This window comes from Bacillus sp. CBEL-1, assembly GCF_004348885.1.
Lineage (GTDB): Bacteria > Bacillota > Bacilli > Bacillales > Bacillaceae_H > Priestia > Priestia aryabhattai_A.
The window spans coordinates 576,716-634,386 of record NZ_SBIM01000003.1 but is presented as its reverse complement, the minus strand read 5'-3'; the positions used below and the strand labels follow the sequence as shown (position 1 = coordinate 634,386).

Annotated in this window: 61 protein-coding genes (2 of these 61 running past the window's edge); 46 read left to right on the top strand and 15 right to left on the bottom strand. The window is 38.2% G+C overall.

Annotated features, from left to right (window positions below; all coding sequences use genetic code 11):
- Together rnjA and EPL02_RS03335 are read right to left on the bottom strand one after the other, a co-directional pair.
- Positions 1-516: the start of a ribonuclease J1 gene (rnjA, locus tag EPL02_RS03340; RefSeq protein ID WP_094911549.1), read on the bottom strand. 1,152 nt of this gene lie to the left of the window's left edge; the window shows 516 of its 1,668 coding nt (coding positions 1-516); it begins with the start codon at positions 514-516; its stop codon lies off the left edge, out of view.
- Positions 517-521: 5 nt separating this feature from the next.
- Complete coding sequence (locus tag EPL02_RS03335; RefSeq protein WP_094911548.1) at positions 522-731, bottom strand: DNA-dependent RNA polymerase subunit epsilon; 210 nt, start codon at positions 729-731, stop codon at positions 522-524.
- 580 nt (positions 732-1,311) lie between these two features.
- Here EPL02_RS03335 and EPL02_RS03330 point away from each other — a divergent pair.
- Positions 1,312-2,094 carry a Cof-type HAD-IIB family hydrolase gene (locus EPL02_RS03330; protein WP_094911547.1) on the top strand — a complete coding sequence of 261 codons (783 nt, stop codon included), beginning with the start codon at positions 1,312-1,314 and terminating at the stop codon, positions 2,092-2,094.
- Positions 2,095-2,129: 35 nt separating this feature from the next.
- On the opposite strand, the gene def is transcribed toward EPL02_RS03330, so the two are convergent.
- Positions 2,130-2,684, bottom strand: a complete 555-nt coding sequence (def, locus tag EPL02_RS03325) for a peptide deformylase (protein ID WP_094911546.1) — start codon at positions 2,682-2,684, stop codon at positions 2,130-2,132.
- A gap of 152 nt (positions 2,685-2,836) precedes the next feature.
- Positions 2,837-2,974: a YjcZ family sporulation protein gene (locus EPL02_RS03320; protein WP_094911545.1), complete on the bottom strand. Its 138-nt coding sequence runs from the start codon at positions 2,972-2,974 to the stop codon at positions 2,837-2,839.
- 170 nt (positions 2,975-3,144) lie between these two features.
- Between EPL02_RS03320 and EPL02_RS03315 the strand changes: the two genes are divergently transcribed.
- From EPL02_RS03315 to EPL02_RS03290, 6 genes are all read left to right on the top strand, one after another.
- The gene (locus tag EPL02_RS03315; RefSeq protein WP_131886966.1) at positions 3,145-3,795 is read left to right on the top strand and encodes a YkyA family protein; all 651 of its coding nucleotides are present in this window, start codon (positions 3,145-3,147) and stop codon (positions 3,793-3,795) included.
- A gap of 568 nt (positions 3,796-4,363) precedes the next feature.
- On the top strand, positions 4,364-5,479 hold the full coding sequence (gene pdhA / locus EPL02_RS03310) for a pyruvate dehydrogenase (acetyl-transferring) E1 component subunit alpha (RefSeq protein ID WP_131886965.1): 1,116 nt from the start codon (positions 4,364-4,366) through the stop codon (positions 5,477-5,479).
- A 3-nt stretch (positions 5,480-5,482) separates the two neighbouring features.
- Entirely contained in the window at positions 5,483-6,460 is a 978-nt protein-coding gene (locus EPL02_RS03305; protein ID WP_094911542.1) for an alpha-ketoacid dehydrogenase subunit beta, read from the top strand.
- A 103-nt stretch (positions 6,461-6,563) separates the two neighbouring features.
- A complete protein-coding gene (locus EPL02_RS03300) occupies positions 6,564-7,895 on the top strand; it encodes a dihydrolipoamide acetyltransferase family protein (RefSeq protein WP_131886964.1) in 1,332 nt (443 codons plus the stop codon).
- Positions 7,896-7,898: 3 nt separating this feature from the next.
- Positions 7,899-9,311 carry a dihydrolipoyl dehydrogenase gene (gene lpdA / locus EPL02_RS03295; protein WP_025909125.1) on the top strand — a complete coding sequence of 471 codons (1,413 nt, stop codon included), beginning with the start codon at positions 7,899-7,901 and terminating at the stop codon, positions 9,309-9,311.
- A gap of 106 nt (positions 9,312-9,417) precedes the next feature.
- Positions 9,418-9,660: a hypothetical protein gene (locus EPL02_RS03290; protein WP_094911540.1), complete on the top strand. Its 243-nt coding sequence runs from the start codon at positions 9,418-9,420 to the stop codon at positions 9,658-9,660.
- A 79-nt stretch (positions 9,661-9,739) separates the two neighbouring features.
- On the opposite strand, the gene EPL02_RS03285 is transcribed toward EPL02_RS03290, so the two are convergent.
- Positions 9,740-11,263: a glycine betaine uptake BCCT transporter gene (locus EPL02_RS03285; protein ID WP_094911539.1), complete on the bottom strand. Its 1,524-nt coding sequence runs from the start codon at positions 11,261-11,263 to the stop codon at positions 9,740-9,742.
- A gap of 171 nt (positions 11,264-11,434) precedes the next feature.
- Between EPL02_RS03285 and EPL02_RS03280 the strand changes: the two genes are divergently transcribed.
- Positions 11,435-12,451 carry a M23 family metallopeptidase gene (locus EPL02_RS03280; protein WP_094911538.1) on the top strand — a complete coding sequence of 339 codons (1,017 nt, stop codon included), beginning with the start codon at positions 11,435-11,437 and terminating at the stop codon, positions 12,449-12,451.
- 183 nt (positions 12,452-12,634) lie between these two features.
- Positions 12,635-12,760 carry a GapA-binding peptide SR1P gene (locus tag EPL02_RS03275; protein WP_094911537.1) on the top strand — a complete coding sequence of 42 codons (126 nt, stop codon included), beginning with the start codon at positions 12,635-12,637 and terminating at the stop codon, positions 12,758-12,760.
- Positions 12,761-12,796: 36 nt separating this feature from the next.
- Here EPL02_RS03275 and EPL02_RS03270 read toward each other — a convergent pair whose 3' ends face one another.
- Positions 12,797-14,272 (bottom strand): aminotransferase class I/II-fold pyridoxal phosphate-dependent enzyme, encoded by a 1,476-nt coding sequence (locus EPL02_RS03270; protein ID WP_094911536.1) that lies wholly within the window; start codon positions 14,270-14,272, stop codon positions 12,797-12,799.
- A 388-nt stretch (positions 14,273-14,660) separates the two neighbouring features.
- Between EPL02_RS03270 and EPL02_RS03265 the strand changes: the two genes are divergently transcribed.
- Positions 14,661-14,936 carry a UPF0223 family protein gene (locus tag EPL02_RS03265; protein ID WP_094911535.1) on the top strand — a complete coding sequence of 92 codons (276 nt, stop codon included), beginning with the start codon at positions 14,661-14,663 and terminating at the stop codon, positions 14,934-14,936.
- A gap of 33 nt (positions 14,937-14,969) precedes the next feature.
- On the opposite strand, the gene EPL02_RS03260 is transcribed toward EPL02_RS03265, so the two are convergent.
- A complete protein-coding gene (locus tag EPL02_RS03260) occupies positions 14,970-15,602 on the bottom strand; it encodes a YktB family protein (protein ID WP_094911534.1) in 633 nt (210 codons plus the stop codon).
- A gap of 262 nt (positions 15,603-15,864) precedes the next feature.
- Here EPL02_RS03260 and EPL02_RS03255 point away from each other — a divergent pair, with 262 nt between their 5' ends.
- The gene (locus EPL02_RS03255) at positions 15,865-16,050 is read left to right on the top strand and encodes a hypothetical protein (protein WP_094911533.1); all 186 of its coding nucleotides are present in this window, start codon (positions 15,865-15,867) and stop codon (positions 16,048-16,050) included.
- A 162-nt stretch (positions 16,051-16,212) separates the two neighbouring features.
- Positions 16,213-17,016, top strand: a complete 804-nt coding sequence (locus EPL02_RS03250; RefSeq protein ID WP_094911532.1) for an inositol monophosphatase family protein — start codon at positions 16,213-16,215, stop codon at positions 17,014-17,016.
- 67 nt (positions 17,017-17,083) lie between these two features.
- Here EPL02_RS03250 and EPL02_RS03245 read toward each other — a convergent pair whose 3' ends face one another.
- Entirely contained in the window at positions 17,084-17,269 is a 186-nt protein-coding gene (locus EPL02_RS03245; protein ID WP_131886963.1) for a YlaF family protein, read from the bottom strand.
- A gap of 113 nt (positions 17,270-17,382) precedes the next feature.
- Between EPL02_RS03245 and typA the strand changes: the two genes are divergently transcribed.
- Entirely contained in the window at positions 17,383-19,221 is a 1,839-nt protein-coding gene (typA, locus tag EPL02_RS03240; protein ID WP_094911530.1) for a translational GTPase TypA, read from the top strand.
- A 160-nt stretch (positions 19,222-19,381) separates the two neighbouring features.
- Positions 19,382-19,699, top strand: coding sequence for a YlaH-like family protein (locus EPL02_RS03235; RefSeq protein ID WP_025909114.1), 318 nt, complete (start codon positions 19,382-19,384; stop codon positions 19,697-19,699).
- Between the two features lie 19 nt (positions 19,700-19,718).
- Here the strand turns inward: EPL02_RS03235 and EPL02_RS03230 are convergent, their stop codons facing one another.
- Positions 19,719-20,150 (bottom strand): hypothetical protein, encoded by a 432-nt coding sequence (locus EPL02_RS03230; protein ID WP_131886962.1) that lies wholly within the window; start codon positions 20,148-20,150, stop codon positions 19,719-19,721.
- A gap of 2 nt (positions 20,151-20,152) precedes the next feature.
- Positions 20,153-20,353 (bottom strand): YlaI family protein, encoded by a 201-nt coding sequence (locus EPL02_RS03225; protein ID WP_094911527.1) that lies wholly within the window; start codon positions 20,351-20,353, stop codon positions 20,153-20,155.
- Positions 20,354-20,604: 251 nt separating this feature from the next.
- Between EPL02_RS03225 and EPL02_RS03220 the strand changes: the two genes are divergently transcribed.
- Positions 20,605-21,060, top strand: coding sequence for a PNPOx family protein (locus EPL02_RS03220; protein WP_131886961.1), 456 nt, complete (start codon positions 20,605-20,607; stop codon positions 21,058-21,060).
- A gap of 23 nt (positions 21,061-21,083) precedes the next feature.
- Here EPL02_RS03220 and EPL02_RS03215 read toward each other — a convergent pair whose 3' ends face one another.
- Positions 21,084-21,683 carry a YhcN/YlaJ family sporulation lipoprotein gene (locus tag EPL02_RS03215; RefSeq protein WP_131886960.1) on the bottom strand — a complete coding sequence of 200 codons (600 nt, stop codon included), beginning with the start codon at positions 21,681-21,683 and terminating at the stop codon, positions 21,084-21,086.
- 216 nt (positions 21,684-21,899) lie between these two features.
- Between EPL02_RS03215 and EPL02_RS03210 the strand changes: the two genes are divergently transcribed.
- Positions 21,900-23,228 carry a PhoH family protein gene (locus EPL02_RS03210; protein ID WP_025909109.1) on the top strand — a complete coding sequence of 443 codons (1,329 nt, stop codon included), beginning with the start codon at positions 21,900-21,902 and terminating at the stop codon, positions 23,226-23,228.
- A 47-nt stretch (positions 23,229-23,275) separates the two neighbouring features.
- Here the strand turns inward: EPL02_RS03210 and EPL02_RS03205 are convergent, their stop codons facing one another.
- Entirely contained in the window at positions 23,276-23,773 is a 498-nt protein-coding gene (locus EPL02_RS03205) for a peptidyl-prolyl cis-trans isomerase (RefSeq protein WP_131886959.1), read from the bottom strand.
- Positions 23,774-24,047: 274 nt separating this feature from the next.
- Here EPL02_RS03205 and EPL02_RS03200 point away from each other — a divergent pair, with 274 nt between their 5' ends.
- From EPL02_RS03200 to pyc, 3 genes are all read left to right on the top strand, one after another.
- Positions 24,048-24,314, top strand: a complete 267-nt coding sequence (locus tag EPL02_RS03200; RefSeq protein ID WP_373688708.1) for an Fpa/YlaN family protein — start codon at positions 24,048-24,050, stop codon at positions 24,312-24,314.
- Positions 24,315-24,462: 148 nt separating this feature from the next.
- Positions 24,463-25,653, top strand: a complete 1,191-nt coding sequence (locus tag EPL02_RS03195) for an FtsW/RodA/SpoVE family cell cycle protein (RefSeq protein ID WP_094911523.1) — start codon at positions 24,463-24,465, stop codon at positions 25,651-25,653.
- A gap of 143 nt (positions 25,654-25,796) precedes the next feature.
- Entirely contained in the window at positions 25,797-29,240 is a 3,444-nt protein-coding gene (gene pyc / locus EPL02_RS03190) for a pyruvate carboxylase (RefSeq protein WP_131887138.1), read from the top strand.
- A 33-nt stretch (positions 29,241-29,273) separates the two neighbouring features.
- Here pyc and EPL02_RS03185 read toward each other — a convergent pair whose 3' ends face one another.
- The gene (locus tag EPL02_RS03185; RefSeq protein ID WP_094911522.1) at positions 29,274-30,179 is read right to left on the bottom strand and encodes a COX15/CtaA family protein; all 906 of its coding nucleotides are present in this window, start codon (positions 30,177-30,179) and stop codon (positions 29,274-29,276) included.
- Between the two features lie 703 nt (positions 30,180-30,882).
- On the opposite strand from EPL02_RS03185, the gene coxB reads away from it, so the two are divergent.
- From coxB to ctaG, 5 genes are all read left to right on the top strand, one after another.
- Positions 30,883-31,938 carry a cytochrome c oxidase subunit II gene (coxB, locus tag EPL02_RS03180; protein ID WP_076513286.1) on the top strand — a complete coding sequence of 352 codons (1,056 nt, stop codon included), beginning with the start codon at positions 30,883-30,885 and terminating at the stop codon, positions 31,936-31,938.
- Positions 31,939-31,972: 34 nt separating this feature from the next.
- On the top strand, positions 31,973-33,835 hold the full coding sequence (ctaD, locus tag EPL02_RS03175) for a cytochrome c oxidase subunit I (protein ID WP_094911521.1): 1,863 nt from the start codon (positions 31,973-31,975) through the stop codon (positions 33,833-33,835).
- A gap of 2 nt (positions 33,836-33,837) precedes the next feature.
- Positions 33,838-34,458, top strand: a complete 621-nt coding sequence (locus tag EPL02_RS03170) for a cytochrome (ubi)quinol oxidase subunit III (protein WP_094911520.1) — start codon at positions 33,838-33,840, stop codon at positions 34,456-34,458.
- A 4-nt stretch (positions 34,459-34,462) separates the two neighbouring features.
- Complete coding sequence (gene ctaF / locus EPL02_RS03165) at positions 34,463-34,798, top strand: cytochrome c oxidase subunit IVB (RefSeq protein WP_094911519.1); 336 nt, start codon at positions 34,463-34,465, stop codon at positions 34,796-34,798.
- Between the two features lie 75 nt (positions 34,799-34,873).
- Positions 34,874-35,800 (top strand): cytochrome c oxidase assembly factor CtaG, encoded by a 927-nt coding sequence (ctaG, locus tag EPL02_RS03160; protein ID WP_131886958.1) that lies wholly within the window; start codon positions 34,874-34,876, stop codon positions 35,798-35,800.
- A 35-nt stretch (positions 35,801-35,835) separates the two neighbouring features.
- Here the strand turns inward: ctaG and EPL02_RS03155 are convergent, their stop codons facing one another.
- A complete protein-coding gene (locus tag EPL02_RS03155; protein WP_094911517.1) occupies positions 35,836-36,198 on the bottom strand; it encodes a YugN family protein in 363 nt (120 codons plus the stop codon).
- 172 nt (positions 36,199-36,370) lie between these two features.
- Between EPL02_RS03155 and EPL02_RS03150 the strand changes: the two genes are divergently transcribed.
- The 4 genes from EPL02_RS03150 (at position 36,371) to EPL02_RS03135 (ending at position 39,534) form a co-directional block, all read left to right on the top strand.
- Positions 36,371-36,790 carry a CBS domain-containing protein gene (locus EPL02_RS03150; RefSeq protein WP_094911516.1) on the top strand — a complete coding sequence of 140 codons (420 nt, stop codon included), beginning with the start codon at positions 36,371-36,373 and terminating at the stop codon, positions 36,788-36,790.
- A 199-nt stretch (positions 36,791-36,989) separates the two neighbouring features.
- Positions 36,990-37,958 carry a CAP domain-containing protein gene (locus EPL02_RS03145; RefSeq protein WP_286175182.1) on the top strand — a complete coding sequence of 323 codons (969 nt, stop codon included), beginning with the start codon at positions 36,990-36,992 and terminating at the stop codon, positions 37,956-37,958.
- 68 nt (positions 37,959-38,026) lie between these two features.
- Complete coding sequence (locus EPL02_RS03140; RefSeq protein ID WP_094911514.1) at positions 38,027-38,794, top strand: sporulation protein YpjB; 768 nt, start codon at positions 38,027-38,029, stop codon at positions 38,792-38,794.
- Between the two features lie 62 nt (positions 38,795-38,856).
- Positions 38,857-39,534, top strand: a complete 678-nt coding sequence (locus tag EPL02_RS03135) for a zinc metallopeptidase (RefSeq protein ID WP_025907342.1) — start codon at positions 38,857-38,859, stop codon at positions 39,532-39,534.
- Between the two features lie 302 nt (positions 39,535-39,836).
- Here the strand turns inward: EPL02_RS03135 and EPL02_RS03130 are convergent, their stop codons facing one another.
- Positions 39,837-40,706 (bottom strand): YitT family protein, encoded by an 870-nt coding sequence (locus tag EPL02_RS03130; protein WP_131886956.1) that lies wholly within the window; start codon positions 40,704-40,706, stop codon positions 39,837-39,839.
- 303 nt (positions 40,707-41,009) lie between these two features.
- Between EPL02_RS03130 and EPL02_RS03125 the strand changes: the two genes are divergently transcribed.
- The 18 genes from EPL02_RS03125 to nth form a co-directional block, all read left to right on the top strand.
- On the top strand, positions 41,010-41,351 hold the full coding sequence (locus tag EPL02_RS03125) for a nucleotide pyrophosphohydrolase (RefSeq protein ID WP_094911512.1): 342 nt from the start codon (positions 41,010-41,012) through the stop codon (positions 41,349-41,351).
- 1 nt (position 41,352) lies between these two features.
- Positions 41,353-42,153 (top strand): 4-hydroxy-tetrahydrodipicolinate reductase, encoded by an 801-nt coding sequence (gene dapB / locus EPL02_RS03120; RefSeq protein WP_094911511.1) that lies wholly within the window; start codon positions 41,353-41,355, stop codon positions 42,151-42,153.
- A 12-nt stretch (positions 42,154-42,165) separates the two neighbouring features.
- Positions 42,166-42,564, top strand: a complete 399-nt coding sequence (gene mgsA / locus EPL02_RS03115) for a methylglyoxal synthase (protein ID WP_094911510.1) — start codon at positions 42,166-42,168, stop codon at positions 42,562-42,564.
- Between the two features lie 14 nt (positions 42,565-42,578).
- A complete protein-coding gene (bshB1, locus tag EPL02_RS03110) occupies positions 42,579-43,289 on the top strand; it encodes a bacillithiol biosynthesis deacetylase BshB1 (protein WP_256993356.1) in 711 nt (236 codons plus the stop codon).
- Complete coding sequence (gene bshA / locus EPL02_RS03105; protein ID WP_094911508.1) at positions 43,286-44,413, top strand: N-acetyl-alpha-D-glucosaminyl L-malate synthase BshA; 1,128 nt, start codon at positions 43,286-43,288, stop codon at positions 44,411-44,413. The genes bshB1 and bshA overlap by 4 nt, the downstream gene beginning before the upstream one ends.
- 15 nt (positions 44,414-44,428) lie before the next feature.
- Positions 44,429-45,634, top strand: a complete 1,206-nt coding sequence (locus EPL02_RS03100) for a CCA tRNA nucleotidyltransferase (protein WP_094911507.1) — start codon at positions 44,429-44,431, stop codon at positions 45,632-45,634.
- A complete protein-coding gene (locus tag EPL02_RS03095) occupies positions 45,604-46,590 on the top strand; it encodes a biotin--[acetyl-CoA-carboxylase] ligase (RefSeq protein ID WP_131886955.1) in 987 nt (328 codons plus the stop codon). The genes EPL02_RS03100 and EPL02_RS03095 overlap by 31 nt, the downstream gene beginning before the upstream one ends.
- Positions 46,591-46,863: 273 nt before the next feature.
- A complete protein-coding gene (gene panB, locus EPL02_RS03090; RefSeq protein WP_094911505.1) occupies positions 46,864-47,697 on the top strand; it encodes a 3-methyl-2-oxobutanoate hydroxymethyltransferase in 834 nt (277 codons plus the stop codon).
- Position 47,698: 1 nt separating this feature from the next.
- Complete coding sequence (gene panC, locus EPL02_RS03085; protein ID WP_094911504.1) at positions 47,699-48,544, top strand: pantoate--beta-alanine ligase; 846 nt, start codon at positions 47,699-47,701, stop codon at positions 48,542-48,544.
- A 21-nt stretch (positions 48,545-48,565) separates the two neighbouring features.
- Positions 48,566-48,949 carry an aspartate 1-decarboxylase gene (panD, locus tag EPL02_RS03080; protein ID WP_131886954.1) on the top strand — a complete coding sequence of 128 codons (384 nt, stop codon included), beginning with the start codon at positions 48,566-48,568 and terminating at the stop codon, positions 48,947-48,949.
- Between the two features lie 114 nt (positions 48,950-49,063).
- Positions 49,064-51,868, top strand: coding sequence for an ATP-dependent DNA helicase DinG (gene dinG / locus EPL02_RS03075; protein WP_256993344.1), 2,805 nt, complete (start codon positions 49,064-49,066; stop codon positions 51,866-51,868).
- A gap of 89 nt (positions 51,869-51,957) precedes the next feature.
- Positions 51,958-52,767, top strand: coding sequence for a ComEC/Rec2 family competence protein (locus EPL02_RS03070; RefSeq protein WP_131886953.1), 810 nt, complete (start codon positions 51,958-51,960; stop codon positions 52,765-52,767).
- A 186-nt stretch (positions 52,768-52,953) separates the two neighbouring features.
- Positions 52,954-53,124, top strand: coding sequence for a YpmA family protein (locus EPL02_RS03065; RefSeq protein ID WP_064484047.1), 171 nt, complete (start codon positions 52,954-52,956; stop codon positions 53,122-53,124).
- A gap of 11 nt (positions 53,125-53,135) precedes the next feature.
- Complete coding sequence (locus EPL02_RS03060; protein ID WP_094911501.1) at positions 53,136-53,627, top strand: cell wall elongation regulator TseB-like domain-containing protein; 492 nt, start codon at positions 53,136-53,138, stop codon at positions 53,625-53,627.
- A gap of 128 nt (positions 53,628-53,755) precedes the next feature.
- Positions 53,756-54,940 (top strand): pyridoxal phosphate-dependent aminotransferase, encoded by a 1,185-nt coding sequence (locus EPL02_RS03055; RefSeq protein WP_094911500.1) that lies wholly within the window; start codon positions 53,756-53,758, stop codon positions 54,938-54,940.
- Positions 54,941-55,091: 151 nt separating this feature from the next.
- Entirely contained in the window at positions 55,092-56,384 is a 1,293-nt protein-coding gene (gene asnS / locus EPL02_RS03050) for an asparagine--tRNA ligase (RefSeq protein ID WP_094911499.1), read from the top strand.
- A gap of 213 nt (positions 56,385-56,597) precedes the next feature.
- Positions 56,598-57,302, top strand: coding sequence for a DnaD domain-containing protein (locus EPL02_RS03045; RefSeq protein WP_094911498.1), 705 nt, complete (start codon positions 56,598-56,600; stop codon positions 57,300-57,302).
- A 153-nt stretch (positions 57,303-57,455) separates the two neighbouring features.
- Positions 57,456-57,671 carry the beginning of an endonuclease III gene (gene nth, locus EPL02_RS03040; protein WP_094911497.1) on the top strand. The gene runs 453 nt beyond the window's last position, so 216 of the gene's 669 nt are visible here — the first part of the coding sequence; it begins with the start codon at positions 57,456-57,458; its stop codon lies off the right edge, out of view.

Genomic DNA, 57,671 nt, shown 5'->3' with positions numbered 1-57,671 from the left:
TACTGGTGTAAAGTCAAACTTAAAGTCACCTGTATGTACAATTTGTCCGTTTGGTGTTTTAACAACAATACCGTATGAATCAGGAATGCTGTGCGTTGTACGGAAAAACGTTACCGATGTTTTGCGAAACTTAATTACGTCATCTTCTGTAATTTCATGAAGCTGTGCGCTTCTAAGTAATCCGTGCTCATCAAGCTTGTTACGCAGTAATCCTAATGCTAATTTTCCAGCATAAATTGGAATATTTACTTGGCGTAAAAGATAAGGAATTCCACCAATGTGATCCTCATGGCCATGTGTTACGAAAAGTCCACGAATTTTATCTGCGTTTTTTACTAGATAGCTGTAATCCGGAATGACATAGTCGATACCCAGTAGTTCATCTTCTGGAAACTTAATTCCAGCATCGATAAGGATAATTTCATCTTGAAACTGTACGGCATAGGTATTCTTACCGATTTCACCTAGTCCACCTAGAGCGAATACCGCCGTCTGATTATTTTTTACAAATTTCATTTTTATCATATCTCCAATACTTTAAAATCTTCGCTGTGTTGCTCATATTCTAAATAGTCTCCGTCCACTAGTTGAACAAATTCAATGTTAATTGAACGCGATTTTAACTTTTTACGAACGTCGCGTTCAGAATCTCCTTCTACATAAACAGTCTGTGTGTTTTCACGAACTGGTACTTCTGTTAATTTTTCTTGAAAATATACTTTAAAAATCATAACTTCATTCTCTCCTTAAATCCGAAATTCAAATAACTTATTTTATTATAATATAAAATGTGTATGTATTTCATGTATTTTCTAAAGAAACTTGCTTTCACTACATTTTAGACATCAAAATAACACAAGTCAATTCGTTAGGAGCAAAATAATGGCTATTTCTACAGATAAAACCTAAAAAATATTAAGAAACCATATGATTAGCTGATACAAAAATATTATTTTGTGAAAAAATTTGGATGATAGAGCTGCTTGTTTAAATAGAAAATAAGGGCTATTCTATTTTACGATGCAGACACACCCCCTGCAAATGTATTGATAGAAAGCCCTTAAATAATTAATTAAGCAATTGATTTCTTTCGCAATAATTCATTCCAACGTCTTAAAAGACGCTTTCGAAAATCTTTTAACATGAATTTCATCTCCTTTATATCTGGTGAATGCCTGTCTATATTTATAGTTGTAGTATATGAAAAAATACTTCAGACTTTCGTGGGTATATATGGAAAGATGGAGAAAGTGAATACGGTTTGTTATAATGACGTGAGAAACGAAAAAAATAGAAAAGTTAGGTGAAACAATGGACAAAAAAATAGTGTTTTTTGATATTGACGGTACATTGTTAGATCATGATAAAAAATTACCTCATTCAACAAAACAAGCGGTCAATCAGCTCAAGGAAAAAGGCTATGAAGTAGCGATTGCAACAGGTCGGGCACCGTTTATGTTTAAAGAGCTTCGAGATGAGCTCGGTATTGATACATATATTAGCTTTAATGGTCAGTACATCGTATTAAATGGTGAAGTTCTATATAAAAACCCATTGGATGTACAAGAGCTTCAGGCTCTTACCGCGTTTGCTGCTCAAAAAAATCACCCGGTTGTTTATCTAGATCATGATGATATGAGATCCAATATTGAATTTCATCCACATATTGAAGCAAGCATTAGCACGTTAAAGCTTGGTATTACACATCCAAATCACGACCCTATGTACTACGAAAATCGCGAAATTTATCAATCACTTCTTTTCTGTACAGATGGTGAAGAGAAACCTTATGAAGAAAAATTCAAGAAATTTGATTATATTCGTTGGCATGAATTCTCCACGGATGTGCTTCCTGCTGGTGGGTCAAAAGCAAAGGGAATTGAGGTTATGATTGATAAGCTAGGTTATAAGAAAGAGAATGTGTATGCATTTGGAGATGGCTTAAATGATATTGAAATGCTCTCATACGTAGGGAACGGCATAGCGATGGGGAATGCACATGATGAAGTAAAAGAAGTGGCAAAGTATATAACAAAAGATGTGGCTGATAATGGGATTGCACACGGTCTTCAGCTTGTAGGATTACTGTCTTAACAGAAAAGTAGGAACCTGGACGGGTTCCTACTTTTTTAGCGCATATAAGGGTTTGCATTTTCAGGTTCTTTAAAGGGCTCTGTTTTATTAATGTGATCATAAAACATAACGCCATCAAGGTGGTCAATTTCATGCTGAAAGACCACGGCTAAGAGGCCTTTTAAACGAATTTTAACCTCTTCTCCTTCTAACGTGGTGCCTTTTACAGTAATACGCGCATACCTTGGGACAAATCCAGGTATTTCTTCATCTACGGACAAACAGCCCTCACCGCTTGTTAAATACGTTTTTTCAACAGAGTGGCTTACAATCTTTGGATTGAAAAGCGCATAGCTTTGTACGTTTCCACGCTCATCAGGTGCTTGAATAGCAATCATTCGCTTTGATACGTTGATTTGAGGAGCAGCTAATCCAATGCCAGGACGTAAATTATACTTGGCTGCAATTTCAGGGTCTTGGCTGTTTTGAACATACTCAAGTAGTTGTCTAAGCGTTTCTTTATCTTCAGCTGTTGCTGGAAGCTTTACTTCTTGTGCTACTTTGCGTAGAGTAGGGTGGCCATCCCTAATGATTTTATCCATTGTAATCACTGTTCACATCTCCCTAACGATATATGGTACTAATAGTTATGACATATACGTGTCAATTTAGTACTATAAAGTGTATCAAAAGACATATGAAAAGTCATCCGGGTTGCTATATGTAGAAGAGAAAGCCGTTTGACTTTCTCTTTTTTAACTAATTAACAGCCGCCCCAATTGCCTCCCCAGCTGCAGCCGATAATAACAAGTAGAATGAATAGTACAATTAAAAGAACGAAGCCTTTATTTGAACCGCCACAACCAGTTCCACATCCGTATCCATATCCTCCGTAATACATACCTAACACACTCCTGAACAGACAGAATCCCAAAAAACACAAACGATTGAACCGTTTTTTCTTGATGGGTTAGTATAATATATTAAAAGATAATAAAATGGTGTAGATGAATTGCTTAATTCGGCCAATAAAGATAAAATAGTGCTGGTATAAGGGAGGATTTACCAGGTATGAAGACTAAAAAAATAGTAAGTGCAATGGGTATAAGCATGATGCTTTTAGCAGGATGTTCAGCAGAAAGCGGAGAAGAGCTAGAGGTTTATAAAGCGCTTGAGAAAGTTGCTAATCAAGAGAAGCAGTTTATAAAAGAGCAACAACCGATGGTCGAACTCGAAGACAAAGAGAATGTTCTATATGAAGAAATCTTATCCATTGGAATGAAAGAAAAAGAAAAAGTGGATGAAAAAGCAGCGGAAGCGCTCCAGCTATTAGATGAACGAGAAGGGCATTTAGTGAAAGAACAGGAGAGTATGCAGCGTTCAAAAGAGGAATTTGAAAAAGCCAAAGGGAAAATTGAACTGGTAAAAGATGAAGATATAGAGAAGCAAGCCAACAAGCTCGCTGCTTTAATGGAAAGTCGCTACAAAGCATACGACTCGTTGTATGCTTCATATGAAGAATCGCTGGAGCTAGACAGAGAGCTATATACAATGTTTCGAAAAAACAACGTCAAGCTAAACGATTTAGAAAACCAAATTTCTTCTATTAATGAGATATACGAAAAGGTGCAGGAAAATAGTGAAAAGTTTAATCAAGCAACGGATGCTTATAATGAAGAGAAAAAGAGCTTTTATAAAAAGGTGAAATCAAATCAAGAATAAGAGCAGAAAACAGCCAAAGAAACAAGTCTTGGCTGTTTTTTTATTTGATATACAACAGTATTCGACACGAGTTAAAAAATTATAAAACGCTTTCATTCAAAGGGTTTGTAAGAAATTAAGGGGTAACATTAAGTAAGTTTTTTAACAGTTATTATAAGACAAGTAGTACAGAAGATGTTTGTGTAATAGCACAGGTGAATTTATCGTTTTTTTAAAGTAGAATAACGGAAAAAGCTTAAATTTATAAGCGTAAATAGATTGACGAACCGTTTTGATGTGGTGTACACTATTTAGCGTAGTAAGTGTTGTATTAATCATTTTGTTGAAATAATTAATACAGTTTAACGGAATGAAAGTTTCGCTTAAACTTTCCTTTTACTTAAATGTTTGAATCGAGTGCGCCCGGGAATACATAAAACATGTTGAAACAGGTAGCGGACTCAAATGAAATTCTAGTCGACAAAAAATGACTTTTAGGTGCTCGTTTTGGGTATCCTAGCAATGTGTATTTTTTGTTTGATTAGCACATTGAAAAGTAAGGCTTAAATGAAAGGAAGAGGTGACTTAGATGGCTGCTAAAACTAAAAAAGCTATTATTGATGTATCAAAGCAACTTGATAAAATTGCTGAGCAGTACCAAACGTTCCAAATTCTTAATGAAGAGGGCGAAGTAGTAAATAAATCAGCAATGCCGGATTTATCTGATGAACAATTAAAAGAACTAATGACTCGTATGGTGTACACACGTATTCTTGACCAACGTTCAATTTCATTGAACCGTCAAGGTCGTTTAGGTTTCTATGCACCAACAGCTGGTCAAGAAGCTTCTCAAATTGCATCTCACTTTGCATTAGAGAAAGAAGACTTCATTTTACCTGGATACCGTGATGTACCACAATTAATCTGGCACGGTCTTCCATTATACCAAGCGTTCTTATTCTCTCGTGGTCACTTACACGGTAACCAAATGCCAGAGGATCTAGGCGCACTTTCACCACAAATCATTATCGGTGCACAAATCGTTCAAACAGCGGGTGTTGCATTAGGTCTTAAAAAACGTGGTAAAAAAGCAGTAGCAATCACTTACACTGGTGACGGCGGAGCTTCACAAGGTGACTTCTACGAAGGTATGAACTTTGCGGGTGCGTTCAAAGCTCCAGCAATCTTCGTTGTTCAAAACAACCGTTTTGCAATCTCAACACCAGTTGAAAAGCAATCTGCAGCTAAAACAATCGCTCAAAAAGCAGCTGCTGTAGGTATCCCAGGGGTACAAGTAGATGGAATGGATCCATTAGCAGTTTATGTTGCTGTAAGCGAAGCACGTGAGCGCGCAGTAAACGGCGAAGGTCCAACATTAGTTGAAACATTAACTTACCGTTATGGTCCACATACAATGGCTGGAGATGACCCAACACGTTATCGTACAGCAGAGCTTGATACTGAGTGGGAAAAGAAAGATCCACTAGTACGCTTCCGTAAATTCTTAGAAGCTAAAGGCATCTGGAATGAAGAAGAAGAAAACAAAGTAATCGAGCAAGCTAAAGAGGATATTAAAAATGCAATCAAAAAAGCAGATGACTATCCAAAACAAAAAGTAACAGACTTAATGGATATCATGTATGAAGAAATGCCTTTCAACTTGAAAGAGCAGTATGAAATCTACAAAGAGAAGGAGTCGAAGTAAGCCATGGCGCAAATGACATTGATTCAAGCAATCACTGATGCGTTACGCACAGAAATGAAAAACGACGAAAACGTATTAGTTTTTGGTGAAGACGTTGGCGTAAACGGTGGGGTATTCCGTGCAACAGAAGGTCTTCAACAAGAATTCGGTGAAGATCGCGTTTTCGATACACCACTTGCTGAATCTGGTATCGGTGGTCTTGCTGTTGGTCTATCGACTCAAGGTTTCCGTCCAGTACCTGAAATTCAATTCTTTGGTTTCGTATATGAAGTTCTTGATTCAGTTTCTGGTCAAGCAGCTCGTATGCGCTACCGTTCTGGCGGTCGTTGGAACGCACCAATCACGTTCCGTTCACCATTCGGTGGTGGCGTGCATACACCAGAACTTCACGCTGACAGCTTAGAAGGTTTAGTAGCATCTCAACCTGGTTTAAAAGTTGTAATTCCTTCAACTCCATATGATGCAAAAGGTCTTTTAATTTCAGCAATCCGTGACAACGATCCTGTTGTTTACTTAGAACACATGAAATTATACCGTTCATTCCGTCAAGAAGTACCTGAAGAAGCTTACACAATTGAAATTGGTAAAGCTGACGTGAAACGTGAAGGTACTGACGTTTCAATCTTCGCTTATGGTGCAATGGTTCATTCATCACTAAAAGCAGCTGAAGAATTAGAAAAAGAAGGCGTATCTGTAGAAGTTGTTGACTTACGTACAGTTCAGCCTTTAGATATCGAAACAATCATCGCATCAGTTGAAAAAACTGGTCGTGCAATTGTTGTTCAAGAAGCTCAAAAGCAAGCTGGTATCGCTTCAAACGTTGTAGCTGAAATCAACGACCGCGCAATCTTAAGCTTAGAAGCTCCAGTATTACGCGTAGCTGCTCCAGATACAGTATTCCCATTCTCTCAAGCAGAGGGCGTTTGGTTACCAGACCACAAGGATATTGTAGCAACTGCTAAAAAAGTTCTTGAATTTTAATTGATTGTTACTCTATAGAAATCAGCATTTTGCTGATTTCTATTGTAAATAAGGTATAAAAACCAACTAAACATATTGCAACTAACTAGGAGGTTGAAGACACGTGGCATTTGAATTTAAACTGCCGGATATCGGTGAAGGTATCCACGAAGGTGAAATCGTAAAATGGTTCGTAAAAGCTGGAGATGAAATCGATGAGGATGATGTACTTGCCGAAGTACAAAACGACAAAGCTGTTGTTGAAATCCCATCTCCTGTAAAAGGTAAAGTATTAGAAGTTAAGGTTGACGAAGGTACAGTAGCAACTGTAGGTCAAGTTATCGTAACTTTTGATGCTCCTGGTTATGAAGACTTAAAATTCAAAGGCGACGACCATGACGATGCGCCAAAACAAGAAGAAGCTCCAAAAGAAGAAGAGCAAGTTCAAGCAACAGCTGAAGCTGGACAAGACGTAGAAAAAGCAGCAGCTAACGCACAACCACAAGCTGAAGTAGATCCAAACCGCAAAGTTATTGCTATGCCTTCAGTTCGTAAATATGCTCGTGAAAAAGGTGTAGACATTAAAGCTGTTCCAGGATCAGCGAAAAACGGCCGTATCGTAAAAGAAGACATCGATAGCTTCTTATCTGGTGGCTCAACTGCAGCAGCTTCAACAGCAACTGAAGAAGCTCCAGCGGCAACTGAAGCAGCACCAAAAGCAGCAGCTACAGCTACAGCAATTCCAGAAGGTGACTTACCAGAAACTCGTGAGAAAATGAGCGGTATTCGTCGTGCAATTGCAAAAGCAATGGTTAACTCTAAGCACACAGCGCCTCACGTAACATTAATGGACGAAATTGATGTAACAGCACTTGTTGCACACCGTAAGAAGTTCAAATCAGTAGCAGCTGACCAAGGTATTAAATTAACATTCTTACCTTATGTTGTTAAAGCATTAACTTCTGCACTTAAGAAGTTCCCAGCTCTTAACACATCTATTGATGATTCTACTGATGAAGTAATCCAAAAACACTACTACAACATCGGTATCGCGGCTGATACTGAAAAAGGTCTTTTAGTACCTGTAGTGAAAAATGCTGACCGCAAGTCTGTATTTGAGATTTCTGATCAAATTAATGACCTTGCTGGAAAAGCACGTGAAGGTAAGTTAGCTCCTGCTGAAATGAAAGGCGCTTCTTGCACAATCACAAACATCGGTTCTGCTGGTGGACAATGGTTCACGCCAGTAATTAACCACCCAGAAGTTGCAATCTTAGGTATCGGACGCATTGCTGAAAAACCAGTTGTACGCGACGGTGAAATTGTAATTGCTCCAGTATTAGCATTATCTCTAAGCTTTGACCACCGTATCATTGATGGTGCAACAGCTCAAAACGCTCTTAACCAAATTAAGCGTTTATTAAATGATCCAGAATTATTATTAATGGAGGCGTAATAAATGGTAGTAGGAGATTTCCCAATCGAAACTGATACTCTTGTCATTGGTGCTGGCCCTGGTGGTTACGTTGCAGCAATTCGTGCAGCTCAACTAGGACAAAAAGTAACAATCGTTGAAAAAGGTAACCTTGGTGGTGTATGCTTAAACGTTGGTTGTATTCCTTCAAAAGCATTAATCGCAGCTGGTCACCGCTTTGAAGAAGCAAAACACTCAGAAGATATGGGTATTTTTGCTGAAAATGTAACTGTTGACTTTACAAAAGTTCAAGAGTTCAAAAACGGCGTAGTAAACAAACTTACTGGCGGTGTTGAAGGCTTACTTAAAGGGAATAAAGTAGACATCGTAAAAGGTGAAGCTTACTTCGTAGATAGCGAAACTGTACGTGTAATGGATGAAAATTCTGCACAAACGTATAAGTTTAAAAATGCAATTCTTGCAACTGGTTCTCGTCCAATCGAGATTCCAGGATTCAAATTCTCTGAGCGTGTAATCAACTCTACAGGTGCTTTAGCGCTTAAAGAAGTTCCTAAAAAATTAGTTGTAATCGGTGGAGGTTACATTGGTACTGAGCTTGGTACTGCTTATGCTAACTTCGGAACTGAAGTAACATTTGTTGAAGCAGCTGATGAAATCTTAGCTGGTTTCGAAAAACAAATGAGCTCTCTTGTAAAACGTAACCTTAAGAAAAAAGGAAACGTTGAAATCTTCACTAAAGCTATGGCTAAAGGTGTAGAAGAAACTGCTGATGGCGTTAAGGTAACGTTTGAAGTTGGTGGAGAAGCAAAAACAGTTGAAGCTGATTACGTATTAGTAACGGTTGGTCGTCGTCCAAACACTGACGAGCTTGGTCTTGAGCAAGTTGGCGTAAAAATGACTGACCGCGGTGTAATCGAAACTGACAAGCAATGCCGTACGTCTGTAAGCAACATCTATGCAATTGGTGATATCGTTTCTGGACCACCACTTGCACACAAAGCTTCTTACGAAGGTAAAATTGCTGCTGAAGCAATCGCTGGTGAGCCAGCTGAAATTGACTACTTAGGCATTCCAGCTGTTGTATTCTCTGAGCCTGAGCTTGCAAGCGTAGGTTACACAGAAGCACAAGCGAAAGAAGAAGGTTTAGCAATTCAAGCTTCTAAATTCCCATTCGCAGCTAACGGACGTGCACTTGCACTTAACGCTGCAGAAGGATTCTTAAAGCTAATCACTCGTAAAGAAGATGGCGTTGTAATCGGTGCTCAAATTGCTGGTCCAAGCGCATCTGACATGATCGCTGAACTTGGTCTTGCAATCGAGAGCGGTATGACTGCTGAAGATATTGCATTAACAATCCATGCTCACCCAACATTAGGTGAGATTACAATGGAAGCAGCTGAAGTAGCAATCGGAAGCCCAATTCACATTGTAAAATAATATATGAAAAAGCTCGTGCCTTTAGGCACGAGCTTTTTTGTTGTAAAACGTGGGCAAGCTGCATATAAGTGATGTAAGTGCATGATTTAAAAGTGAGGAATGAGCTATGATAAAACCCTTTTTATATGGCTTACAGCTGATAGTTTGGACCGGCTATGCGACGGTGGAGCTGTTATCAAAACGTGATGAGCTAACAGCGAAAGTTATTCTTTTCTTCGTATTTGCTTATTTAGCATATGGAATTGCAGAGATGAATGTACACTCTAAAAGAAAAGCGTTCTTTTTGACTTGTAGCTCTCTTTTTGTGTTTTTTCTGGGGTATACTATCATTTTTTTATTTATTAATTGATAATAAAAGGATTATTTCGTTTAATGTGAAATTATAACATAGTGAAAGAAGCATTCCAAAAAAGGGAATGCTTCTTTTCTTAGATTTTTTTAGGATGTATATTTGCCTTTTTCAATTCTTCTCTAAACGATTTGATGAGTGAGAAGACCGTAAGTACCAATACGATTGAAAATGGTAGTGCGGCAATAATGGCGGCTGTCTGAAGCGCATCTAATCCACCAGTCCAGAGTAAAATAACGGCAGTTAAAGTTTGAACCAGTCCCCAAATGAACTTCACGGAATTTGATGGATTTAAGTCACCGTTCGTCGTTTGCATGCCAAGAACAAATGTTGCAGAGTCGGCTGACGTAATGAAGAAGGTAGCAATTAAACAAATAGCAATAATGGACATGACCGTTCCGAATGGAAATTGTTCTAATACATAAAAAAGAGCTACTTCTGAACCTCGTTCGTTAATGACATCCATAACCGGTATGTTTTTAAAGTAATCTAAATGAATAGCCGATCCACCGAATACAGAAAACCATAGTCCACCAAATATTGTTGGGACTGCTAACACGCCAATTAAAAACTCTCGAATCGTACGTCCGCGGGAAATACGCGCTATAAAGGTTCCAACAAATGGAGCCCAAGCAATCCACCAAGCCCAATAAAAAATCGTCCAATCCTGAACCCACGTATTGTTATCAAATGGACTTAAGCGGAAACTCATGGATGGTAAATATTGAATATAAGACCCGATTGTTGTGACGAATAGGTCCATTATAAAGTTTGTAGGGCCAGCAAACAGTAAAAATAGCATTAACAGAATAGCTAATAAGATATTAATGTTACTTAAGTATTTAATTCCTTTATTAAGACCAGTTTGAGCCGATAACATAAATAATACCGTAACAATAATAATAACGATGAGCTGTGTAGTAAAGTTGTTATCAATAGCTGGAGATAAATAAGAAAGTCCACCTGTAATCTGAATGGCTCCCAAACCAAGAGATGTGGCGACACCAAATACTGTTGCAAACACGGCAATAACGTTGATAAGCGTACCTAACCCTCCGTCTAAGCGTTTACCTAGGAGAGGACGTAAAATGTTACTGATTACAAAAGGATAGCCCTTACGAAATTGGAAGTACGCAAGTGCCAAAGCAAGCACGGAATAAATAGCCCAAGGATGTAATCCCCAGTGAAAAAAAGAATACCGCATGGCCGCTCTAGCAGCTTCTGCTGTATTTCCATCTCCGGAAGGGGGCGTATGAAAATGGTTAATAGGTTCAGAAGCTCCCCAGAATACTAACCCAATTCCCATCCCTGCACTAAACAGCATGGCAAACCAAGATATATAGCTGTATTGAGGTTCGTCTTCTGTCTTACCTAACTTAATATTCCCATAGCGTGAGAAAATTAAAAATAGCGTAAACCCTAAAAATAGGGTAGCAGCTAATAAGTAATACCAGCCAAATTTTTCAATAATAAATTGATGAATAGAACTGGTAACAGGTGTTAAAGCAGCACTTCCAAGGGTGCTTTCTGGAATGACTCCCCAAATAATAAACAAAACGGCAATAATAACAGAAAACAAAAACACTGGCGTCAGCTTTTTCAATTAGCTCGCACTCCTTTCGTGAAACAAATCTCTTATGTACAGTTTCTCTTTTAACCTTTTTTACTATACATGAAACCATCTTTATGATGTCTCTATGCAATACGATTCATCTTTCGTTTAAGACAATGTCAAAGAGGACAAAATGACGTAATAATAGAAAGGGGAGTCCGTATGAAAAAAAGAGTATGGCTAACTGTAGCAGTTTTAATGGCGTGTACCGTCTTTTTATTTATGAAGTTAAGTACCGAAGAAAAAGTAGGGTATGTATATAAGAAAGGAAAACCCTATTTAGATATGACGACTGAATCACCTGCTTATAATTCTGTATACAGCCCAATTGATCGTCAGCTTCAGCTTGTTGTTGCAGATAACGTTTACACATTTATTGAAAATGTACCCGTAGTCCAGATCAATAATGAACTTGTTCCACTTGCAAAAAAAGACTTTTTTATTCAAAACAACCGAGCTTTTTTGTCAGCATCATTTTTGGAAAAACATGAACCTAGCTACGTTAAAATGAAGGCATCTTATGCTATTTTAAAATCATCTGAAGCAAATGAATCAGCAGCTCAAGCTGTTAGTACTAGGCAGTTTACAAGAGAAGAAGTAATGCAATATATGAGTGGGTTAACATCGCCGTTAGAAAATGCCAAAGCAGATACGTTTCCTTCTCATTTACCAGGAGCTAATCGTACATATCGTCATGGCTTTCATGAAGGGTTAGATTGGTATACATACTCAGCAGGGGTAGTTGTCAATAAAGAAACTGAAGTATACGGAATGGGGAAAGGAAAAGTGGTACGGGTAGATCATGATTATAAGCCTTATAAATCGGTCGAGCAGCGAAATAAAGATTTAGCATATTGTAAAGAGGTTCAAAAGACTCCTGCTTATATTCTCGATAAGCTGCGTGGAAGACAAGTATGGATTCAGTATGACAATGGCATGCAGGCGCGATTTGCTCACCTGAATCAAGTCGATTCAGAGTTAAGCGTGGGTGACGCGGTTACAGAAGAGACGCTAATTGGCTATGTTGGCAATTCAGGTACAAGCGGAGAGGTGCAAAAGGATAATACAGAATTACATTTGCATGTGGACTTGCTAATTAACGGTACGCTGTTTTGGAAAGGGTTATCACAAGAAGACGTTAAGCATGTATTAATTAGCCAACTGAACAATAATGAATAGCTTATCCTATAAAGGCATACATATGTGTATGCCTTGTTTATGTTTGAATGTCGAAAAAAGACGGTTAAAAAAATAAATGTGACATACTAATTTGGTATTGACAGAATAAATGTTACATACTATTATAATATCAAGAAGAATAAAACGCTTTCAAAAATCTTTGAAACCAAAGGGGAGTTATACATGGGAACTATTGTATGTCAAACTTGCAACTGCACAATTGAACATTTTGAAGATGAGAAAGTGACGCGATTATATTCAAAATGTAAAGATGGAGAATGTCAAGCAAACCATGAAGATTTAGACTAATAAATAGAAAAAGGTGCGCATTATAGCGCACCTTTTTTATTGAATCGCTTTATGTTCTTTAATTACACGGAGTGTTTTTAGTTCGAAATCTTCCGGACCTTGAACGGGTAGACCAGCTTCTAAGTTTGTTTGAATATAACTCAAATTCTCTTCTGTAATAATTTCTCCAGGAATAAAAATTGGAATTCCTGGTGGATACACCATCACAAACTCAGCAATAATTCGACCAGCTGATTCGTGGAAGGGCACGACCTCCGTTTCAGCATAAAAAGCATCGCGAGGAGTAACTGCTAAGACTGGAATGTCAGGGAGTAAGATAGCTGGTTTTATTGCTTTTTCAGCTAAATGATGAACGTCCCTCGACAGCTGCTGTAAAGCATTAAGTAAGCGATCGATGTCTTCTTTGCTGTCTCCTGGTGTTACAATACATAAAACATTATATAAATCGGACATTTCAACTTCAATATTGTGTGTCTCGCGCAGCCACTTCTCCACGTCATATCCTGTAATCCCAAGGTCTGATACGGAAATAATAAGCTTTGTAGGATCTAAATCGTACGTTGCTTTTGTTCCTAAAATCTCACGACCAATACAGTGAATATGTGCGATTTTGTTAAGCTCCGTGCGCGCATATGCAGCTAATGCAATGGCTTGATTAGCTAACTTTTCACCTTCTGTAGCTAATCGTTTACGAGCTACGTCCAAAGAAGCCAGTAAGACATAAGATGTAGAAGTCGTTGTTAACATACTTAGGATTGCTTGAACGCGCTGCGGCGATACAAGCCCCTCACGAACGTTTAAAATAGAACTTTGGGTCATTGATCCTCCAAGTTTGTGAACACTTGTAGCAGCCATATCTGCCCCTGCTTGCATAGCTGATAGCGGTAGCTCATCGTGGAAATGAATATGAACACCGTGAGCCTCATCAACCAAAACAGGCACCTTATAAGAATGAGCTACTTCAACAATTTTACGTAAATCACCTGAAATTCCGAAGTAAGTTGGGTTAATAACGAGTACTGCTTTTGCATCGGGATGCTGAGCTAGTGCTTTTTCAACCGCGTCAGTTGTAATTCCATGAGATATACCAAGATTTTCATCAATTTCTGGATGAATAAAAACAGGGGTAGCTCCAGAAAAGACAACGGCGCTCATAACGGATTTATGAACGTTTCTAGGAACAATGATTTTATCTCCGGGTCCACAAGTTGTCATGACCATTGCCATGATAGCTCCGCTTGTGCCTTGAACAGAAAAGAAGGTATGATCTGCTCCGAACGCTTCAGCGGCTAAGTCCTGTGCTTCTTTAATAATGCCTTTTGGCTGATGTAAATCATCAAGTGGACCAATATTAATTAAATCAATTGAAAGTGCGTTGTCGCCAATAAAATCTTTAAATTCAGGGTCCATACCGTTTCCTTTTTTATGACCAGGAATATGAAACTGAGTAGGATTTTTTTTTGCATGTTCCACTAACCCTGTGAATAATGGAGTTGAGAATTGAGAAGTCAACTTTGCTAAACACCTCTTTAATAAAATAATGAGTGGAGCCAGCTTTTGTATGAAGGTCTCCCGTGCGCTATATTGCTATAACTAAGAATCAGTGGAGATTCATTCTCCACTGATTAAATGTGCATGACATGTAAACTGTTTTATAAAAATAAAAACAATAAGAAGAAATGTAATTTCATACGTTTTCTTCGTTATGTATTCAATAAAACAAATGAATTATAGCACTTATTAATATGTTTGCAAAGGGATTTTTTAAACATATTCGCATTATAAGAAATGAATGTAAACTTGTGCATAGTGATAAAGTTTTGTGAAGCTGAATTCATATGATAAAGTATTATTTGAAAGTCCTAGGACAAATACATAAAAAAGTGAGCGGAGGAGTTAGATGGAATATCAATATCCTATCTCCCTTGATTGGAGTACAGAAGAAATTATTGATGTGGTTAAATTTTTTGAAAGCATTGAAAAAGCGTATGAAAAAGGAATTGAACGTGAACAGCTAATGAGTATTTACCGTCGATTTAAAGAAATTGTTCCAAGTAAAGCAGAAGAAAAAACAATTTGCAATGACTTTGAAGATCAAAGTGGATATTCATCTTATCGAACAATTCAACAAGCAAAAGCCGGAGAATCTGGTGACATTATTCGTATGAAGAAATGAAGAAAAGCCGCAAGATTGTTCTTGCGGCTTTTTTTACGCGTGAGCTTTTTTACTTAGTTCATATAAAGGAGTCAACGTCTTAAATGTATCATCAATTAAATCAATCCATTGTTGGCCAGTCATGTTAACTGCTTCTTCTTTTGATACGTTAATTCCACATAAAATCTCTGCTTTTTTAACATGTTCTAATCGCTCAAATAATCCCTTAAGTTCTGTCTCAGATAAGGCGCTCATTTTTTCAACAGCGGGTTTTGTGTGATCTTTTGACCAAACGAATGATTGAGGAATTTTCTCTTTAATGTGGTCTATTTGGTCAGCGAGTATTCTGCCGTATACAGACTTAATTGGTGCTTCGTATATAACTGCAAACCAAACGAAAACGTGAGTACCCCAAAGGCCAATTTGGAAGTGAGGCAACATTTTATAGCCGCGCTTATTAGGAGCGAACGCTACCCATGTATCTTTTGGTGGATTCACCGTTCTACGCGCATGCTTTGCTACATGGATAAACATTTCATCGCCCGTTAATGAGGAAAGTGTAGGAGCAAAATGTGTACTTAATTCTTCGAATTTAGGACGGATTTGTGTTTTTATTGCTTCCATACGTTCATCTAAACCATCTATTGTAAATACGTTAAAATCAGCTTCTGAAAATCCTGCAAACAAATTCAATACCTCCAATATCTAATAATAGATAATTCATCTCATATTTCGTAGTGATTTTACCATAGAAAGGGCATAATCACCAATTTATTCGCATATGCTTGTCAAAAACACGTCTATCATTTTTTTATAGGTAATCACACAATTTAGTTACATGAAATTGTGCTTCAACATAGACTATACTAATCTAATAAAATTCTGAAAATTTAGTTTTATTGAAGCCGTTTGGAGACTATTCATTATTATTGAGAGGGGTGTTTCATCAATGAAACAAGTGGTGAATATGTATAAGAAGAATGATGGGCAAAAGAGACTAGGAGTTATTCGATTAGAACTTGATTACGAATTAGCTACGCTTTATGAGGCAATGGTTGAAAATAATGAAGAGAAAAAGAATCAGTGCAAACAAAAGCTAGAAAAGCTTCGTCAAGAAATGATTGCTCTGCAATAAAGATAGCTTACTCTGGAATGAGAGTAGAAAAAACTGGTGAATATAATAGTAAAGGGAATGGAGAGAAGGGAGAGTACTTCTCTCCTTTGTTCTGTGAATTGACATCTTGCAATCGTTTTTTTAAGCTTAATATAAGACATCTAAAAAGAGGGGGAATAATAAATGAGCGATTTTTGGAATCAAGTTGATACATATGCAAAGCAATGGATTAAAGAAGCAGGTAATCGAATTAAAGCTTCTTTTAGTAGAGAGCTCATGATTGAAACAAAATCAAACCCTAACGATTTAGTTACCAATATGGATAAAGATATTGAACAGTTCTTTATTTCGAAGATTAAAGAAGTATTTCCAGACCATCGTATCTTAGGTGAGGAAGGGTATGGCGAAAAAATTGAAACATCTGAGGGGGTTATTTGGGTCATTGATCCGATTGATGGAACGATGAACTTTGTTCATCAACAGCGAAATTTTGCTATTTCCGTAGGTATTTTTGAAAATGGAGTTGGACAAGCTGGATTCATATATGATGTTGTACATGATGAGCTGTACCATGCTAGAAAAGGGAAGGGAGCATATATAAATGATCAACAGCTACCGCCTTTGAAGCAAGTTAGCATTGAAGAGTCTATTGTTAGCTTAAACGCAACGTGGGTAACGGAAAACAGAAGAATCGATCCATCTGTGCTTTCACCTCTGGTAACGCGTGTGAGAGGAACAAGGTCGTATGGGTCCGCAGCGATTGAGCTTGCATATGTTGCATCAGGAAGGTTAGACGCTTATATTACGATGCGCTTAGCGCCGTGGGACTTCGCAGCAGGGAAAATTTTAATTGAGGAGCTGGGGGGCGTCGTAACCGATTTAAAAGGGAAGCCTTTAGATATTTTAGACAGAAGCAGTGTATTTGTCGCAAAGCCGGGTTTACACGAAGAAATTTTGTCTACGTATCTTTCTAAGTATAAAGGCTAAAAAAAACACCCTTAGAATAAAACTGTTCCAAGGGTGTTTCGTTTTTTCTCTCTCATTTAGAAAAAAATTATAGCTGATTTTTTTCACGCATTTTCTTTTTCGTTGTAAATCCGAAGCCCATAATTGTAACGAGGGCAACGAGAGATCCAATTACACCGATAGCGCTTCCTTCCCCGATAAATATACCAATTGCCATAATTGAGAACGTTGCTAGCATTGCATATAAAACAAATACCCACTTAATGTTTTTCATGTTGATTCCTCCCAAATTTATTCAATAAGTATAGTGTACAACAAAATCATTCAGCAATTCTAGATTTAGTGTGATATAATAGCTTAGTTATTACAAGCATAGGAGTGAAATGCGTGAACATTCGTAAAGATTTACGTAATATTGCCATTATTGCCCATGTAGACCATGGGAAAACAACGTTAGTAGATAAATTATTACATCAGTCCGGAACTTTCCGTACAAACGAGCACGTGGAAGAGCGTGCGATGGACTCAAATGACCTAGAGCGTGAGCGTGGAATTACAATTTTAGCTAAAAATACAGCTATTAATTATAAAGATACGCGTATCAATATCATGGATACGCCAGGACATGCCGACTTCGGTGGAGAAGTTGAACGTATTATGAAAATGGTAGACGGTGTTCTACTTGTTGTTGATGCGTACGAAGGTTGTATGCCTCAAACACGTTTTGTATTAAAGAAAGCATTAGAACAAAAATTAACACCAATCGTTGTTGTAAACAAAATTGACCGTGACTTTGCTCGTCCAACTGAAGTTGTTGATGAAGTGATTGACTTATTTATTGAGTTAGGTGCAAGCGAAGAGCAAATTGAATTCCCAGTTGTATACGCATCAGCAATTAACGGAACTGCAAGCGTAGACCCTGAGAAGCAAGATGACAACATGGAAGCATTATTTGATGCAATTGTTGAACACATTCCAGCACCAGTTGACAACAGCGAAGAGCCGCTTCAATTCCAAGTAGCGATGCTTGATTATAACGATTACGTTGGTCGTATTGGAGTAGGACGCGTATTCCGCGGAACAATGAAAGTAGGACAGCAAGTTGCTTTAATGAAGCTTGATGGTTCAGTTAAGCAATTCCGCGTAACGAAGATGTTCGGTTTCCTAGGATTAAAGCGTGTAGAAATCGAAGAAGCAAAAGCTGGAGATCTAATTGCCGTATCAGGAATGGAAGACATTAACGTGGGTGAAACGGTTTGTCCGTCAGAACATCAAGAAGCACTTCCAGTATTACGTATCGATGAGCCGACATTACAAATGACGTTCCTAGTAAACAATTCACCGTTTGCAGGACGTGAAGGTAAATTTGTTACATCTCGTAAAATTGAAGAGCGCTTAATGTCTGAACTTGAGACAGACGTAAGTCTTCGTGTTGAAAACACGGACTCTCCAGACGTATGGGTTGTATCAGGACGCGGTGAGCTTCATTTATCTATTTTAATTGAAAATATGCGTCGTGAAGGCTATGAAATTCAGGTGTCAAAACCAGAAGTAATTGTACGTGAAATTGATGGCGTACGCTGTGAGCCTGTAGAGCGCGTTCAAATCGACGTACCAGAAGAGCATACTGGTTCTATTATGGAATCTATGGGTGCTCGTAAAGGTGAAATGGTTGATATGATCAACAACGGAAATGGGCAAGTTCGCCTTATTTTCATGGTACCAGCTCGTGGATTAATTGGATATACAACAGAGTTTTTATCATTAACTCGTGGTTTTGGTATCATCAACCACTCATTTGATAGCTATCAGCCAATGCAAGCTGGTCAAGTAGGCGGACGTCGTCAAGGTGTACTTGTATCAATGGAAACAGGGAAATCATCAACTTACGGAATCCAAGGTGTAGAAGACCGCGGTACAATCTTCTTAGAGCCAGGTACGGAAGTTTATGAAGGAATGATCGTTGGTGAGCATACGCGCGAAAATGATCTTGTTGTTAACATTTGTAAAATGAAACAAATGACAAATATGCGTTCAGCTAATAAAGATCAAACAACAGGTATGAAAAAGCCTCGTATCATGTCTTTAGAACAATCTCTTGAATACTTAAACGATGATGAGTATTGTGAAATTACGCCAGAATCTATTCGTTTACGTAAAAAGATTCTAGATAAAAACGAGCGTGAAAAAATCGCGAAAAAGAAAAAATATGCTGATATGAAATAAGCAGTAAAAAAGTTGCTAAAGCGCTATGCTCTAGCAACTTTTTTGCTTTTTATAGAGGTGAAAAACCCTTTATTGTCGAATATTGTATATGTTGATAAGAAAAGAAGTCTACCTCAAAAACGAGACGTTGGTAGAATGACATAGAAGGAGGGAAACTAGGGTGAACGTAGAAGATCGTCTGTCTTTTTTTGCAGCTTTATATCGTGTTGATAAGAACTCGGATGTGGGAATGTGGATGCTTTATCTTACGATTTTATTGCTGTCAATTGTTGTATATAAATTGGGGTTTGCGAAAAAATTGCCTCTTTTAAAATCCATTATCATTTACTTGTTTTTAGGATTCGGCTGTACTGTTCTTACGTTTTTAGGTATCTTTTTGCCTGTAGCAGAAGGGTTAGTTGTGGCAGCGCTTATTTTAATTATTTATAAGATTCGGCTGTATCAATCTAAAAAAGAAGACTCAACGATAAATATGTAAAAGCCGCTAAGCACAAATCTTAGCGGCTTTTATAAATGAAGCTACATATCCATAAAGACAGGGCAAAAAGAATATGGCCCACCGTCCAATAGAAGAACGCCAACATGTCATCAATACGTGGAGTATCTTTAATCGCTAAAGCGGTAAGAGGAAAATATAAAGGAATGGTAGGTAAAGTTAAAAAAATGGCTACAATAAGCATGCGGCCTGAAGATAAGTAATGAAATCGATTTTGGATCCACATAAAAACAATTCCAATAACTACTGCAATGACTAGATGAAAACAAAATTCAATCCATTCAGACCATTTAATGTCTCCTATAAAGGGGATAAAATCGACGTTTAATAAGAGTGTATAAACCTTTTTAGACGTCAGCTGCTCTATCCATTTTAAGATCAAACCTAGCACAGTGCCGCTTATTACTCCTACAACCATTCCTTTATAAAACATGCTTACCAGTCCTCCTCCGTTTGTTTGGATTGATATAGCTTAAAGTTTCCGGTAGCAATTCGTTCTTTTGTACGCTCTTCAATACGTTCTGAGCATTCATTGCACATATATGTATGTATAGGACGATTACGAAGTCTTTTTGCTACAACCGTTTCATCCTCAATTGATTCAATTTTATCGCATAGAACACACTTTACTCTCATCTGTCTCACCTCTTTTTCTCTATACAACATTCTAGCCCAAAGTACGTTGTTTATAAAGCTGTAAAATGCATTTAGTCATTATTTTAACGCGAAGCCTTTGTCTTTAAGCGTATAAACGGCGTAATCTAAAGATAAGTGCCCGGAATAGTTCACCAATGTAAAAGTTTTGAAAACAAGGAAAAGTAAGCAGGTAAACGGATTCTCTGTCTAGAAAACAAGTAAGTATACATAAACGGGGGGGAGGGATATAAATGGCAAATGAAGTTGAATCCAGTTTAGTCGAAGCACTGTACGAAGAGCTACAAGCAGAACGTTTTGTAACAGTTTCAACCGTCGATTACGAAACAAAAGGACCAAATGTGAGTGCCATTTCATGGATTTATGCTCCAACCAATGAAATCATCCGTTTTGCTGTCGCAAGCAAGTCCCGAATGGTTAAAGATATTTCGCAGTGTAAGGATGTTGTTATTAATTTAATTGCAAATGAATCTTGCTACGCTATCAAAGGATACGCAGTTGTTGCGCAAAAACGAATGGAAGATGTTCCGATTAAGCTGGCGCTGATTGAAGTAAGCATAAAAGAAGTAAGGGACGTTATGTTTTATGGGTCTAAAATCTCTGTCAATCCGACTTATGAAAAAACGTATGATCCAGTAGCTGCTTCTAAATTAGATAAACAGGTAATGAGTGCATTAAAACAAGCTTAGCATAAACTAAGCTTGTCCATTCCTTATTCATTCTTTTGAAGATGATGATTTGATTGTTTTTCTTGCTTATCTCGTAATTGTTGCTGCTGCTCATTGTTTAACTTTTCATCATTTGTTTTAGTAGGTTCTGGATTACGGCGAATTTCTTCCGCTACTTCTGGCATCACGCGATTTACGATGGCAGCAAGTTCATCGAGAAAGCCTGTAACTGGTCGACCACGTCTAATTTCTCTGGCAATTTCTTTTAATCGCGTTACGGTATCAGGATCCGCAACAACAACGGAATTTGCTCCGTATGGGTCTGCTTTTAAGCTTTCTGCTACCGTATATTTAATCGAACTTACTTCGGAGCGATCAATTTCATTATTTACATCAATACCAACGATTGCATATTTTCCTAACACAATAACAGTGGCATCATTTACGTTTGGAACGCTTGTTGCTAAGCCTACAAGATGCTGAGAAATTTGCCCAGCAGAGCGTTTTGTTGTAGTTTCAGGCGTTGAGTTTTTCACCTGAACGATGCGGTCTGTTTTTTGTCCTTCTTCAATCTGTGATTGATTGTTGTTACAACCTGCTATTGCAAAAAAAGCTAAGCTAGCAATAAGTAATCCTTTTTTCATTGGGAGATACCTCCTTTGGTAATGGCTCATTTTTTGTAGCAATTTGTGTTTAGTTTTCAATAGTTCTTCTATCTTTATGCATATGTTCATATATTTAAAGCAAATGGTCCGTCCATTCACTCGAACTTCACGCGTGCGGTTTACATAAGATAAAAGTGAATGGATTCCTTGTTACACTCCTTAACTGGAAACCAAATGGAGTAGGAGGCTGAGTTGTTGGGAAAAATCTACGTTTTAGATACAAATGTGTTATTGCAAGATCCGCATTCAATCTTTTCATTTGATGATAATGAAGTTGTAATACCAGCTGTAGTATTAGAAGAAGTAGATTCAAAAAAGAGAAATATGGATGAGGTTGGAAGGAATGCGAGACAAGTATCAAAGCTCATTGATAACTTGCGTCAACATGGGAAATTACATGAGAAAATTCCTTTGGAAAATGGAGGACACTTACGAATTGAGCTCAACCACCGTTCATTTCATCAACTACAAGAAATCTTTGTAGAGAAAACAAATGATAATCGTATTTTAGCGGTGGCAAAAAATTTGTCGCTCGAAGAGGAAACCAAGGAAGACGGTCGTGAAGTTATTCTTGTTAGTAAAGATGTATTGGTACGCGTGAAGGCCGATGCGATCGGTTTGAAAGCAGAGGACTTCTTAAGCGATCGAGTGGTCGAGTTTAACAGTATATATACAGGATTTGTGGAAGTGTATATTCCTAGAGAAGTGTTAAATCATTTCTATGAGAATGGTGAGATTCTCACGTCTCAAATTGCAAATCATCCATTTTTTCCAAACCAATTTCTCGTTATGAAAGATGCATTTGGAGGTTCAGGTTCGGCTATTGGTATCGTAGATCAAACCGCTACAAAAGTAAAAAAACTTCTCTTTGAATATGACCATATTTGGGGAATTAAGCCGCGAAATGTTCAACAAATCATGGCCCTTGAATTACTTTTACGAGATGATGTTCAGCTTGTTACCCTTATTGGAAAAGCTGGAACCGGTAAAACGTTATTAGCTTTAGCATCAGGCTTAATGCAAACAGAAGATTTAGGTTGCTTTAAGAAGTTGTTGGTTGCACGTCCAATTGTACCGGTAGGAAAAGACTTAGGTTTTTTACCAGGTGAAAAGCAAGAAAAGCTTCGACCATGGATGCAGCCGATTTATGATAATTTAGAGTATTTATTTAACACAAAAAAACCTGGGGAACTGGATGCTATCCTAGCGGGCCTTAGTTCAATTGAGGTAGAAGCCCTTACGTATATTAGAGGAAGAAGTATTCCAGAACAATTCATTATCATTGACGAAGCACAAAACTTAACAAAGCATGAGGTTAAAACAATTTTAACCCGCGTTGGTGAAAAGAGTAAAATTGTGCTGATGGGTGACCCTGCTCAAATAGATCATCCATATCTTGATGAATACAATAATGGATTAACATATGTAGTTGAAAAATTTAAAGAACAGAAAATATCAGGTCATGTAAGGCTAGTTAAAGGGGAACGTTCAGGTCTCGCACAGCTAGCTGCTGATATTTTATAAGTAGAGAAAAATGAGCGCGCAGCTTTTCCAGTCTGCGCGCTCGTTCATTATGTAATAATAATTTCTTTTAAGTACGTAAGCGGCTTGTTGCGGTTAGAGCCGTCACGCTCATAAACATGTACTGGGCCATCTTCTGTTAATGGCTTTCCATTTTTGCTAAAACCAAAAATAAGCGTTTTAGCCTCTTCTAGTGGGTAGCTAACGGACTGATTAGCTGTTACAAACGTAACGGCTGTTGCACCTTCTAGAGGCTCAGCATTTTTCAAAAAAGGAGCAAAAGAGATACCGAACGTACCGTTCAATAATTTTTGTTTTTCGTATTTTTTTTCTGTTTTTAAAGTCGGTGGGAATACGGCTCCTTCTTGAATTTCTCGATCCCAATGTTTTGAAACAGCCTTTGTGTATTGTTCATTTTCATCTACGTTTTCGACTTCAATATCAAAAAAAGTAGTTAAGTCTACTTTTCGATCATCAAAAATCCAAACTCCAGGATCTAACGTAAGGGGATAACGTACTTTCCCATGTAGCGAAATAATTGAATTCATAAAAACGCCTCCTTACTAAAAGTATAAGCGCTTTCTTGTAATTTGTCATCCATACTCGGGATTTTGGTAGAAGTACTAAAATAGAATGTGCTATAATAAATCTATATTAATAAAGCGAGAGTTGCGATGAATAATACGCGTAATTTGTAAGAGAATTCGTAGGTCTGATGACATGCATGTTAGTTCTTGCTTTTTTACGAGTAAAGCCTTACTATTAAGAGATAGATTAGGTAATCGCTCGGAAACGGAGGGATTGAGTTTGACGCCTGAGACAATGATAGATCATCGTGAAAAAGCTTATGCATTGTTAAAAGCTGATGCAGATAAGATTTTGCAATTAATTCAAGTTCAAATGGATAACTTAACAATGCCACAATGTCCTCTTTACGAAGAGGTTTTAGATACACAAATGTTTGGTTTATCAAGAGAAATTGATTTTGCAGTTCGTTTAAATTTAATTGATGAGCATGTCGGAAAAACATTGCTAGATCGACTTGAGCGTGAACTTTCTGCATTGCATGAAGCGTTTACAAAAAAATAAAACACACGGTGAAACTCAAACTATTAGAAGGATAGTTTGAGTTTTTTGTTACAGCTCGTTTACATTCTCACGTGAGAAAAGCGAAAGCAGATAATATATAGTAAAATGAGTAAAGGCATCACTTATTAACGTTTAAAGGAAGAGGTTTATGCTAAAAAAAATCTTTAAGCACTATGATTATTCTATCATTATTACCATTGCGCTCCTTTGCACCATTGGCCTCGTGATGGTATACAGCTCTAGCATGATTACGAGTATTACGCGATATGGACAGGACAGTGATTTTTTCTATGTTAAACAAAAAGGCTGGCTTATCATTGCGGGAATCGTATTTTTAGCAACCATTTTATTCCCGTACAAGCTGTACCAAAAGCTTCTACCTTTAGCTGTTCTTGCTACGTTTGGGCTCTTGGGGCTTGTGTTTTTAATGGGACATACGGCAGGAGGCGCTCAGAGCTGGTTGAAGTTAGCTGGAGCGAGTTTACAGCCCGCTGAGTTTGCCAAATTAACGGTTATTTTATACTTAGCGCTTGTATTAGGAAAACGCCAAGAATACATAAATGATATTAAGCGTGCTTTTATTGGCCCGATTGGCTTAACAATGGGTATATTCATATTCGTAGCAATTCAACCTGATTTAGGAACAGGTATGATTATTTTAATTATTGCTGTTGCAATCATGCTTTGTTCGGGCATATCTCGAAAAACATTTTTTAAGCTTATTTTATTAGGGCTTGTCATGTTAACTATAATGGGAACAATTGGTGTGTTAACAGGGCAAGTGACTGAAAATCGTGTCGGACGTTTTACAGGAGCATCAGATCCATTTAAACACGCACAAGGTGTGGGGTATCAGCTTGTAAATTCTTATTTAGCTATCGGTTCTGGTGGCTTAAAAGGGCTTGGTCTGGGTGAAAGCGTGCAGAAGTATGGCTATCTCCCAGAGTCACATACCGATTTTATCATGGCGGTTATTGCAGAAGAGCTTGGTTTCTTTGGCGTATTTCTTGTTTTAGGTTTACTAGGCTTTTTAATCTATCGCATTCTGACCCTTGCCAAACGATCAACCGACCCTTTTGCTAGCCTTATTTGTATCGGTGTAGCAACCATGCTTGGAATTCAAGCGTTTATCAATCTAGGTGGTTTAACCGGCCTTATTCCGATTACGGGCGTAACGCTTCCGTTTATCAGCTATGGTGGATCTTCGCTGTTGAGTTTAATGATTGCAATGGGGATTGTCGTTAATATTTCGTTCTTTGTTAACTATCAAGAAAAAAATAGCAAAAAGGCGAACAATGTTGTTTCTTATCCGAATAATGCTAATCCTGACTTATCTTAACATTCGGATATATATATATCATCTCAAAAAAGCAAAAATGAACGGGTAATTTATAACTTTCCGTTCATTTTTGCTTTTCTTTTATCCAATTTTGCTATATATTGAAGTTTATATAAAGATTGAAGGGAGAATTCGATGTGAGTCTGGTAACTAAAAAAATAAAAAAAGTACTAGTTGCAAATCGTGGAGAAATCGCAATTCGAGTATTTCGAGCTTGTACGGAGCTAAATATTCGAACGGTGGCAATTTATTCAAAAGAAGATGCGGGTTCCTATCATCGATACAAAGCAGATGAAGCATATTTGGTTGGTATGGGTAAAAAACCAATCGATGCATATTTAGACATCGAAGATATTATTAAAACGGCAAAGCTACATGATGTTGATGCGATACACCCTGGCTACGGTTTTTTGTCAGAAAATATCCAATTTGCAAAACGTTGTGAAGAAGAGGGCATTATATTTATTGGACCAAAGTCTAAGCATTTAGATATGTTTGGAGATAAAGTAAAAGCTCGTCATCAAGCAATTCAAGCCAATATCCCTGTCATTCCAGGAACGGATGGACCAATTGATTCATTAGATGAAGCAAAAGAATTTGCTGCACAGCACGGGTATCCTCTCATGATTAAAGCAGCTTTAGGTGGAGGCGGTCGCGGCATGCGCGTCGTTCGCGATGAAGCAAGCTTAGCAGAATCGTATGAACGTGCTAAGTCAGAAGCGAAAGCTGCATTTGGAAGCGACGAGGTATATGTGGAAAAGCTTGTTGAAAACCCAAAACATATTGAAGTGCAGATTTTAGGGGATCACAGCGGAAATGTTGTTCATTTATATGAGCGTGATTGTTCCGTACAGCGTCGCCACCAAAAGGTAGTAGAAGTTGCACCAAGCTTGTCGCTAAGTGAAGACCTTCGCGATCAAATCTGTGATGCTGCGGTACAGCTTATGGATAACGTGAGCTACATAAATGCGGGTACTGTAGAGTTCTTAGTTTCAGGTAAAGAGTTTTACTTTATTGAAGTAAACCCTCGGGTACAGGTGGAACACACTATTACAGAAATGATTACAGGTGTTGATATCGTTCAATCTCAAATTTTAATTGCAGATGGTTATGATCTTCATAGTGATGTTGTGGCAATACCGAAACAAGAAGAAATTATCACGCATGGTTATGCTATTCAATCTCGTGTAACAACAGAAGATCCACTAAACAACTTTATGCCAGATACGGGTAAGATTATGGCGTATCGTTCAGGCGGTGGATTTGGCGTGCGTCTTGACACGGGCAATAGCTTCCAAGGAGCAGTCATTACGCCTTACTACGATTCTCTTCTTGTAAAAGTAACAACGTGGGCCTTAACGTTTGATCAAGCAGCTTCTAAAATGGTTCGTAACTTAAAAGAATTTCGAATTCGTGGTATTAAAACAAACATTCCGTTCCTTGAGAACGTGGTCAAACATGAAAAGTTCTTAACGGGAGCATACGATACGTCCTTTATTGATACTACGCCAGAATTATTTGTATTTCCTAAGCGTAAAGACCGTGGTACTAAAATGCTAACGTACATTGGAAATGTTACGGTTAACGGTTTCCCTGGGGTAGCTGAAAAGAAAAAACCAATCTTCACAAAACCTCGCGTTCCTCAATTAGACTTATCGATGCCAGTACCAAATGGAACGAAGCAAATCTTAGATGAACAAGGTGCTGAAGGGCTTGTTAACTGGGTGAAGGAGCGTAAGGAAGTACTTTTGACAGATACCACGTTCCGAGATGGACACCAGTCTTTACTAGCAACACGTGTGCGTACAAATGACTTAAAACAAATTGCTAATCCAACAGCAAGACTCTTACCGGATTTATTTTCTCTTGAAATGTGGGGAGGAGCGACGTTTGATGTAGCGTATCGCTTTTTGAAAGAAGACCCTTGGGATCGTTTATTGACGCTCCGTCAAGAGGCGCCAAATGTTTTATTCCAAATGCTACTGCGTGCGTCAAACGCTGTAGGATATAAAAACTATCCCGATAACGTTATTAAAGAGTTTGTAGAAAAATCAGCGTATGCAGGAATTGACGTGTTCCGAATTTTTGATAGCTTAAACTGGGTTGAAGGTATGACGTTAGCGATTGATTCCGTACGACAAACAGGTAAAATTGCCGAAGCAGCAATGTGCTATACGGGCGATATTTTAGATCCATCTCGTCGCAAGTATGATTTAACGTACTACAAAAATCTTGCAAAAGAACTAGAGCAATCTGGGGCCCATATCTTAGGGATTAAAGATATGGCAGGTTTATTAAAGCCTCAAGCAGCTTACGATTTAGTATCTGCATTAAAAGAAACGGTGGATATTCCAATTCATCTTCACACGCATGATACGAGCGGAAACGGGATTCTAACATATGCCAAGGCAATTGAAGCAGGCGTTGATATTGTGGACGTAGCAGTAAGCGCAATGGCAGGTTTAACATCGCAGCCAAGTGCCAATTCGTTATATTACGCTTTAGAAGGAACGGAGCGTAAGCCGAAGTTAGACATCCAAAACCTTGAACAGCTATCTTACTATTGGGAAGATGTACGTAAGTACTATCAAGATTTTGAAAGTGGCATGAATGCTCCACATACGGAAGTTTATGTTCATGAAATGCCAGGTGGTCAATACAGCAACCTTCAACAGCAGGCGAAAGCAGTTGGTCTTGGAAACCGCTGGGATGAAGTAAAAGACATGTATTCACGTGTGAACCAGTTATTTGGTGATATTGTCAAAGTAACGCCTTCTTCTAAAGTTGTAGGAGACATGGCTCTGTTTATGGTTCAAAATAACTTAACGGAAGAAACGCTATTTGAACGTGGTGAATCATTAGACTTCCCTGATTCAGTTATTGAATTATTTGAGGGGTATTTAGGTCAACCACACGGTGGGTTCCCTGAGCAGCTTCAACAAATTATTTTAAAAGGTAAAAAGCCAATTACGGTGCGTCCGGGTGAACTGTTAGAAGATGTTGATTTTAATGCTCTTAAGGAAAAGCTATTCCATGAGTTAGGACGTCAAGTTACAAGCTTTGATGCCTTAGCCTATGCTTTATATCCGAAAGTATTTATGGATTATCACAAAGCCGTTGAGCAATATGGTGATATTTCCGTACTTGATACGGCTACTTTCTTATATGGAATGCGCCTTGGAGAAGAGGCTGAAATTGAAATTGAAAAAGGGAAAACATTAATTGTTCGCCTTGTATCAATTGGGGAAGCGCAAGCTGACGGTAATCGTACAATCTACTTTGAATTGAATGGTCAACCTCGTGAAGTTGTCATTAAAGATGAAAGTGTGAAGACAACGGTTGTATCAAAAATGAAGGCTGATCCAACAAATCCAAATCAAATTGGAGCATCTATGCCTGGAACAGTCATTCGTGTTATTGTTGAAAAAGGTGATAAGGTATCAAAAGGTGACCACCTCATGATTACAGAAGCAATGAAAATGGAAACAACGGTACAAGCACCGTTTGATGGTATTGTGAAAAATATTCATGTAGGAAGTGGAGAGGCGATTCAACCAGGCGACTTACTTGTTGAATTTGAAAGCTAAAAAAAGTACGAGCAGAATTTCTGCTCGTACTTTTTATTTTGTCTTTTTACTGCGGGTAGCTAGAAGAGTCAAGTAGCTCAAGACGCCGAATAATAGAGAGATAATTAAAGCGTGCGCTAAAGCTAATCCTAAGTTTAGACGAGTAACCACAACGAGCATACCTGAAATAGCTTGAAGTGTTACTAACACCAAAGCAATTAGCCAGCTATAATAAATGTTCTTTTGGTCACGATAGTGCTTAAATGCATGAATAAATGCAATTAAGATCCAAACAAAAATCAAAGTAGCAGCTGTGCGGTGTCCCATTTGAATCCACTGGTTAATATCCCCTGGCAGCCAATTGTTTGCATTGGAGCAAAATGGGATGTCAGGACAAGCTAGGCTTGCTTCTTTATGGCGTACCAGCGCTCCTGTATAGACAACAACGTACGTATAAAGGATAGACCCATAAATATGCTTTTTCATAGTGGAACCGATGACGACGCTGTCTGCATCAAACTTTTTATCAACCTCAAAAATGATGAGGGTTAATAACAGAACGGATGCAAATGAAATTAGTGAAATCCCAAAATGTAGTGCAAGTACGGCATCCGATTGCCCCCACATAACCGCAGCGGCACCGATTAGCGCTTGCAAAACTAAGAAGAAAAATGAGATAAAAGCAAGTGGTCTTACCTCACGAATATGCCCTAGTGCAATCCAAGCCCACACACAAAGTAAAAGTACTAAGATGCCTGAAGCCCCCGATACAAGTCTGTGACTAAGCTCAATGACGAGTTCAAATGTTATGTTGCTGGGTATTAGTTCACCGTTACATAGAGGCCAGGAGTCACCACAGCCATCTCCTGATCCAGTTTTGGTTACAAGTGCTCCTCCAAGTAAAATCAGGAGCATTGCTAACGTTACAATAACCGAAAGCCCTTTTAATCCACGTTTCAATGTATTCACCTTCCTAAAGTATGATAATTAGTCCGCTAAACGTTTCCTTTAGACAGGAAGACGAATGGAAGTACATGGCTAAGATGAGAGCAAACGCTTTAAGGTTTCATTGAAAAAGTTTGAATAAACTCCCATAAGCATGTATTCATTTGTTATAATGGTAGAAAGTGTAAGGTTGTATTGATAGAAAGATAAGTTATTAAACTCATTCGACAAGATACAACACCTTATTCTACTTATAATAGTATACAATAATCAAGTAGAAGATAGGGTTTTAGACAAGGTGACAAAAAAAATCCATATTTATTTCAAAAAAATTTCACATAAACTTTCCAAAATATGCTTTAATAAACAGGAGAAATATAGTGATTTACATCTTTACATGTTCATACATCAGGCTGTAAGATTTCAGAAATCTGAAACAAATGTGAAATGTTTGTGAATGGATGATTTTTGTGATGTCAAAACTGTAAACGGATTCTTCATACCACTGCTTCAACAACATATGCTTACCTAAAGAGACCGCTAAGAAATCATCTATTTTGCGTAACGAGCTCCTAGACACCGTAGTCCTACATAAAAATTTAAATACAGGGGATTTCTTCTAATCTAGAATTTATTATAGAAGGAAGAAAGTTTATTTATGGCAGCTGTCTGCTATAAATAAGAAAATCACGTCCATGAAAGAGAGGTTGGAAAAGCTATGAGAAAATGGCGATTAAACTTTCGTGTTTTATCGTTGTTTAGTCTGGTAGCCGTGCTATTAGCTGGCTGCGGAGAGCCTTTTTTATCAACGCTTCGTCCTGCAGGTGAAGTGGCAGAAAAGCAGTATTCACTTATGCTGCTTAGTACAGCAATTATGGTTCTTGTAATTATTGTTGTTACAATCATCTTTGTGTATGTAGTTGTGCGTTTTAAACGCCGCAAAGGTGAGGAAGATGTGATTCCAAAACAAGTAGAAGGAAACCACAAGCTAGAAATTCTTTGGACTGTTATTCCTATTATTCTACTTGTTATCCTAGCAGTTCCTACAGTAGCTGATACGTTTAAATTAGCTGATGTGAAAGGAATGGAAAAGGAAGACGCCATTGTCGTCAATGTAAGAGCTAACTTGTATTGGTGGGAGTTTGAGTATCCAAACCAAAAAATTATTACATCCCAAGATCTTGTTGTGCCAACGGATACAAAAGTGTATTTTAACGTGAAAGCCTCAGATGTCAAACACTCCTTTTGGATTCCTTCAGTGGGCGGAAAAGTAGACACGAATACAGAGAATGAGAACAAGTTTTGGCTTGTGTTTGATTCAGAAAAAGCTGAAAGCGCTAACGGACTTTTTTATGGGAAGTGTGCAGAGCTATGTGGTCCATCTCACGCCTATATGGACTTCAAAGTTAAAGCTCTTCCAAGTGAAGAGTTTGATACATGGGTTAGCGATATTAAGGATGTAAAACCAGACGTATCGACTGCTTCAGCAAAAGCAGGGGAAGAAATTTTTACAGAAAGCTGTATTGGCTGTCACGCTGTTGAAGCGCAGGATGGTCGACCAGAACAAGCGCGTCAGGCTCCAAATCTAGCTGGATTTGCAGATCGTGAGCGTATTGCAGGTGTTTTAGAACATAATGAAGAAAATTTAAAACAATGGCTCAAAAACCCTGAAGAAATTAAGCCAGGAAACAAAATGAGCAATACATATCCTGACTTAACAGATGAACAAGTCGATCAGCTAACCGAGTATTTATTGGAGCTGAAAGAAAAATAAACGGTAATTAGCTTTCAAAAGGGGAGGTCTAGCTATGAGTACGCTCACTCAAAAAAGGGGTATAGGGGCGACGATATGGGACTATTTAACAACCGTTGACCATAAGAAAATCGCCATTTTGTATTTAATTGCGGGAGGTTTTTTCTTCATAGTTGGAGGAATTGAAGCACTTTTTATTCGAATTCAACTGGCTGTTCCTGAAAATAACTTTGTCGCAATGGGAACATATAATGAAATCTTAACAATGCACGGTACAACAATGATTTTCTTAGCAGCCATGCCGTTGTTATTTGCGCTAATGAATGCAGTTGTACCGCTTCAAATCGGCGCTCGTGACGTAGCATTTCCATTTTTAAATGCACTTGGCTTTTGGCTATTTGCTTTTGGTGGATTGTTTCTAAACTTAAGCTGGTTTATAGGAGGTGGAGCACCTGATGCAGGCTGGACATCATACGCTTCACTATCGCTGGCATCGCCTACGCACGGAATTGATTTTTACGCATTAGGTCTACAAATTTCCGGTGCCGGAACGCTGATTGCAGGTATTAACTTTCTTGTTACAATCATTAACATGAGAGCACCTGGTATGACTTACATGAGAATGCCGCTGTTTACATGGACTACATTTGTGGCATCAGCACTTATTTTATTTGCATTTCCTGCTTTAACGGTTGGATTATTTTTAATGATTTTTGATCGCTTGTTTGGTGGGAATTTCTTTGATCCAACGATGGGTGGAAACACGATTATTTGGGAACATTTATTTTGGATTTTCGGACATCCAGAAGTATACATATTAATCTTACCAGCATTTGGAGTTTTCTCTGAGATTTTACCAACGTTTGCTAGAAAGAGACTGTTCGGATACTCTTCTATGGTGTTTGCAACAGTGCTAATTGGGTTTTTAGGATTCATGGTTTGGGCTCACCATATGTTCACGACGGGCCTTGGGCCAATTGCAAACGCAATCTTCGCAGTAGCGACGATGGCGATCGCTGTACCAACAGGAATTAAGATTTTTAACTGGCTGTTTACGCTTTGGGGAGGAAGCATTGAATTTACATCACCGATGCTGTACTCTGTAGCGTTTATTCCATCATTCGTTATTGGTGGTGTGACGGGTGTTATGCTTGCCGCGGCACCAGCGGACTATCAGTTCCATGACACGTATTTCGTCGTTGCTCACTTTCACTATGTTATTGTAGGGGGAGTTGTGTATGCTCTCTTTGCAGGAGTAACGTTTTGGTGGCCAAAAATGTTTGGTCGTATGCTGAATGAAACGCTTAGTAAAATTACGTTTTGGTTATTCTTTATTGGATTCCACTTAACGTTCTTTATTCAACATTTCTTAGGTTTAATGGGTATGCCTCGTCGTGTAGCAACATTTTTACCAGGACAGGGCTTAGACCTTGGAAATGCAATCAGTTCAGCTGGAGCAATCTTTATGGCAGTGGCGACAATTGTATTAATTATTAACGTAATCAAAACAAGCATTAACGGACCAAAAGCAAAAGGTGATGCATGGGGGGAAGGGCGTACGTTGGAGTGGGCAATTTCATCTCCGCCACCAGAATACAACTTTAAACAAACTCCGCTTGTCCGTGGATTAGACACTTTCTGGTTAGAAAAACGTGCTGGAAACAAAGACGGTATTACACCGGCTGAGCCGCTTGGTGATATTCATATGCCAAACTCATCAATCATTCCATTTATTATCTCCTTTGGTTTGTTTGTTTCAGCATTTGGCTTCTTGTTCCGTAACGACTATGGTTGGGGAGACTTAGTCGGAATTATCGGATTAGTGATCACCTTTATCTCCATGTTCTTCCGTTCATGGATTGATGATCATGGCTATCATATTCATAAAGAAGACTTGCTTGATGAGGAGGCGAAATAAAGATGGAAGCAGAACAAAAGTTAACGCCTGAAACTTTTCCAGATTCGCCTGAGAAATCAACCCTTGAAGGGAAAAATAAGTTCATAGGATTTTGGCTTTTTCTTGGGGGAGAAACAGTACTTTTTGCTTCGCTTTTTGCAACTTACTTAGCGTTAAGAAATTCAACGCATACAGGTCCAAAAGCAGAAGAGTTATTTGATATTACGCTTGTATTTATTGCCACAATGATTTTATTAACAAGTTCATTAACAAGCGTATATGCAATGTATCATATGAAAAACTTTAATTATAAGAAAATGCAGCTCTGGATGTGGATTACTTGGCTGTTGGGGTTAGCATTCTTACTATTAGAGATTTATGAGTTTAAGCATTATGTTCATGAAGGCCATACGTTTACGAGTAGTGCGTTTGGATCTGCATTTTATGCTTTAGTAGGAACACATGGAGCTCACGTAACGTTTGGACTATTGTGGATTGGTTCATTACTTATCCGTAATTCAAAACGAGGCTTGAATTTATACAACGCGCCAAAGTTTTATGTAGCAAGCTTATACTGGCATTTCATTGATGTTGTATGGGTGTTTATTTTTACAGTTGTATACTTAATGGGAATGGTGGGATGAAGAGATGGCAACAAATCATTCTGACACAGGTAACCCAAAGGTAGACTTACAGTATCGTAAGAAGAAAAACGCTGAAGATATGCGAATGCAGTTAATCTCGTTTGCGTTAATGATTTTCCTTACGCTCGTAGCTTTTTTTGCAGTATGGAGCGATAGTTTTACCGGGTGGTTTACCGTACCAGTTATTATTTTGTTAGCAGTTGTGCAAGTTATCTTTCAGCTTTATTACTTTATGCATATGAATCATAAAGGACATGAAGTGCCAACGATGTTTCTATATTCAGGAGTGCTTGTAGCACTTATAACAGTTTGGGCATTTGTTACAATTATTTGGTGGTAAGTTAAAGAAGAGCTAGCGCTTGCTAGCTCTTTTCAAGCATGTACGATTGGCAACTAAGTAAAGGAGGGACGGATTGTGATTAATAATTTAAGAATGTTTGGATTCGAAGCGCTATGGAGTCCGTATTTCTTCTTGGTTATTTGTGCGGTTACAGTTGTTTATTTGCTGTTCACAGGTCCGTATCGATATAAGGTTGAAGGAAGTAAAGAAGTTGATTGCAAAACAAAAGCGTTTTTTATATCTGGAATGGCGCTGCTATACATATGTAAAGGCGGTCCGTTAGACTTACTAGGGCACTTGATGTTTAGTGCACATATGGCTCAAATGGCATTGGTTTATTTAGCTATTCCACCTTTACTTATCCTTGGAACACCGCCATGGATGGCGCGATTAATAGTTCACCAAAAAGGTCTTAAGCCAGTGTTTCGCTTTTTGACAAAGCCACTCATTGCTTTGCTGGTCTTTAACGGATTATTTTCCCTTTATCATATCCCGCTTATTTTTGACACTGTGAAGACGGATATGACACTTCACGCAATTATTAGCATATTGCTATTTATAGCTTCTTTTTGCATGTGGTGGCCACTTTTAAACAAGCTAGAGGAGTATCAGACATTAAATGGCGTGAAAAAAATTGGTTACATTTTTGCTGATGGAATGTTATTAACTCCTGCTTGTGCGTTAATTATATTTGCTGATACGTCGCTGTATGCAACATATACGGACTCACAGGCATGGGTGAATGCTTTAGCACTTTGTGTATCACCAGACGTTATTCAAGCAATGGGTGCATTAGCTCCAGAAATGTTTAACGTATTGCCTCCGGTAGAAGATCAGCAGCTTGGTGGTGTCATCATGAAAATTATTCAAGAAATTGTATATGGTATCATTCTTGGTTATACCTTTTTTAGGTGGGCAAAGAAAGAGCGTGAAAAAGATAAGAAGCAGGAAATGGAACTCGAAGCAGGTTATGATACTTCATCTCCGATTTCTTCTCAATAAAAAGAGTGCTTACAGTGTTGTAAGCACTCTTTTTATTAGGAAGCTTGAACGCTTTGGAGTTCAGAATGAATCTGGCTTAAAATTCGCTTACATTGATCAACTAGCGTAGAAGGAAAGTTTTCTCCTTCTCCATACTCTACGCCGTGCGGATAATAGTGTTTACCAAGCAATGGCGTCATAAATTGAATTAACGCATGCCTGCCGCCAATATCTCCTTCAGCAGCATAACCTTGTACGCGCAAATAAAAGGTATGGTGCTGAATTTCAAACTTTCGATCATACGTTACCCGCTCGTAGTCCCACTGTCCAGCTCGTACTAGTCCAAATCTGCTCATAATTTCATCAGCATGCTCTAAATCAACTTTTACATCAGTAAAATCCACATCTTCTAATTTCATTCCATTTCCCCCTTTAAACCAAATGTTTCTCCCATTTTCATCATAGTATGATTGGATAAAACTTGCAATGCTTATCCGAATTTTCAGTTAAAAAGACCAGGAAATCTTAAATGAAGTGAAAGTTTTCGGGGAAAACGGTCAAACTAACGTTGAATGTAAAGGAGGAGAGTCAATGAAATATGTTCGTGACGTAATGACAACAGACGTTGAAACATGTACGACGTTAGATAATGTATATGAAGTTGCTTTAAAGATGAAAGAGTTAAACGTTGGTAGTATTCCAATTGTTGATCAAGATCGATTAATTGGGTTAATAACTGATCGAGACTTGGTTATTCGAGGCATCGCTGAAAAGAAACCGAATTCCAGTAAAGTAACTGACGTCATGAGTGATAAGCTAGTAACCGTATCCAGCGAATCAACGGTAGAAGAAGCTGTGAAAATTATGGCTAATCACCAAATTAGAAGACTTCCAGTTGTAGAAGGAAACAAGCTGATTGGCGTTGTCGCTTTAGGAGATTTATCGACGTATCGCTTTACAGATGAACAAGCAGGTCAAGCTCTTTCTCGTATTTCCAATCAACTTCATTAATTAAAGAAAAGCTGTCGGCATCAATGGGTGCTGATAGCTTTTTTTATTAGCTATTTTTACGTCAATACATGTATAATAGCTTTACAAACCCTTGAAAAGGTAAGGAGAGGAACTGACGCTGAAAAAAATTATATTTGTTCTCGTGTTAATCGTTGCATTTGTATACGCTGATGAATATATCCCTTTATTGGAGCAGTATGTGAATGAATCAGTACAAGAAGAAGTTTCAAATAATGAGACTAAAAATAATCGTGCAGTTGAAACAGCTGCACCGGAAATAGAAGGGGAAAACGTCATTGATTTAATTGGCTTACACCCTGAACAGGTTATGGGCATGTATGGTGAACCAATGCGTGTTGATCCTTCGGCCTATGACTATGATTGGTGGATATATAAAAGCGACACTAACTCCTATATGCAAGTAGGAGTTGATGGCGATCGAGTAGTAAGCGTATATTCTATTGGTCAAAGTGTAAATACCGCACCATTTATAATTGGTCAATCTCGATCTGAAGTAGACAAAGCTGTTGAAATCGAGCGAGAAGTTGAGTTAAGAGAAGGGCTTAATTCCTATCAATTTCAACTGAATGATGAAGATTTAAAAATGCGCCCATTAGTAAGGTACAATGATGTATATATTCAGCTTTATTTTGATCAATTTTTAAATACGTTATCAAGTATCCGCGTGATGGATAGTGAAACTTTAGTGAAGCAAAAGCCGTATGAAGTAATGTATAGAGGGAGCCTGCCTGAAGCACCATCACTTTCTCCAGAAGAGTGGAAAGAGATTGAAGAGGGAGCTTCCCAGCAAATTATCGACTTAACGAATGTGATTAGAAAGCGCCATGGAAAAGATTCGTTATCATGGGATGAAGACACGGCGAAAGTAGCTTATTTACACAGTAAAGAAATGAGTGATTTAAAATATTTCGCTCATGAGTCTCCAGTTCAAGGTGATTTAGGAAATCGTCTGCAAAAAGGAGACGTTTTGTATCGGATGGCTGGTGAAAACATTGCATCTAACTATACGGATGGTCCAGCTGCGGTTGAAGGTTGGTTAAATAGTGAAGGTCACCGTAAGGCGCTTTTAAATAATGATTTTACTCATCTTGGTGTTGGCGTGTATGAAAAGTTTTATACGCAAAACTTTATTACACCTTTGAAGTAGGGATTTAATAGGTCTACTCTTGTCCTATTCCTCATAAGTTTCTAATAGAAGCTAGAGGAGGGACAAGAATGAACAAGAAAATATCTGTCATCGCCATGCTTATTTTTTTACTATTAACAACATCAGTTAATGCGGCTACACAGCAAACTTGGGATAAGTTAAATGAACTTGCTGATGAAACATTAGACCTTGCTCAGCAAGAAAAATATGATGAAGCGCGTAATTTAGTGAAAGAATTTTCACATGAAGTTTCTAGCGTAAATATACATGATTTAGATTTATCCGCCAAAGAATATCAAGTGCTGGTCGTAACGGCTCAAAATGTTGAGAGAGCACTAGGGGATGAAAACAGTAACCCTGTAAGTACAACATTACAGTTTCGGTTACTAGTAGATGCTTTATCAAGTGAGTATCAACCCCTCTGGACAGAAATGGAAAAAGAAGTTATTACCACGTTTCAAGATATGAAAATGAGTATATCAAAAGGTGAAGATGGGCAGTATCAAGAAGAGCTTCAAAGTTTACTGCAAGCCTATGAACTGATTTCTCCAAGTGTTCAAGTAGATGTCGATGATAAGGATATTAAACGTGTTGAACAGCATATCGAAGATTTAAAGCAAGATGATGCAATGGTGATGTCTTCACAAGAATTAGTAGCAGCAGAAGAAGATTTTCAGTCTTTGTTTGAACACTTAAAAGAAGATAAGGTAGATCCGTCACTTATATGGGTGATGATTACGACAGGAAGTATTATTGTATTTACTTTATCGTATGTTGGTTTTCGTAAGTATCGAGCAGAGCGTGTTCAAAAAGCTGCGCCAGAGCGAAATGATTGACGGACATATTCGAATTGTCTAAAATGAAAATGTACCAACCATACAAGTAAAGGAGTGTGCAGATGGGGTTTTTGGTTTATTTTCTCATCATTATTTTAGTGCCGATTTGGGCACAGTTTAAAGTGAAAAGTGCTTATAAAAAATATTCAAAAGTAAGCAGTTCTTCTGGAATGACAGGTGCTGAAGTGGCACGACGTATCTTGGACGAAAACGGCTTGTACAACGTTCAAGTTGAGCCAGTTCGCGGCGTGTTGTCTGACCACTATGATCCACGTTCAAAAGTAGTACGATTATCTGAAGATAACTACTTCGGAACATCCGTGGCAGGCGCAGCGGTAGCAGCCCACGAAGTAGGGCACGCAATTCAAGACGATGAAAACTATTCGTTTTTACGCATGCGTCATGCCCTAGTACCGGTAGCGAACATCGGGTCAAATTTTTCATGGATTTTAATTATGATTGGAATTTTTGCTCAGATGAGCGGCCTACTACTGCTAGGTATTGTATTTATGGCAGCAGCTGTTTTATTCCAGGTTGTAACGCTTCCAGTTGAGTTTAACGCCTCAAATCGTGCGATGAACCTACTCGTATCAAGCGGTGTGATTCGCAATGACGAAGAGCGTGAGACGCGAAAAGTACTAAACGCAGCGGCTTTAACATACGTTGCAGCAGCAGCGGTTGCAGTACTAGAGCTTGTGCGTTTAATCTTAATTTACACAGGAATGAACAATGAAGATTAATTGAAATAAGGCTGAACAGAAGTATTTCAGTCAATGAGATATCCGAATTATCGGGAGTTAATTACTTTCGATAGCTCGGATATTTTTTATTGATTTTGCAAGATAATTAAAAGAGAGAGGAATGAAGGCAGGATACTCGACTCCTGCGTGATAAGGAGGAAAGGCTGAGACACCCCTGCACTGGGGTGTCTGCAGCACAATGAAACAAGCCTGTTCTTATAATTAAACTATTGTAGAAACGTTATAAGTCCTCTCCTGAGAAAGGAGCATTTAGTTATGTACAGTCTCTTTGTATGTATAACTTAACGTTCTAAAGGTTTTTTATTTTCATCTAATGTGAAGCCTTCACCTAGTACATCGTGAACGTCACTCACCGCTACAAACGCATATGGATCAACAGAAGTGATGACCTGTTTTAATCGAAAGATTTCATTTTTACTTACGACACAGTACAATACGTTAGTTTCTTGTTTAGAGTAAGATCCTTGGCCTTTTAAAATCGTCACTCCACGCTCCATTTCTTGCATGATTTTTGCTGAAATCTTTTCGTTATGAGTAGAGATAATGGTTGCTCCTTTTGCAGCGTAAGCGCCGTCTTGAATAAAATCAATAACTTTAGCAGCGACAAATACGGCTACGAGTGTATACATTGCCTCTGTATAAGTCAAGTAATAAATAAGGGAAGTAATAATAACAAGAAAGTCGAATAAAAACATTGTTTTGCCCATGTTCCATCCAATATATTTCTGAACGAGACGAGCGATAATATCAACTCCACCCGTTGTGCCTCCGTATCTAAAAATAATCCCAAGGCCAACTCCAATAAATACACCCGCAAATAAAGCAGCAAGCGTCATGTCATCTTTTAAAGGCATATCGACTGGAAACCGTTGAAAAACCCATAAGAACACAGAAAGACTAATAACTCCGAGTATAGTGTAGTAAAATGAAGTTCGTCCTAACAGCTTCCATCCAACAAAAAATAGTGGAATGTTAAGCACTAAGTTTGAATAGGAAGGGTCGATGTTAAATAAAAAGTATAAAAGCAGTGTAATACCAGTAAACCCTCCCTCTGCCAGGTTGTTTTGCATGTTGAAATTCACAAGTCCAAACCCAAAAATAGCTGAACCTAACAAAATAAAAAAGATATTCTTAAACCTTAGTCCTTTCACAATAAAAACCTCCTTTTATAAACATGAGTCTATTCTTTCCTATCATACTAGATGAATAAGAGAAGTGTCATCATCCAAATGAACCGTCCAGAGCGCTTTGTTTGTATCATACACGTTTAAAGATTTAATCATGCACGGTTAAAGAGAACAGCTTTATTCATTTATAATGTTTGTTAATCAAACTTTTCTATTAAGAAATTTAGGAAAGAGATGTTATAATATGAAGTTGAATGTACAAAAAATGAAAAGTTAAATATCTATTATTTAATGAGACAGGCATAGAAGGTAAAGAGGTGAATACATATGACGGACAAATCAATGAAGGAAATGCAGGCTGAAGTTGATCAATATATTGGACAGTTTAAAGAAGGCTACTTTAGCCCTTTGGCGATGCTGGCTCGTATGACTGAAGAAGTTGGAGAGTTATCGCGTGAAATTAATCATTATTACGGAGAAAAACCTAAAAAGACAACGGAAGCAGAGCGGACAGTTGAAGAGGAAATGGGCGATATTTTATTTGTATTAATTTGCTTTGCCAATTCGCTAAATATCGATTTAGAAGAAGCACATAATCGCGTTATGGAGAAATTTAATACGCGTGATAAAGATCGTTGGACAAAAATTGATGAACAAGGAGAGAATTAACATGAAAAAAATTCGAATTATACTTGCAGGTCCTCGTGGGAGAATGGGAAAAGAAGCTGTGACATTAATTCAAGAGACGGAAGCATTTGAATTAGTAGCTGCAGTTGATCGCGTTCATGAAGGGAAGTTAATTAGTGAAGTAGAAGGAATGCCAAATGTTCAGGCTCCTATCTTTACAGATATTGAAAAATGCTTTCAAGCTGTTGAAGCTGATGTATTAGTTGATTTAACAACGCCTGAAATTGGAAGAGTACATACGAAAAAAGCGTTAGAATACGGCATCCGTCCAGTAGTCGGAACAACAGGTTTTTCGGAAACTGATTTAGCGGAATTAAAAGAATTAGCAGAGGAAAAAGGAATCGGCTGTATCATTGCTCCAAACTTTGCAATCGGTGCTATCTTAATGATGAAGTTCTCTCAAATGGCGGCAAAATATTTTGACGATGTTGAAATTATTGAGCTTCACCATGATCAGAAGCTAGATGCACCTTCTGGAACAGGGTTAAAAACAGCAGAGCTTATCAGCGAAGTTCGTGAAACGAAACAGCAAGGTCACCCAGAAGAAAAAGAAATTTTAGCGGGGGCAAGAGGAGCTACGTATGATGGGATCCACCTTCATAGCGTACGCTTACCTGGGTTAATTGCTCACCAGGAAGTACTATTTGGCGGTTTTGGACAAGGACTAAAGATTCGTCATGATTCGTATAATCGTGCATCCTTCATGTCCGGTGTAAAGCTTGCAGTTGAAGCAGTAATAAATGTTGATACGCTTGTATATGGTCTGGAAAATATCATTGAATAAGGAGAGGCATATATGAAAATAGCATTAATTGCACATGATAAAAAGAAAAATGACATGGTTCAATTTACAACTGCTTACCAACATATTTTAAAGGAACATGAGCTTTTCGCAACAGGCACAACGGGAATGCGAATTTCTGAAGCGACTGGGTTGGCCATTCATCGTTTTCAATCTGGACCATTAGGTGGAGACCAAGAAATTGGTGCCCTTGTTGCGCAGAACAAAATGGATATGATTATTTTTTTTCGTGACCCGCTTACAGCTCAACCTCATGAGCCAGATGTATCAGCACTTATGCGCCTATGTGATGTATATGCTATTCCACTTGCGACCAATATGGGAACAGCTGAGGTTCTAATTCATGGTTTAGAACGAGGAGATTTACAATGGCGTTCAATTTTAAAACAATAGGGTGAAATAAAATGATTGAAAAAATAGATGTTCTTGCTTTTGGAGCTCATGCTGATGACGTTGAAATCGGCATGGGTGGTACCATCGCCAAGATGACTGAGCAAGGTTTAAAGGTTGTTATCTGTGATTTGACAGAAGCAGAACTATCGTCAAATGGAACAGTAGAGCTACGCAAACAAGAGGCTGAAAAGGCAGGACAACTTCTCGGTGTACACAAGCGAATTCAATTACAGCTACCGGATAGAGGACTGTTCTTACAACAATCCTACATTAGAGAAATTGTATCAGTAATACGTAAATGTCAGCCGAAACTTGTGTTTGCTCCTTATTTTGATGATCGTCATCCTGATCATGGAAACTGCGCGCGTCTAGTCGAAGAAGCCGTATTTTCAGCTGGAATTCGTAACTATACGGCAGAACAAAACATGGGGGCTCATCGAACGGATGGACTGTATTTTTATATGATTAATGGTTTTCATAAACCTGACTTCGCTGTTGATGTAACGAATACATTCGAAAAGAAAAAACAAAGCTTACAAGCATATGAAAGTCAGTTTATCAAACAGGAAGGAAGCGTGGAGACGCCGCTGGTTAACGGATACATAGAAACCGTTGAAAGCCGCGAGCGCATGTTTGGAAAAGAAGTAGGCGTTCAGTATGCAGAAGGTTTTCTTTCTAAGAAGCCCCTACTTATTTATGATGACCTAGTAGGTGGCGTTAGATGAAACTAAAAATTGGTATCACATGTTATCCTTCAGTTGGCGGCTCTGGCGTCATTGCAACTGAATTAGGAAAGCTCCTTGCAGAAAAAGGACACGAAATTCACTTCATTTCATCAAGTATGCCTTTTCGCTTAAACAAGGTGTACCCAAATATTTATTTCCATGAAGTAGAAGTGAACCAGTATTCGGTATTTAAGTATCCACCTTATGACTTGGCACTAGCAAGTAAGATGGCAGAAGTTGCACAGCGTGAGGAACTAGATTTAATTCATGCTCATTATGCCATTCCCCATGCGGTGTGTGCGTTTCTAGCTAAGCAAATGGTGTCACCCAATCTAAAAATAGTAACAACCCTTCATGGAACAGATATTACAGTTCTTGGAGAAGACGCATCGCTAACAGAACTAATTAAGTTTGCCATTGAAAAATCTGATTGTGTGACTGCCGTATCTGACGCGTTAATTGAGCAAACGAACCAGCTCATTAGTCCAGATAAAGATATTTGCACAGTTTATAACTTTATTGATGAGCGAGAATATTATCGAAAAGATGTAGGGAATTTAAAGCAGGACTATGGAATTTTAGAAGATGAAAAGGTCATTATTCACGTTTCAAATTTCCGTCAAGTTAAGAGAGTGCAAGATGTTGTGCACGCGTTTAAACGAATTCATGAACGTGTTCCTTCTAAGCTGTTGCTCGTTGGAGACGGTCCAGATATGAGAAATGTAAGTCAGCTTGTAAAAGAATTGGAACTTGAGGGTGCGGTGTTGTTTTTAGGAAAGCAAGATAACGTAGCAGAACTCTATTCAATTAGTGATTTAAAGCTATTGTTTTCTGAAAAAGAAAGCTTTGGTCTTGTGTTACTAGAAGCAATGGCTTGCGGAGTACCTTGTATTGGTACAAGAATCGGTGGAATCCCAGAGGTTATTGAAGATGGCGTAACGGGTTATATTTGTGAATTAGGAGACGTTGAAACAGCTGCAGATAAAGCCGTTCAGCTGCTAAGTAATCAACAGCTTCATCAACAAATAAGCAGAGGCGCTTTACAGGCAGTGAATCAAAAATTTCATTCAACGGAGATTGTAAATCAATATGAACAGCTTTATTACAATCTTGTACAACGTTAAGGAATGGAGGATATTATGAAAGAGCCTTTCATCCATCCATTATTTATTATTCACACACTACAGCAAGCTGGACATGAAGCTTATTTTGTTGGTGGTGCTGTTCGAGATATGATCTTACAGCGAAAAGTAGGTGATGTAGATATTGCAACATCTGCTCTTCCTGACGATGTTATGAGTCTATTTTCAAAAACAATTCATGTGGGGATTGAGCATGGAACCGTTGTGGTGCTTCATGAAGGAGAGCAATATGAAGTTACTACCTTTCGATCAGAAGGGGAATATGAAGATTTCAGGCGTCCTGCATCCGTTCAGTTTATTTCATCACTGGTAGAAGATCTAAAACGTCGTGACTTTACTATCAACGCCATGGCTATGAATGAAAAAGGTGAAATTATTGATCCGTTTAACGGTAGAGAAGATTTGCGGAATCAGCTTATCCGTACGGTAGGAAATCCAGAAGAACGTTTTCACGAAGACGCGCTGCGAATGATGAGAGCGGTTCGGTTTGTTAGTCAGCTAGCATTTTCTATTTCAGATAAAACGAAGAGAGCTATTTCAGAGCATGGAGATCTATTGAAGCACGTATCAGTTGAAAGAATTACCATTGAGTTTGAGAAGCTTCTTTTGGGTAAACGCCCTTCTTTAGCGCTTGCGCTCATAGCAGACACTAAATTATATGAGCACTTGCCAGGATTAGATATTGGTGAAGAAGCTTTTCGCCGCTTGTGTAAATACGACTGGATGATGCTTGAAGATATATCGGAATGCTGGACACTTCTCCTTTATTTGCTAGGTGTTGATCCTGATCCATTTTTACGTCAATGGAAGCTTGCTAATCGACAAATAAAGGCCGTGAAGCTTCAGCTTGGTGGACTTGAGGACGTCTTAGAAAATGGTTGGTCAAAAGAAACATTGTATCAACTTGGAGAAGAGTCTGCCCTAAGAGTAAACCGAGTTCTGCAATTAGTAAGAAGCACTAACTATCTTCATACAACTTTGCTTATTTCTCGTTATCGAGAGCTTCCTATTCACTCTATGAAGGAACTTGCTATTACGGGCCAAGATGTTATGACATGGCTAGATCGTAAGGGTGGTCCATGGCTTTCAACTTTGTTACAGGATATAGAGAAGAAAGTGTTGAATGGTGAATTACAAAATAGCAAAGGGTCGATAAAGGAGTGGGTACAGTCTTGCAAACAGATATTAGAAGAACGTTATTAGAGATGTTTACAAACGCAGAAGGTGAATATGTATCTGGGCAGCGCATTAGCGACTTGCTAGGCTGTTCAAGAACTGCAGTTTGGAAACATATTGAAGACTTACGAAAAGAAGGCTATGAACTAGAAGCTGTTCGAAAGAAAGGTTATCGCATCGTTACTAAGCCTAATAAAGTAAGTACAAATGAGCTGCTTCTTGGTCTGCAAACGAAAAAAATCGGTCAAAATCTTTACTATGAAGAAACTGTGGAGTCAACACAAAAAATTGCACATCGTCTTGCTCAAGAAGGAGCTGTCGAAGGAACGGTAGTTGTAGCGGAAGAGCAAACAGCTGGTCGAGGTCGCTTGGCTCGTAAATGGTACTCTCCAAAATACACGGGAGTGTGGATGAGTATTATCTTGCGACCTGCAATTCCACCACAGCATGCACCACAGCTGACACTATTAGCCGCCGTAGCAATTGTACAAGCAATACAAGAAATAACAAATGTACTACCCGATATAAAATGGCCAAACGATATTTTAGTGAACAATAAAAAGCTAGTAGGAATCTTAACTGAGATGCAAGCTGATGTTGAGCAAGTTCACTCTGTTATTATTGGAATTGGAATCAATGTGAATCAAAAGCTAGAACATTTTGATTCTGATATTCAACACTTGGCGACATCTTTATCAATTGAAGAGCAAAAAGAAGTGAATCGTGCAGCTCTTATGCAAGCGATTTTCTTAAAGATGGAATCTTTGTATGAAGATTATTTAGAAAATGGTTTTGGGTTAGTAAAGCACTTATGGGAATCTTATTCTATTAGCATTGGAAAGCGGATTGTTGCACGCACTTTGAAAGCAACGATTGAAGGGTACGCAAAAGGGATTACAAACGATGGCGTCCTGCTGTTAGAGGATGATTATGGAACGGTTCATCATATTCATTCTGCTGATATTGAACTCTCTTCGAAATAAAACTAGAAAATGTAAGAATATTTCTTTATAATACGAGTATCAGGGTAGTATCGACAGAACTTCACCTGATACTCTTTTTTATAATTTATCGTTTACGAACTGCCTTGATCTAAAAAAGACTAGGACAGAGGGATGACAATATATAAGGACAAGCGTGTGCTCTTAAGCACGCTGTTTAGCTATAGACTGCTTTTGTCAAAAACCTTCTTCCTTTTTAAGTGTAAGAAGGTTTTTTTGCGTTGTCATCTCCTCTAGTATAGGAGGAGATTTATTGTGAAAACGAAGCTTGATTTCTTAAAAATGAAACAGCAACAAGAACCGATTGTTATGCTTACTGCTTACGACTACCCGTCTGCAAAATATGCGGAAGCATCAGAGGTGGACATGATTTTAGTAGGAGATTCATTGGGAATGGTTGTATTAGGGTATGACTCAACTATTCCAGTGACGGTCGATGACATGATTCATCATACAAAAGCGGTGAAAAGAGGAGCGCCTAATACATTTATCGTAACGGATATGCCTTTTATGTCTTATCATATTTCAAAAGAAGAAACGATGAAACAAGCAGCTCGAATTATGCAAGAAAGCGGGGCGCATGCTCTAAAGATAGAAGGCGCAGACGATGTTATTTTTACGATTTCAGAATTAACACAAGCAGGGATTCCAGTTATTGCTCATCTTGGTTTAACACCACAGTCTGTCGGTGTTCTGGGGGGGTACAAGGTACAAGGTAAAGAAGCAAGTGAAGCGAAAAAGCTAATTGAAGATGCCGTGAAATGTGAGCAAGCGGGTGCAATAGCAGTAGTTTTAGAATGTGTACCGAAACAAGTAGCAGAAGATATTTCGAAGAAGCTAAGCATTCCAACCATTGGTATTGGAGCAGGAAAAGAAACGGATGGTCAGGTGCTTGTCTATCATGATGTGTTGACGTATGGGGTTGAGCGCTTTCCAAAATTCGTTAAGCCATTTGGTAACATTGGAGAGGTTGCAAAAAAAGGACTTTCTCAGTATGTACACGATGTTAAAGTTGGAAAATTTCCGGAAGAGAGCCATACATTTAGCATGAACGATGAACAGCTAACGGCTCTATATGGAGGGAAGTAAGATGAAAGTTATCTCTACTGCCAAAGATATGCAAGAGCTTTCGATTCAGCTTCAGCGTCAAGGGAAAACAATTGGATTTGTACCGACAATGGGATTTCTACATGAAGGTCACCTCGCGCTACTTAAACAGGCGCGTGCAGAGAACGATGTGGTCGTTTTAAGCATTTTTGTTAATCCAACTCAGTTCGGACCAAACGAGGACTTTGATACGTACCCACGAGACTTTAAACGTGATGAACGCTTAGCTAAAGCGGAAGAGGCTGATTATTTATTTTACCCAAGCGTGGATGAAATGTATCCTGGTCAAGCTTCCATTTCTATATCGGTCACTAACCGTGTAGATGTGCTTTGTGGAGCCAAGCGTCCAGGTCATTTTGACGGTGTTGCAACAGTCCTAACAAAACTGTTTCATCTTGTACAGCCTAAGCGAGCATACTTTGGGAAAAAGGATGCTCAGCAAGTAGCCGTGGTGCATGGATTGATTACTGATTTTAAGTTCCCAATTGAGCTCGTAGCGGTTGATACGGTGCGAGAAGACGATGGTCTTGCTAAAAGTTCAAGAAATGTGAACTTGCTAGATGCTGAGCGTAACGAAGCGCCTGCTTTGTATCGAAGTCTACAAGAAGCGAAGCAATTAGTTGAAAGCGGTGAGCGTGACGTTGCGACAATTAAAGCGCAGATTGAAAGAACGATTAAAAATAATACGAGCGGTACAATAGATTACGTAGCGATTTATTCTTACCCTGAGCTAAAGCCTCTAAATAAGCTAGATGGACAGGTTATTATTGCGCTCGCTATACAATTCTCTAAAGCTCGATTAATTGATAATATTATTATGGCAATCTGACCATAGAAAGAGGGTTTCCTGATGTTTCGAACAATGATGAACGCAAAAATTCATAGAGCACATGTGACAGAAGCAAATTTAAACTATGTGGGAAGTATTACGATTGATGAAGATTTAATTGATGCTGTAGGTATCCAGCCAAATGAAAAAGTACAAATTGTGAACAATAACAATGGTGCTCGCCTAGAGACGTATGTTATACCGGGAGAGAGAGGCAGCGGAGTGGTTTGTTTAAACGGTGCGGCAGCACGTCTCGTACAGCCCGGAGATGTTGTTATTATTATCTCTTATGTACTAGTAGCAGAAGAAAAAGTAGCTGATCATCATCCAACAGTAGCCATCATGGATGAACAGAACAAAATTAAACAATTGCTTAAACAAGAGCCAGCTGGTACAATTTTATAATATTATCCCCCTTAATCGAGGGGGATTTTTTTGAGCGAATAGAAGCTCTACATAAGTAGTTTCGTATAGAAGCAGGTATTTTCTTTTATACTATAAGAACAGGCAGGTGAGGTCATGATGATGGATAAGCGCTTTGTTGTTGTTGATTTAGAGACGACAGGACATTCTCCAAAACAAGGAGATCAAATTATTCAATTTGCAGCCGTGGTTGTTGAAAACGGCCGAATAGTTGAGCGTTTCTCAACGTTTTTGAACCCCAATGTACCAATTCCTCCTTTTATTTCACAACTGACAAATATTCATCAAAACATGGTTGAAGGTGCCCCGACGTTTGAGGATATTTCCGAGAAAATTATTGAGCTGTTAGAAGATGCTTATTTTGTAGCGCATAACGTTGCTTTTGACCTTAATTTCCTCCAGGAGTCATTAGCTCAAAATGGATACGATAAGCTGTATCCGTCCACGGTGGATACGGTGGAATTAGCGCGTATGCTTCTCCCTACAGTAGAGGGTTATAAGCTCAACCAGCTTGCTGAGTATTTAAATTTAAATCATGATCAGCCTCATCAAGCAGACAGTGATGCTGAAGTGACGGCGAAAATCTTACTATTGTTAATGGAAAAGTTAAATGGTCTTCCACTTACAACATTAAAGCAGCTATATACGCTGTCTTTGCATTTAAAAAGTGAGATTGGTGAGTTAATTCAAGGTATAATGAATCAAAAGAAAGATGATTATCATGAAGGATATGATTTTGTTCATGGCTTAGCGCTAAAAAAGCAAAAGCCTGTTGTGAAGCCATCGGAAGTTCTTGTTACATATGAGGAATTTCAAGAGCAAAAAGAAAATTTAGCGTCAGTGTTTAGCACATTTGAAAAGAGAACGGGTCAAGAGCAAATGATGAATGCTGTCCATGAAAGCTTAACGGATAACGAGCATGCGCTTATTGAAGCGGGAACTGGTATTGGAAAAACGATTGCTTATTTAATTCCGGCTGCTTTTTATGCTCAGCAGCATAAAAGGCCTATCGTTGTTTCAACGCATACCGTAACGTTACAGCAACAGCTAATGGAAAGAGATATACCTATGTTAAAAAAGCTTATGCCGTTTGAATTAAACGCAGCAGTTTTAAAGGGGCGTGAGCATTATCTTAGCATTCGAAAATTCAATCAGTTTTTAAAAGAGCGCAATCATAACTATGACGTTATTTTAACAAAAGCCAAACTATTGATTTGGCTTACGGAGACGGAGACAGGAGATGTTGATGAAATCAACTTGCCGTCCGGTGGAAAGCTATTTTGGGAACAGCTGAATGAAAGCAATCCTTCCCATTTAGACTTTAAGCATCCTTGGAATCAACATTCTTTTTATAATCGTGCACAGGCTCGTGCAGCACAAGCTCAGATTATCATTACAAATCACAGGCTTCTTTTGTTAGATGTGGTTAGCAAGCGAAACTTGCTTCCAAGCTATGAGCAAGTTGTAATTGATGAAGCTCATCACTTTGACACCATTGCAAGTGAAGAGCTTGGTGGAAGACTTGATTATTTTTCTATTCATGCTCTATTAAGCAGAATAGGGTTGTTAGAAGATAAGGGGTTATTAAACAAAGTACATAAGCTTTGTCAGAAACATGATATAGGGCTAAATGCAAAAAAACTAGAAGAGCTGCTAGAGAAGCTTCGTATTGAATGTGATGACTTATTTCGTCTTGTCCATGCGTATGTAATGAAAAAAAATAAGCAAACGGATAGTGAAATTGGACGAGTAAGCTACCGTTATAATGCTCAAGAAGAGAACAACCTTCATTGGCATGCCATCCAGGAACAAGCATCTCGAGTGCGTTTTTTAATGAACGATATTTTATCTCTTTTACATGCTGATTTTCAGGTGATGGATTCCTATCACGAGCAGCTTACAAAAAGAGAACAGTCTCATATTCACGAGTTGACAAGCGCAATTGAACAATTTCATCATCTGTCAAGCGAGCTTGCAGATTTTTTCTTTCAAACACATCTTGAAGAGGTGACATGGATTGAAATAGAGCCAAAAGGAGCGGCAAACGCTACTTTTTTATATCGTCAACCGCTTTCGGTGGCGGACACGTTAGCAGATACGTTTTTTGCGAAAAAGCAAAGCGTTATACTAACTTCTGCTACGCTAACAGTGAATCATTCTTTTTCTTATATTATTGAACAGCTTGGGTTGTATGATTTTCAACCACTGCAAATGACGATACCATCTCCTTTTGACTATCGAAAACAGGCAAAGGTATATATTCCAAAAGATATGCCAGCTGTAAATGATGTGACGCTTGAAGAGTATAGTGCGATTATGGCAGAAAGTATCTTAGATATTGCATCTATCACAAAAGGGCGCATGCTTGTACTATTTACCTCTTATGAAATGTTAAAGATGACCTATCAGTATATGAAAGAATTAAATGATTTAGAGGAATTTGTTATCCTTGGTCAAGGAGTGACAACGCGTAATCGAAATCGATTACTAAAAGACTTTGCGCAGTTTTCACAATCTATTTTACTAGGAACGAACAGCTTGTGGGAAGGTATTGACCTCCCTGGTGAACTGGTATCTAGTCTCATCATTGTTCGCTTACCTTTTGCGTCACCACGACACCCATTTCTAAAAGCAAAATTTGAGCAGCTGCGAAAAGAAGGAAAAAATCCATTTATGGATTATTCGCTCCCTCAAGCTGTCATTCGTTTTAAGCAGGGATTCGGAAGACTAATTCGAACTAAGCAAGATAAAGGATCTATCTTTATTTTAGATAACCGCATGATTACAACGATGTATGGCTCTCATTTTCTTCATTCTTTGCCAGATGTAGATATCGTAAGTGAATCATTCTCAGTAGCGCTCCACGATTTTGAAACATGGTGGATGTCAAAGAGGCTTTAGCACGGAATGTGCTAAAGCTTTTTTTGCATAGCTTTTCTTGTAGATGTACACCCTAATAGTGGAAAACAAAGGAAGTGAGTGTGTTTAACATGATTAATCGAAATATGTTAATATGGGCAGTTTGCCTGTGCTTGTTCAGCAATGCTTGCATTGTTCAGGGAGCTAGTCAAGTAGACTTTAGCCTCAAAGAAGACGAAGCAGCAATTTCCTTTTTTCCTTTATTCGATGGAGAAGCCACACTTGTACAAGACGGGACGAATCGCGTTATTCTAATTAATACAGGCAGTAAACGATCGCGAAAAGAGCTAGCTTATTGGCTGGATTTTTACCATATTAAGCAAATTAACCAAGTGATTATTACAAAGCAAAGCGAGAAATACAACGGAAATGTTGATTGGGTTACAAAGCAATATCAGGTAGAAGAATTAATTGTGCCCAAAGGCTCAAAAGAATTACAAACTCAGCATACCACTATGTGGAAAACTAAGGATATGTATCAGCTATCAAAACATATTCATGTATCCGTTCTTTATCATGAAGAAGAGAATATCCCTTCCATGGATTTTATAGTAGCATTTGGAGAACATCAAATGCTTTATATGAGTAGCCCTGCATCTACTATTGAGCAGCATTTGCTTATGAAGCCAGTAAGAAAAATAGACTTAATTAAACTCGCAAATTTTGGTGAAGGTGAGCCGTTATCAGAGCCGTTTTTAAAACAGCTAAACCCACAAATTGGTGTCTTATTTTCAAAAGAGAATCGCACCATTCATCCTGACCTTGCATCACGGTTAACGGATGGCTGGATCGAGTTATACGATACAAATAAAAGGGAATCGCTTTCTATTAAAATGTCACCTACGATTTATGATGTTATGAAATTTAAGAAGACGACCTAAATTTCTTTTGCAAAAGAAAGAGAGATAATTATAATAAAAATAGAGAGGTTTTAGCTATAGCAGAGCGAGTTTTCCTAGCTTGATTTTATGTTTAGATAGGGAATACAATAGCCCAAAAGCTAAGCCGTGTGTTATGATAAACAGATAATCATTTATTTAGAGGTGTTTGGTAAGAGGAGGAACAACATGGAAAGCAAAATTGAAGTTTTATCAACCGTTCGCATTGAGCATTCTTCTGATTTATATAAAATAGTGGACAGCTTAAATCGAACGTTAAAAAAGAAAGATTTAATGTTTGGACTAGCATTAGACCAAGAAGATCAAAGTAAAGCAATTTTTACGATTTATCGTACATAAGTAGGGATAAGATGAAAAAGTGGTTTATTGGAATTGTTGTTATGGTATGTTTAGTAGCAGGGTGGCAAACCCATTCAATTTATAAAGCGGCTGTAAACGATGTACAAGTTGACGAGAAAAAGGCATCAGCCAAGGCAAAAGAAGATTTTAATCTAAAATCTGTGACGAGTACACAAGCATATTTTGGAGACCATACATTTTATGTAGTAGAAGGTATTAACGATAAAAATGAAGATGTTATCGCTTGGGTACCAAAAAGTCAAAAACAAAAAGCGGTGTTGAAAAAAGTAGCCGATGGAATTTCAAAAGAACAAGCTATAGAAATTGTTCAACGAGATCGAAATCCGAAAGAAATTAAATCAGTCCGACTAGGAATTGAAAATGAAAAGCCGCTATGGGAAGTTACCTATATTGATCAAGAGGAAAAACATTTAACTTATTATTATATTGATTTTACAAGCGGGGAGTTTATGAAGCGATATAGCTTAACAAAACCTGAATGAGTTTATTTATAACGTATGTTTATGCATACGTGTTATAAAACGCTTTGCATCTTAGAGTAAAGCAAAATTGTTGCTATGATCAGCTTTACATAGCTGGTTATAGCCGTAGTTCATAGGGGGAGATTTTAGTGAAATTAGCAAAACGTGTATCAGCTTTAACACCATCATCGACATTGGCTATTACAGCCAAAGCAAAAGAGCTTAAAGCCGCAGGACATGATGTCATTGGCTTAGGTGCAGGTGAACCGGATTTTAATACGCCGCAGCATATACTAGAAGCATCTGTAAAAGCAATGAATGAGGGCCAAACAAAGTATACACCTGCAGGCGGACTTATGCCTTTAAAAGACGCAATTATTGAAAAGTTTAAGCGTGACCAGAACTTAACATACAAGTCATCTGAAGTTATCGTATGTTCAGGCGCAAAGCATGCTTTGTATACATTGTTTCAAGTGATTTTAGATGAGGGAGATGAAGTTATCATTCCAACTCCTTACTGGGTAAGTTATCCTGAGCAAGTCAAGCTAGCAGAAGGTACACCGGTTTATGTCGAAGGTTCTGAAAATAATGAATTTAAAATTACGCCCGCACAGCTAGAGTCAGTTATTACTAGTAAAACAAAAGCCGTAATTTTAAACTCACCAAGTAATCCAACAGGTATGATTTATACTCGTGAAGAGTTAGAAGCACTCGGTGAAGTTTGCTTAAAGCATGATGTATTAATTGTATCAGATGAAATCTATGAAAAATTAGTATATGGTGGTGCAGAGCACGTTTCGATTGCAGAATTATCACCAGCGCTCAAAGAGCAAACCATTATTATCAATGGGGTATCTAAATCGCACTCAATGACAGGATGGCGTATTGGGTATGCAGCTGGTAACGAGACAATCATAAAGGCAATGACGAACCTAGCGAGTCACAGCACATCTAACCCAACTTCAATTGCTCAATATGCAACAATTGCAGCTTATAACGGAACGCAAGAGCCCGTGGAAATGATGCGCAAAGCCTTTGAAGAGCGTTTAAACGTAATTCATAAACAACTTAATGACATTCCTGGTTTCTCTTGTTTAAAGCCTCAAGGTGCATTCTATTTGTTCCCTAACGCTATTGAAGCTGCTAGACTAACAGGGTTTGAAACGGTAGATGCTTGGGTAGAAGCGATTTTAGAAGAAGAAAAAGTAGCACTTGTTCCAGGTTCAGGATTCGGTTCTCCTGAAAATGTTCGTTTATCCTACGCTACTTCGCTTGAACTATTGGAAAAAGCAGTGGCGCGAATTGCGTCATTTATGGCAAGACACATGAAATAAAGTAATGGAGAGCGGCTTCTGTAGAAGCCGCTCTTTTATTGACAATGTCATAAGTTTCCCGTGATTGTTACTTGTTATTGTGAGTGTCGAAATGTATAATAGGGTGGCATACATAATTAAAGGATGTAAGTTTTTTGGAGGGATTTTAATCGTGAAAATTACGATTTCTGAAGCAAGTAAGCACGTTGGAAAAGAAGTAACAATTGGTGCTTGGTTAGCAAATAAACGTTCAAGTGGTAAAATCGCATTCCTACAGCTTCGAGACGGCTCTGGATTTATTCAAGGGGTTGTTGTAAAGGCAGAAGTAGGGGAAGATGTTTTCAAAAAGGCAAAAGCATTAACGCAAGAATCTTCTTTATACGTAACAGGAACTGTTCAAGAAGATGAGCGTTCACCTTTTGGATATGAATTAACAGTAACGGATGTAGAAGTTATCCATGAAGCAGTTGACTATCCAATTACGCCAAAAGAACACGGGACAGAGTTTTTAATGGACAACCGTCACTTATGGTTACGCTCAAAGCGTCAACACGCTGTAATGAAAGTTCGTAACGAAATTATTCGTGCTACGTACGAATTCTTTAATGATAATGGGTTTACAAAAGTAGATCCTCCAATCTTAACGGGAAGCGCGCCAGAAGGTACAACAGAACTTTTCCATACGAAGTACTTCGATGAAGATGCATTCCTTTCACAAAGTGGCCAACTTTATATGGAAGCAGCTGCAATGGCACTTGGAAAAGTATTTTCATTTGGTCCAACATTCCGTGCAGAAAAGTCAAAAACGCGTCGTCATTTAATTGAATTCTGGATGATTGAGCCTGAAATGGCATTCTACCAGTTTGAAGATAGCTTAAAGGTACAAGAAGAATACGTATCACACGTGGTTCAATCAGTACTAGAAAATTGTAAGCTAGAATTAAATGTTCTAGGTCGAGATACGTCTAAATTAGAACAAATTAAAGCTCCGTTCCCACGTATTACGTATGATGATGCGTTGAAATTTTTACATGAAAAAGGATTCGATGATATTCAGTGGGGAGATGACTTTGGTTCACCACACGAAACGGCTATCGCAGAAAGCTATGATAAGCCAGTGTTTATCACGCATTATCCAACATCATTAAAACCATTCTACATGCAGCCAGACCCAACAAATGCAGATGTAGTATTATGTGCAGATTTAATTGCTCCTGAAGGTTATGGAGAAATTATTGGTGGATCAGAGCGTATCCACGATCAAGAATTACTAGCTCAGCGCGTAGCAGAACATGAGCTAGATACAGAAACGTATAAATGGTATTTAGAGCTTCGTAAGTACGGATCAGTTCCACACTCTGGGTTCGGGTTAGGACTTGAGCGTACGGTAGCATGGATTAGTGGCGTTGAGCACGTTCGTGAAACCATTCCATTCCCACGTCTCTTAAACCGTCTGTATCCTTAATAGAAGCGAAGTGACTTTGTATACAAAATTGTTACACTAGAAAAAGGTGGCATGACGCCATCTTTTTCTAATCAATGTTGTTACGCATTAAATAAACGTCCACCCTTTCTAAAAAACGGTGGATTTTTATTTGTTTTATGGTGAAAGTTTTCCTAAACAGTTTTTCGTTTTCACCTATCCTTCGTGATATACTAACTTTAGAGGTGTTCCAAAATGAAAAAAGATGATATGATTGCATGGTTTGAGCAAGGCTCTATTTCTATTCCAAAGCTATTGTTTAATCACTATAGCGATTTAGGCTTAGATGAAACAGAATTTATGATGCTAATGCATCTTAATGTATTTATTGATAGTGGTGAATACTTTCCCACTCCACATGATCTCTCTGCAAAAATGAGTGTCTCCACGACAAAGTGTATGGAAGTGCTTCGAAATCTTATTCAAAAAGGTGTTCTGACGATTGAACAGCTCGATGATTCCTCTTCGGTTATTTCCGAGCAATATTCTCTTAAACCACTTTGGGGAAAGCTGATTAATTTATTGATGAAGGAAAATCAAAATGAAGTGCAGCAAGTGCAAGAGCAGGAAGAGATAAATTTATATTCGATTTTTGAAAAAGAGTTTGGTCGTCCGCTTTCGCCGTTTGAATGCGAAACGTTAGCTATGTGGGTAGACCAAGATCATCATGATCCAATCATTATTAAAACAGCTCTTCGTGAATCAGTTATGTCCGGAAAATTAAATTTCCGATACATTGACCGCATCTTGTTTGAGTGGAAGAAGAATGGTATTAAAACCATCGACCAGGCACGAGCGCATAGTCAAAAATTTAGGCAACATCAACAACCTAAAAGTCAGAAGCCTTCCCAATCTCAAAATTCCTCAGCTGTTCCATTTTTCAACTGGCTTGAACAGTAATAAACTCCATTACTAAGAGTGGTTAACGGAAGAGGAAAGCTGATTTAATTTCAGGCGTGTCCTGATGTTAAATCAGCTTTTTTAGCATGATAATACATACTAAGACAAAAAGGGGTGAAAAGCTAAAACAAATTAAGGTTGTTTTAGCAAGCTATGTTAAATCTAACACAAATTCGTCACTGTTTAGACGTAATGGCAGAAATGTTTCCTGATGCACACTGTGAATTAAATCATAAAAATCCATTTGAGCTAGTGATTGCAGTTGCTCTATCCGCTCAGTGTACGGATGCGCTTGTAAATAGAGTGACAAAAGAACTTTTTCAAAAATATCAAACACCAGAAGATTATCTAGCTGTTTCATTAGAAGAG

Bases quoted from the DNA above. Each gene is read 5' to 3' on its own strand.
- bshA (WP_094911508.1), top strand. From the start codon at position 43,286: ATGAAACTAAAAATTGGTATCACATGTTATCCTTCAGTTGGCGGCTCT.
- EPL02_RS03150 (WP_094911516.1), top strand. From the start codon at position 36,371: ATGAAATATGTTCGTGACGTAATGACAACAGACGTTGAAACATGTACG.
- EPL02_RS03250 (WP_094911532.1), top strand. From the start codon at position 16,213: ATGAGCGATTTTTGGAATCAAGTTGATACATATGCAAAGCAATGGATT.
- EPL02_RS03155 (WP_094911517.1), bottom strand. From the start codon at position 36,198: ATGAAATTAGAAGATGTGGATTTTACTGATGTAAAAGTTGATTTAGAG.
- EPL02_RS03275 (WP_094911537.1), top strand. From the start codon at position 12,635: ATGGGAACTATTGTATGTCAAACTTGCAACTGCACAATTGAACATTTT.
- mgsA (WP_094911510.1), top strand. From the start codon at position 42,166: ATGAAAATAGCATTAATTGCACATGATAAAAAGAAAAATGACATGGTT.
- EPL02_RS03070 (WP_131886953.1), top strand. From the start codon at position 51,958: ATGATTAATCGAAATATGTTAATATGGGCAGTTTGCCTGTGCTTGTTC.
- panD (WP_131886954.1), top strand. From the start codon at position 48,566: ATGTTTCGAACAATGATGAACGCAAAAATTCATAGAGCACATGTGACA.
- pdhA (WP_131886965.1), top strand. From the start codon at position 4,364: ATGGCTGCTAAAACTAAAAAAGCTATTATTGATGTATCAAAGCAACTT.
- EPL02_RS03280 (WP_094911538.1), top strand. From the start codon at position 11,435: ATGAAAAAAAGAGTATGGCTAACTGTAGCAGTTTTAATGGCGTGTACC.
- EPL02_RS03065 (WP_064484047.1), top strand. From the start codon at position 52,954: ATGGAAAGCAAAATTGAAGTTTTATCAACCGTTCGCATTGAGCATTCT.
- EPL02_RS03255 (WP_094911533.1), top strand. From the start codon at position 15,865: ATGAAACAAGTGGTGAATATGTATAAGAAGAATGATGGGCAAAAGAGA.
- EPL02_RS03140 (WP_094911514.1), top strand. From the start codon at position 38,027: ATGAACAAGAAAATATCTGTCATCGCCATGCTTATTTTTTTACTATTA.
- EPL02_RS03200 (WP_373688708.1), top strand. From the start codon at position 24,048: ATGATAGATCATCGTGAAAAAGCTTATGCATTGTTAAAAGCTGATGCA.
- EPL02_RS03045 (WP_094911498.1), top strand. From the start codon at position 56,598: ATGAAAAAAGATGATATGATTGCATGGTTTGAGCAAGGCTCTATTTCT.
- EPL02_RS03335 (WP_094911548.1), bottom strand. From the start codon at position 731: ATGATTTTTAAAGTATATTTTCAAGAAAAATTAACAGAAGTACCAGTT.
- coxB (WP_076513286.1), top strand. From the start codon at position 30,883: ATGAGAAAATGGCGATTAAACTTTCGTGTTTTATCGTTGTTTAGTCTG.
- EPL02_RS03220 (WP_131886961.1), top strand. From the start codon at position 20,605: ATGGCAAATGAAGTTGAATCCAGTTTAGTCGAAGCACTGTACGAAGAG.
- EPL02_RS03315 (WP_131886966.1), top strand. From the start codon at position 3,145: ATGAAGACTAAAAAAATAGTAAGTGCAATGGGTATAAGCATGATGCTT.
- EPL02_RS03135 (WP_025907342.1), top strand. From the start codon at position 38,857: ATGGGGTTTTTGGTTTATTTTCTCATCATTATTTTAGTGCCGATTTGG.
- EPL02_RS03170 (WP_094911520.1), top strand. From the start codon at position 33,838: ATGGAAGCAGAACAAAAGTTAACGCCTGAAACTTTTCCAGATTCGCCT.
- EPL02_RS03290 (WP_094911540.1), top strand. From the start codon at position 9,418: ATGATAAAACCCTTTTTATATGGCTTACAGCTGATAGTTTGGACCGGC.
- EPL02_RS03245 (WP_131886963.1), bottom strand. From the start codon at position 17,269: ATGAAAAACATTAAGTGGGTATTTGTTTTATATGCAATGCTAGCAACG.
- EPL02_RS03305 (WP_094911542.1), top strand. From the start codon at position 5,483: ATGGCGCAAATGACATTGATTCAAGCAATCACTGATGCGTTACGCACA.
- EPL02_RS03215 (WP_131886960.1), bottom strand. From the start codon at position 21,683: ATGAAAAAAGGATTACTTATTGCTAGCTTAGCTTTTTTTGCAATAGCA.
- EPL02_RS03125 (WP_094911512.1), top strand. From the start codon at position 41,010: ATGACGGACAAATCAATGAAGGAAATGCAGGCTGAAGTTGATCAATAT.
- EPL02_RS03205 (WP_131886959.1), bottom strand. From the start codon at position 23,773: ATGAATTCAATTATTTCGCTACATGGGAAAGTACGTTATCCCCTTACG.
- EPL02_RS03320 (WP_094911545.1), bottom strand. From the start codon at position 2,974: ATGTATTACGGAGGATATGGATACGGATGTGGAACTGGTTGTGGCGGT.
- panC (WP_094911504.1), top strand. From the start codon at position 47,699: ATGAAAGTTATCTCTACTGCCAAAGATATGCAAGAGCTTTCGATTCAG.
- EPL02_RS03225 (WP_094911527.1), bottom strand. From the start codon at position 20,353: ATGAGAGTAAAGTGTGTTCTATGCGATAAAATTGAATCAATTGAGGAT.
- EPL02_RS03100 (WP_094911507.1), top strand. From the start codon at position 44,429: ATGAAAGAGCCTTTCATCCATCCATTATTTATTATTCACACACTACAG.
- dapB (WP_094911511.1), top strand. From the start codon at position 41,353: ATGAAAAAAATTCGAATTATACTTGCAGGTCCTCGTGGGAGAATGGGA.
- EPL02_RS03060 (WP_094911501.1), top strand. From the start codon at position 53,136: ATGAAAAAGTGGTTTATTGGAATTGTTGTTATGGTATGTTTAGTAGCA.
- ctaF (WP_094911519.1), top strand. From the start codon at position 34,463: ATGGCAACAAATCATTCTGACACAGGTAACCCAAAGGTAGACTTACAG.
- EPL02_RS03330 (WP_094911547.1), top strand. From the start codon at position 1,312: ATGGACAAAAAAATAGTGTTTTTTGATATTGACGGTACATTGTTAGAT.
- EPL02_RS03230 (WP_131886962.1), bottom strand. From the start codon at position 20,150: ATGTTTTATAAAGGAATGGTTGTAGGAGTAATAAGCGGCACTGTGCTA.
- ctaD (WP_094911521.1), top strand. From the start codon at position 31,973: ATGAGTACGCTCACTCAAAAAAGGGGTATAGGGGCGACGATATGGGAC.
- EPL02_RS03195 (WP_094911523.1), top strand. From the start codon at position 24,463: ATGCTAAAAAAAATCTTTAAGCACTATGATTATTCTATCATTATTACC.
- dinG (WP_256993344.1), top strand. From the start codon at position 49,064: ATGATGATGGATAAGCGCTTTGTTGTTGTTGATTTAGAGACGACAGGA.
- lpdA (WP_025909125.1), top strand. From the start codon at position 7,899: ATGGTAGTAGGAGATTTCCCAATCGAAACTGATACTCTTGTCATTGGT.
- EPL02_RS03265 (WP_094911535.1), top strand. From the start codon at position 14,661: ATGGAATATCAATATCCTATCTCCCTTGATTGGAGTACAGAAGAAATT.